The sequence below is a fragment of the Sphingobium sp. KCTC 72723 genome (assembly GCF_014280435.1).
Lineage (GTDB): Bacteria > Pseudomonadota > Alphaproteobacteria > Sphingomonadales > Sphingomonadaceae > Sphingobium.
Window position 1 is genome coordinate 3858769 of the sequence record NZ_CP060388.1, and the last position, 55054, is coordinate 3913822.

Below are 55054 nucleotides of genomic sequence, written 5' to 3' on the forward strand. Positions count from 1 at the left end.
CCGGGCTGGAGCAGGTGGGCGGCTTTACTGGCAAGGCGGTGACGCTGGCCGAGGGCGCAGTCTATTCGGGCGACCCGGAGAAATATCGCAAGGATCTGGCCGCTTATGCTGCCGCGACCCCGGCGCAGGTCGGCGACGCTGCGCGCAAATGGCTGGGGCGGCCCGTGTTCAGGCTGACCGTTGCGCCGGGCGAGCGGTCGGCGGCGGACAATGCGCTGGCGGGCAATGCGACGATGAAGCCTGCTTATTTCCGTGATCCCGAAGCCGCCGCGCCTGCCGCCGGAACCCCGCCCAAGCCGACGAAGATTGCCGAGCCGCCGATCGAGCCGGTCGCGGATCTGGATTTCCCCACGGTGGAACATGCCACGCTGAAGAACGGGATAAAGGTGGCGTTCGCGCGGCGGGCGACCGTGCCGACGGTGCGGGTGTCGGTGGCGTTCGATGCGGGTAACGCCGCCGATGACCGCGCCAAGCTTGGCACGGCGGCGCTGACCACGGCGTTGCTGGACGAGGGGACCAAGACGCGCAGTTCGCTGGAAATTGCGCAGGAGCAGGAGCGGCTGGGCGCGGCGGTGAGCGCGGGCAACAGCATGGACCGGACCACGGTGGGGCTGTTCGCGCTCAAGCCCAATCTGGATGCGTCGCTGGGCCTGCTGGCCGATGTGGTGCGCAACCCCGCCTTTGCGCCAAGCGAGGTCGAGCGGTTGCGCGGGCAGATGCTGACCCGGATCGCCGCGGAAAAGACCGAGCCGATGGCGATCGCACAGCGCATGTTGCCGCCCTTGCTATACGGAAAGGCGCATCCCTATGGCATCCCGTTTACCGGGTCGGGCACGGAAAGCGGGGTGAAGGCGGTGACGCGGGCCGATCTGGTAGCGTTCCATGACGGCTGGCTGCGGCCCGACAATGCGAAGATATTCGTGACCGGCGACACCAGCATGGCGCAGTTGCTGCCGCTGCTGGAAAAGCGGTTCGGCGACTGGACCGCGCCTGCCGCGCCCAAGGGGGTGAAGCAATATCGCATGGACCGGATGGCGCGCCCGGCGCGGATCATCCTGATCGACAAGCCGCAAAGCCCGCAGTCGATGATTTTGGCGGGCGTGCTGACGAGCAAAAAGGGGACCGACAATCCGGTGACGCTCCAGTCCGCCAATGAGGTTCTGGGCGGCAGCACCACGTCGCGGCTGACCATGGACCTGCGTGAAGCCAAGGGGTGGGCCTATGGCGCCGGGACGTCGCTGCCCGGTGTCAAGGACACGATCCCGCTGCTGGTCTATGCCCCGGTGCAGACCGACAAGACCGGCGAATCCATCATCGCGGCGCGGCAGGACATCAAGGATTTCCTGACGACCAAGGGGACGAGCGAGGCCGAACGCAACCAGACGATCAACGGGCAGATATTGTCGCTGCCGGGCAGTTTCGAGACCTCCTCCGACCTGCTGGGCGCGATGATGCGCAACGACCTGATCGGCCGGGCGGATGATTTCTATGAGACGCTGCCCAAGATTTACCGGGCGATGACGGCGGCCGATTTCGACAAGGCGGCGCGTGAGGCTATCAATGCCGACGGGCTGATCTGGGTCGTAGTCGGCGATGCCAAGCTGGTGCGCCCACAGCTTGACGCGGTGGGTTCGCCGGTGGAAACAGGCACATTGGCTGATTGACGGCCACGTAAAGGAGTGAATGTAATGGCAAATGTCGATGGCGCTTATGATTGCGTCGCCAAGACGCCGATGGGCGACCAGAAGGGCGTGTTCACCGTCGTTAGCAGCGGGGAGCGGTTCAACGGCACCTTCGCCGGGATGATGGGATCGCTGGACGTGGTCGATGGCAAGGTCGCGGGCGATATGCTGACCTGGAAGATGGAAATGACCATGCCGATGCCAATGACGCTGGAGTGCGAAGCGACGGTGAGCGGCGACGCGATCACCGGCACGATGCAGCTTGGCGCGTTCGGCGCGTCGGCGTTCAACGGCACGCGGCGGGCCTGATATGATGCAGGGTCCGGGTGCGCCCCGGACCCTTTCAGAGTTTGTTTTGAAATGCGCCTTTGGCGCATCCGCACCGGCCTTCAAACGAGGCACGTGACTCGTTTGAACCCCACCCGACCGCCCATTCAGGATACACATAGTGGGCGGTCGGGTGGGGGTGAGGGCCGGTGCGGTAACCGAAATGCGCTCTTTCGCGCATTTCGAGACAGGCGCTAAGTAGACAACGACAGAGACATAGACTCGCCCTCTTGCATTTTTTCGTTAGTTAGCTATCTAACGAAAATGCCTCTTTCCGATCCCAAGCGCGCGCTGGCGCATTATATGGCCCCGGTGGCGCGCGGATGGCGTGGCCTTGCCGATGCGACGCTGGCGCAGTTCGGCGTGTCGAACAGTGCGGCATGGTGCCTGATCCATATCGACCGGATCGGTCCCGAAGTGCGACAGGCGGCGCTGGCGCAATCGCTGGACATCAGCCAGCCGTCGCTGGTGCGCACACTGGACCAGTTGCAGGCGGGCGGGCTGATCGCGCGCAAGGCGGACCCGGAGGACAAGCGGTCCAACCATATCCTGCTGACCCCGGCGGGGCAGGAGCTGGTTGGGCGGATCGAGGCGGAACTGGACGCGCTGCGCAACGCCATGCTGGACGGGATTCCCGAACCGGCGATCGAGATCATGGTCGAAGTGCTGGACCTGCTGAGCCGCCGGATCGCCGAGCGCCGCAACGCGCCATGAGCGAGCGGTTCGGATTACCCGCCGCGCTGTTTTCCTTGAAATGTTACGGCGCGGCGATGCTGGCGCTCTATGTGGCGTTCAGTATCGGGCTGGAGCGGCCCTATTGGGCGTTCCTGACCAGCTATATCGTCGCGCAACCGCTGGCGGGCGCGGTGATCAGCAAGGCGGTGTTCCGGGTGATCGGCACGCTGGTAGGGGCGATGTTCGCCGTCGCCATCGTGCCGCCGCTGGTCAATGCGCCCGAATTGCTGTCGCTGGCGATGGCGGGATGGCTGGCGCTGTGCGTGTTCGTGTCGCTGCTCGACCGGACGCCGCGATCCTATATGTTCGTGCTGGCGGGCTATACTGCCTGTCTGATCGTGTTTCCCGATGTCGATATGCCGCAGGAAATCTTCAATGTGGCCGCTTTGCGGGTGCAGGAAATCATCATCGGCATTGCGTGCGGCAGCCTGGTCCATGGCGTGGTGCTGCCGGGGTCGATCAGCAGCGTACTGCTGGCGCGGGTGGAAGCGATGCTGCGCGATGCCGAACGCTGGTCGCGCGACGCGATTGCGACGGATCCGGTCGTGGGGCTGGATGCGGAACGGCGGCGGCTGGCGCAGGATATTACCGAATTGCACCAGATGTCGGTGCATCTGCCGTTCGACATCAGTCGGCTGGCCCCGCGCGTGCGGACGGTGCGGGCGTTGCAGGATCAGTTGTCGATGCTGTTGCCGCTGGGCGCAGCGGTGGAGGACCGGCTGGCGCAGTTGAAGGCGGCGCATGGTGGGAGCGTGCCGGAAGCGGTCGAAACGCTGATCGCCGATGTGCGCGACTGGCTGGATTCGCCGGTGGTGGACCATGCCACGCGCGCAGCGCGGGCGCAGGGGTTGATCGACCGCTGCGCAGCGCTGGAACCCGAAGCGGCCCCGGCGATGGGATGGGCCGACATGTTGCGCCTGAGCCTCCACGCGCGGCTGGCGACATTGGTGGCGGTGCATCGCGATTGCCGCGACCTGGCCGACCAGATGGCGACGCATAGCCGGGCTGCGGTGACGCCGCGCGTGGGCGCATTGCTGGAGGGGCGGCGCAACCGCGAACTGCATCGCGACTATGGCGGCGCGGCGCGTGGTGCGTTCGGCGCGTTCCTGACCGTGGTTTTGGGCTGCGCGCTGTGGATTGGCAGCGGGTGGAAGGATGGCGGGACCGCCGTGATGCTGGCCGGAGTGTTCCTGGCGCTGTTTTCGGCAGTGGACAATCCGATTGCGCCGCTCAAAGGCTTCATGATCGGGACGATCGCGGCGTCGGCGCTGGGCGCGCTCTATGGCTATGCGATCATGCCCCGGCTGGATGGGTTTGCGATGCTGGCGGCGGCCTATGCGCCCGCGCTGCTGCTGCTCGGCACGATGATGGCGTCGCCGCGCTGGGCCGGGATCGCGCTGCCGACGCTGCTGGGGCTGGGCAGCCCGGTGCTGCTGTCGGATCATTATATCAGCGCCTTTGCCAGCTATGCCAATGGCGCGGTGGCGCAGATCGTCGGCATATGGTTTGCGATCATCATGGCCGGGCTGTTGCAGTCGGCAGGGGTCGAGCGGGCGATCCGCCGGACGATCCGCGCGGGGTGGGCCGACATTGCCAATCGCGCGACGTCCATGTCGCCACCGGACCTGCGCGGATGGATCAACCGGATGCTGGACCGGATCGCCTTGCTTGCGCCGCGCCTCGCAGCGACGCGCGGCGACGGGGGGAAGCCGCTTTACGATGCGCTGCGCGATTTGCGGACCGGGGTGGCGATCGGCGAATTGCGGCAGTTGCGCATCGACCTGGCCCCTGACCGGGGCGTGCCGCTGACGCAGGTGCTGCACGGGGTGAGCCGCCATTATCGCGCGCTGGACCCGGATGCGCCCGCGCCCGCCGAACCGGCGTTGCTTAACGATATCGACGCGGCGATCGACGATCTGGCGGTGCATCCGGCGCGGGACGTGCGGCGCGCGGCGGTGCTGGCGCTGGTGAGTTTGCGGCGCAACCTGTTTGCCGATGCCGCGCCGTATCAAAGGGTGACGTCATGACCGGAGAAATCGCGCTGGGCGGGGTTTATGTGCCGACGCTGTTGCTGCTGGCGCTGTTGGCGCTGGCGCTGACCTGGGGGCTGACGCGGCTGATCGCGATGCTCGGCCTCTATCGCTTCCTTGCCTATCGCGCGGCCGTGGACCTTGGCCTGTTCGTGCTGATTTTGGGCGCCTTGTCCTTCCTTTTTCCCCAAACCGGATATTCGCTATGAACCGCCTGCCCGCTGCGTTGTTGCGCAGCCTTGCCACCATATTGATCGTCGTTGCCGCTGTGGTCGTGGCGATATGGATGTGGACCCATTATGAGCGCAGCCCCTGGACCCGCGACGGGCGGGTGCGGGCCGATGTGGTGCGAGTGACGCCGGACATAAGCGGCCTCGTCACCTCCGTCGCGGTGCGCGACAATCAGCGGGTGAAGGCGGGCGACCTGCTGTTCGTGATCGACACGCCGCGATACCATCTGGCGCTGGAACAGGCGCGGTCGCAAATTGCCAGCGCGCAGGCGGTGCTGGGACAGGCGCGGCGGGAGGCGCGGCGCGACCTGGCGCTGGGCGATCTGGTGGCGGCGGAAACCCATGAGCAAAATGTCGCCAAGGTGGAGACGGCGCAGGCGGCGCTGACCGAAGCGATGAGCGCGCGCGAGGGTGCGGCGCTGAATTTGCAACGCACGCGGGTGGTGGCGTCGGTCAATGGCGTGGTGACGAACCTGGACCTGCATCCGGGCGATTATGTCGGCGCGGGGACGCAGGCCATGGCGCTGATCGACGGGGATTCGATCCGCGTGGAAGGCTATTTCGAGGAAACCAAGCTGGGGTCGATCTGCGTCGGTGCGCCAGTGACGGTGCGGTTGATGGGCGAGGCGCAGGATTTGCACGGGCGTGTCGAGAGCATTGCGTTCGGCATCAATGACGACAGTCGCAGCAATGCGGGCAATCTGCTCCCCTCGGTCGAGCCGACCTTTTCCTGGGTGCGATTGGCGCAACGGATTCCGGTGCGGGTCAGGCTGGAGAAAGTGCCGGTGGGGATGCGGTTGATCAGCGGACGGACGGTGACGGTGACGGTGCAGCCGCAGGATAAGGCGAAGGCGGGGGCGTGTCGCCATGGGTAAGCGCTGGGCTGCGCCCCTACTGGCGCTGGCATTGTCGGCGTGCGCGACGGCGGGGCCGGATTATCGACCGCCAGACGGGGGCGTGGCGACGTCTGCGGTGGCGAAGGGGGCGTTTCATTCGGCGCAGGGAAGCGGCTTTTCGCAAAGTCCGCTGCCTGACCATTGGTGGCGGCTTTATGATGATCCGACGCTGGACGGGCTGGTCGAGCAGGCGCTGGCCGCCAATGCGGACCTGCGGGTGGCGGACGCCAATCTGGCGCGGGCGCAGACGGTGTTGGACGAGGCGCAGGCGGGGCGGGCGATCAGCACCGACATTAGTGGGGGCGAGACGCTGTCGCGGCCATCGGGGGTCGCGCAGCATCTGCCGGGATCGGTCAGCTATGATCTGGGGTTGAGCGCGGCCTATCCGCTGGACCTGAAAGGGCGGATAAAGCGCGCGATCGAGGCGGGCGCGGCGGATGTGGAGGCGAGCGTTGCGGCGCGCGACTATGTGCGGGTCAGCGTCGCGGCGGCGACGGCGCGGGCCTATGCGCAGGTGTGCGCGGCCAATTATGCGCTGGCGGTGAACCGGCAGGTGGTGGGGTTGCAGGGCGATACGCTGAATGCCACGCGGCGGCTGGCCAGGGGCGGGCGCGGGACGGCGTTCGACGTGAGCCGGGCGCAGGCGGCGGTGGATGCCAGCGCGGCGGCGCTGCCGGCCTTCGTCGCGCAGCGGCAGAATGGGCTATATTTGCTGGCGACATTGCTGGGCCGCGCGCCGGGCGATTATCCGCCTGGGGTGGAAAGTTGCGCGGCGCTACCGGCGCTGGGCGCGGCGATGCCGGTGGGGGATGGCGCGGCGCTGATCGCGCGGCGGCCCGACATCAGGCAGGCGGAGCGGCAGATTGCTGGGGATAGCGCGCGGCTGGGCGTGGCGATGGCGGACCTCTATCCGCAGGTCAGCATCGGCGGGTCGGTGGGACTGTCGGGGCCGCTCAAGGATTTCGGTAACGGGTCGGCCTTTGGGTTTAGTCTGGGGCCGTTGCTCAGTTGGTCCTTTCCCAACCGGCCAGTGGTGCGGGCGCGGATCGCGCAGGGGGATGCGCAGTTGCGCGGACGGATCGCCGGGTTCGATGGGGCGGTGCTGGAAGCGTTGCGGCAGGTCGAAAGCGCGCTGGAAAGCTATCGCCGCGATGCTGAACGGGCGGCGGCGCTGGACCGGGCGCGCGACAGTGCGGCGGTGTCGGCCGGGCAGGCGGGCAAGCTGTTCCGCTTTGGCCGGGGGGATTTCCTGTCGCTGCTGGATGCGCAGCGGAGCCTGGCCAGTGCCGAGGTCAGCGCGGCGAGCGCGCGGGCGCAACTGGTGCAGGACCAGATTGCGGTGTTCCTGGCGCTGGGCGGGGGATGGACGTCAGCCGATGGCGTCGACCAGCCTGCGGGGAACGCGCAATAGCGATCCGTGGCGGGCGCCGGGCGGCAGGGTGAGGCGGGCGCTGACATCCTGCCATGTCACCATGTCGCGGGTGGACGCCGCGCCCCATCGGCCATCCTTATACATGTCATAATAGCAGATCAGCGCGTCGCCGATCCGCGCGGTCATTGGTCCTTCGACCCAGCCGGGCGAAAAGGGGGAGGAGAGCGGGCCGAAGGGACCGGACGGGCCGGGCGCAGGGGCGCTGCGCAGCCATTTGCGCGGCGGGGCGAGCGTCTCATCCTTGACGATCAGGTGCAGGCTGCCGTCCGGGGCATGGGCAAAGCTGCCGTCGATGACGCTGAAGCCGGGGTCGTAGAGAGGCTGCGGGGCCGAGAAGGCGCGGAAGTCGCGCGTGGTGGCGGACCAGAGGCGATGGTTATAGTCTGACTCTGACGTGCCTGCGGTTTCCATGTAGCGGCCTGTCACGGTGCTGGACCAGAAAATCATCCAGTGGCGGGCGCGGGGGTCGTAGATCGCTTCGGGCGCCCAGCAATTGCGGGTGCCGGGGATGGTCGCCATGACCGGGATCGCCTGTTGCGGCGACCAGTGGATCAGGTCGGCGCTGGTGGCGTGGCCGATCGTCACGCCTTCCCATGCGGTGGTCCAGAGCAGATGATAGGTCGCGCCGTCGCGGAACAGGAAGGGGTCGCGCAGCAGTTTTTTCTCGCCCACTTGCGGGACCAGCAGGCTGCGGCCCTGCGCGAGGGTGCGGAAAGTGAAGCCGTCGTCGCTGGTGGCGAGTTTGAGGCCGTCCGCCTCACCCTTGCCAGTGATGAAATAGGCAAAGACCAGCGGGTCGGTGGTGGCGGGCCGGGTAGCGCAGGCGGTCAGGGTCAGCGCGCCTGCCCCCGCCACGAAATCGCGTCGGTTCATGGATTATAATCCCGCGCCATCTGGCCGTAGAGGTCGAGCAGGGGGTTAGCGATATAGTCGCCGCCTTCGCCCATCGGGCCGGTGGGGGCAGGCTTTGGCGCGGGGGGTGCGCCGGTGGCGAGGCCGCCGGGGGCTTCGGCGCTGTTGATGCCTTGAGACAGAAGATCGGGCTTGCCGCCGCCGCCTGCATTTTTGCCCTCGCGGTCGAACAATGCTTCCTGATGGCGGATCGGTTCCCAGATGAACGTCCCCCAGCCGCGCCTGTCGGGCAGGGCGTGGACCAGATCGTTGAGGTAGCGTTTGCGGCTGGAATATTCGGCGACCAGCAGCCCTTTGCCCGGATAGCGTTTGAGGAACTGGTCGAAGGTCGTCGCCCAGTCGCCCTGCGCGCGCTGCTGGTAGCAGGAGAAGCCGATCACGTCGAAATCGACGTTGCGGGCGACCAGCGCGTCAGTCCATTCGCGCACGATCGGCCAGTGGCGGCCCAGATGATTGTGGAGTTGAATCGCGATTGCGGGTTCGGCACGGCGCGCGCCCGCTATGCCTGCGCGCAGCAGGGCGGCGAAAGCGTCGAAGCCGCCCACGGCGCCGACTTTTGCATGGTTCGCGTCGGTGACGGGGTTGCCGGTGGGGGTGGACAGCTTCACCCGGCCATGGGGCCACAATATGCCGAAGGTGGTTTCGTTGCCGATCACGGCCATATCGACCGGCGCGCCGCCCGCGCGCATCGCGGCGAGCGTGTCATGGGTGTGGGCTTCGACGGCTTTGGCGAGTTGGGGCAGGTCATAGCCCGCCCAGGCTGCGGGGACGCCCTGATGCTCCGGGTCGGCCCATGTGTCGCTATAGTGGAAACTCAGCACCAGATAGAGGCCCGCGTCGCGGATGCGGCGGCCCAGTTTGATCGTCTGGGCAAGGCCCGCCCATGCCTTGTCGGGTTCGCGCCTGGAATAGCCCTTGGCCGGATCGACGAAGATGCGCAGGCGGATGGCGTTGAACCCGGCGTCGCGCAGCAGGATGATTGGGTCTTTGCGTTCATCCTTGACGAAGAAGCGCGCGCCCGCCGCTTCATCTTCGGGAATCCAGCTGATGTCCGCGCCGATGAGATAGGGACCGGGGCGTGCGCCGGTCTTTTTCGGCGCTGCGAGGGCAGGCGTGGTCAGGAGCGGCAGGGCAGCGAGGCCAAGCGTGGCGCGGCGGGTCAGGGCAGTCATGCGCGGATCTCCAGCTGATATTCGGGGATGAGGCGGATGGTCAGCAGGTCGGCGACCTGATCTGCTTTGGGCAGTTTCGCGCGGGCGCTGGCGTCCAGATAGATGGGCGCGTCGGCGCGCAGCGGCAGGATGGTCAGCGTCCATGGCCGCCCCAGCCGGTCGGCAAAGCGTTTGAGGCCGATGCGCCAGACGCGGCCGTCCCAATAGGCGTCGTCCAGCATGTCGATGCCGTCGAACAGGCGGCCAATGTCGCCGCGCCAGTCGAGTTCGAGATAGGCGTCGCCGGTGGCGAGCGCATCCTTTGGCGGGGTGAAGGTGAAGGCGGCGGCGGCACGATGCGCTTCGGGCAGGGGCTGCATCGCGGCATTGGCGGGGCCGCCGATGGCGATGGGGGGTGCTTCACCGGCTTTGCGGCTTTGGGTAAAGGGCAGGACGGTGGAGGCCGGGCCTTTGGCGGTGGCGCTGCCGCTGGTGCCGGGGACGATGCTGTAGCGGAAGGCGGGATTGCCGCGCTGGCGCAGGATGAGGGCGGCGGGCGCGAAGATCGTGTCGGCGGCAGTCAGGATCAGGCGGCGCTGGCCATCATGGTCGCCGACCCAGAGGGTGCGGGCGGACGCCTGATCCAGCAGCAGGAGGCGGACGCGGCGGCCATCGGGACCAGTGACGGTCAGCAGCCGGTCAGGGGATGGCGGGACATAGGCGATGACGCGGCCATTGTCGGCGCGCGATGACGCGGAGAGGCGCGTGCCGGACGGGAAGGCGAGTTCGACCGGGCCGGGGGCCGTGGCGATCAGCACATGGACCGGGCCGTCGGCATCGGTCAGGCGAGTGACGGGCTGGGCGGTGGCCCAATCGAGCCGCACGCCGTCCAGATCCATGCCGATCGGCCAGAAGAAGCTGTCGCCCGGCGCGATGGTGACCGGGCGGACGGGCAGAGTGACGGGGCCGTTGGGCAGTTGGACCGTGAATTGCGTGCCGGGGTGGGCGGCTGTGTCATATTGGCGGACATGGTTGTTGACGAACAGGAAGCCGCTGTCGCCTTGCGCCCGGACCGACCAGCGCAGGCTGTGCAGGTCGTCCTTGTCCTTTGGCAGGCGGGCGGGGGCGTGGACGGTCATGGCGGCGAGGCGATCGCCATAGGCGGCCAGAAAATAATGGAGCGGGCGGAGCGCGGCGCTGACCGGGTTCACTTCGCCATATTGGCCGATCGGCGCCTGAAAATCATAGCCGATGATGGGGCAGTCATTATAGCCGCCTGAACGCTGGGTTTCTTCCAATGTGCGGCCATGGGCCAGCGGGTTCGCGCCGCCGTGGAACATATAATAGCCCAGCAGATTGACGCCGGACCCGACCTGCGTGGTGACGGCGGCGGCGACATCCTTGGGGTCCAGCAAGGGGCGGCGGCGATACATGACCGGGACGCCGCCGCCATATTCCGCGCCCAGAAAGGGCGTGTCGTCCATGTCGCTGTCGGCGTCGCCGCGCCGGTTGTTGCGAGTCTGCGCGCCCAGATCGCCGCTGACCCTGCTGTCGAAGCGGAAGAGGTAATTTTCCTTGGGCGGCAGGGGCGTGGTCTTTGCCGACCATGGCTCGTCGGGATAGCCGCCATGGACGGGGACGACTGCGCCCTTGGGGTAAAGCGTCTGGTCCCAGCCGGTGACGGTGTAGAGCGGGACGTCATAGCCGATGGCCAGCGCCAGTTGCTTGAGCGCGGCGATATGGGCGCGGCCCTGCCCCGGCCCGTCGAGATTATATTCATTTTCGATCTGCATCCCGACGATCGGGCCGCCATCCTTCCACATCTGGCCTTTCACCTGATCGTAGAGGCTGCGCCAGAAGCGGTCGACCTGTGCCATATAGGCCGGGTCGTTGCTGCGCGGGCTGGTGGCGGAGACGATCCAGTCGGGGATGCCGCCAAAGCGCGCTTCGGCATGGCCCCATGGGCCGGGGCGCAGGAAGAAAAGCAGGCCGTTGGCGTCGCACAGCCGGACGAAGCGGGCAATGTCGCGGTCGCCGGTCCAGTCGATACGGCCCGGTTCCAGTTCGACATGGTTCCACAATATATAGGATGCGACGATGGTGATGCCCGCCGCCTTCATCTTGCGCAATTCCTCTTCCCAATAGGCGGCGGGGAAGCGGGTGAAGTGAAATTCGCCCATGACCGGCAGCCAGGGCTGGCCATCGCGGGTGAGGGTGCGGTTGGTGATGCCGATGCTGCCGTGCGGGCCAGTGGCGGTCCCCATGCGGAGGTGGCCGCTTTTGAGCGGTAGGCCGGGGTTGCGCGCGTCGAGGCTGAGGGGTGCGGACGTGGCGGCGCTGGCGGGGAGGGCGAGGCCCAGCGTGGCAAGGCCGGTGGCAGTGAGCGCGGCGCGCCTGTCGATGTCGGGCATCCATCCTCCTGTTGTGTGGACGGGGGGCTTTGCGCCCTCTCCGTTCGGTCGGTCGGTGTTTTACCGCGCGAGCCATCCGCCATCGACGGCGAGGGTGTGGCCGTGGATGTAGCTGGCGGCGCTGGAGGCGAGGAACACCGCCGCGCCGCCGATGTCGGACGGGTCGCCCCAGCGGCCAGCGGGGATGCGTTCCTGAATCTGGCGGTTGCGGGTCTCGTCGGCTTGCAGTGCGGCGGTGTTGTTGGTGGCGATATAGCCGGGCGCGATCGCGTTGACGTTGATGCCCCTGGCCGACCATTCGTTGGCCAGCAGCTTGGTCAGGCCCGCGACGCCGCTTTTCGACGCGGTGTAGCTGGGGACGCGGATGCCGCCTTGGAAGGACAGGAGCGAGGCGATGTTGACGATCTTGCCGCTGCCTTGCGCGATCATGTGGCGACCCGCCGCCTGGCAGAGGAAGAACAGCACTTTGAGATTGGTGTCGATCACCGCGTCCCAGTCTTCTTCCGTGAAGTCCACGCTGTCGGCGCGGCGGATGATCCCGGCATTGTTGACGAGGATGTCGAGGCCGCCCAGCGTCTCCAGCGTTTCATCGACGACGCGCTGGACGGGTTCGATGGTGGAGAGGTCAGCGGATATGATCTGCGCCCGGCGGCCCAATGCGCGGACTTTCTCCACCGTTTCGGTCGCGGGCGTCCGGCCCACGGCGGCGATGTCCGCGCCTGCCTGTGCCAGCGAGAGCGCGATGGCTTGCCCGATGCCAGTGTTCGCGCCGGTGACGATGGCGACTTTGCCGGAAAGGTCGAAGGGGTTGGTCATGTCTTGGCTCCGCTGTCGTGCGGGGGGCTGGCGTCGCAAGCCCACCCCCGGCCCCTCCCGCAGACGGGAAGGGAGAAGGCTCGGTCAGGCCAGCTGGCAGATGTCCAGCACGTTCATGTCGGTATAGTCCTGATTCTCGCCCGCCATTGCCCAGATGAAGGCATAGGCTTTGGTGCCGGACCCCATATGGATCGACCAGGGGGGCGAGATTACGGCTTCCTCATTGGCCATGACGATGTGACGCATCGCGTCGCCTTCGCCCATATAGTGGAAGACGCGGTCGGCGGGACCGTCCAGCTCGAAGTAGAAATAGATCTCGCTGCGCCGCTCGTGAATATGCGGCGGCATGGTGTTCCAGACGCTGCCGGGTTTCAGGACGGTGAGGCCCATGACCAGTTGCGCGCTGTCGCAGATGCCGGGGATGACCAGCTGGAAAATGGTGCGTTCGTTGGATTCTTCGAGGGAGCCGCGTTCCAGCGTGGTCGCGTCGGCCAGCGAGATGAGGCGGGTGGTGAACGCCTTGTGCGCGGGGCAGGAGGCGAGATAGAAGCGCGCGCCTGCGCCGGAAAAGACCACGTCCTTGGCGCCCATGGTGACGTAGAGGCAATCCTTGTTGCCCAGCGTGAAGGCTTCGCCATCGACGGTGACGGTGCCAGTGACGCCGGACACATTGACGATCGCCAGTTCGCGCCGTTCGAGGAAGGGGTGGCCCGCAGCGGAGGCCGGTTCGCTCTGGGCAGGCAGCGCAACGGGCGCGTCCACGACCGCGACGCCGCCGATGACGAAGCGTTCGGCATGGGTGTAGTTCAGCACGCACTCGCCATCGCGGAACAGCCCGCCGATCAGATAGCGATCGCGCAACTCATCATTGCTCACACATTCCATCATGTCGGGGTGTGTCGCGTAATAGGTCTTGTCGAACATCGGACGTCTCCAGTGGGGCGTTTGCGCCCCTTATAGCGGCCGATGGCGTGAAAGGAATAGTTTATTCCCTGAATGTGGAATGATGGTCCGACATGCGGTTATATATCTGCAAGCAATATGACGTGAAGGAAGCGGGGACCGTGCGCGCCCCGGACATAGGTGCCTTCGATATCGGTAGTGCCGGACACGCCGGTGATCCAGTAATGGGCGCGCGGTTGCGGGCCGGGCAGGGGTGCGTCCTCCAGATGGGCGGCGATGTCGCGGGACGGCAGCAGGACGATGTGGTGGAGGGTCAGGAAATTGGGCAGCATCGGCGCAATGGGGCTGGTTTCGAAGATCAGCGATCCGGTTTCGGCGATGCCTTTGCGTGCGATGGCCAGCGTGGCGGCTTCGTCGGGCGCGGCGTTGGCGTGCAGGGTGAAGGCGGACCAGTCGCAGGCCGTCAGGCGCGGGTCGGGCGGGCAGCATAGCGCCAGCGGTTCGTTCTGGTCGGTCAGGTAGCGGGCAATGGCAGCGGGCAGATCGGCGATGCTGGCGATGCGGTCATGGCTGGCGTTGACGCTGGGCAAGGCGAGGCGGGCGAGAAATTCGGATTCGAGGTTGGCGGGGTTCACCGCAGGGCGTTCGGGCGTGCCGAGCAGGGCGGTGGCTTGGTTAAGAGAAGGCGCGGGGCTTTTGAGGCGGGCGAGGATCGCCCCCCTGCTATCCAATGCATGGGCGCTCATTTGCGCTGCTCCTGCTGATATTGGGCCATGAAGCTGCGCGCGGCGGGTTTTGGCAGATCGCGATGTTTCGTCCATCCGCCTGCGAAAGGCAGGCTGGCGATCCAGCCGGTGCGGCCGATCAGCCGGATCGCCCGGATGGCGATAGCCGTGCCGAGCCGATAAAGCGCCGGGCGCGTGGCAGCGAAGGCCCAGAGGCCCAACCCCCAGCGCATCGAGGTCGGCTCCAGCCCTTCGCGCCAGCTTTTCTCGCGCCAGCCCTTGAGCAGGGTGGGGAGGGGGATTTTGACCGGGCAGACCTCCTGACATTTGCCGTTGAGGGTGCAGGCATGGGCAAGGTCGCGGGTCGCGGCGAGGCCGTCGAGCGCGGGGGTGAGGACCGCGCCCATTGGCCCCGGATAGGTGCCGCCATAGGCATGGCCGCCGATCTGGCGGAACACGACGCAATGGTTCATGCACGCGCCGCAACGGATGCAGCGCAGCATTTCGGCCAGCCCTTCATCGCGCATTTTGGTGCGGCCATTGTCGACCAGAACGATGTGCATTTCCTCCGGCCCGTCGCGGTCGCCGGGGCGTTTGGGGCCGGTGTAGAAAGTGGTATATTGGGTGAGCGCCGCGCCGGTGGCGGAGCGGGCCAGCATCCGCAGCATGTGAATGGCGTGGGGCATGGACGGCACGATCTTTTCGATCCCCGCCGTCACGATATGCACGCGCGGGGGGACGAGCGAGAGTTCGGCATTGCCCTCATTAGTGACGGTGCAGACTGCGCCTGTGTCCGCGATCAGGAAGTTCGCGCCCGATATGCCGACATCCGCGCCCAGCATCTTGGCCCGCAGTTCGCGCCGGGCGCTCTGGGCCATGGCGGCGATGGTTTCTTCTTTGTGGGGGTTGGCATGTTTTGCGCGGAACAGGGCGGACACCTGCTCGCGGGTCTTGTGCATGGCGGGCCAGATGATGTGCGAGGGGCGCTCGTCGGCCAGTTGGATGATATGTTCGGCCAAGTCGGTTTCGACCCGGACGATCCCGGCTTCCTCCAGCGCGTGGGGCAGGCCGATTTCCTCCCCCAGCATGGATTTGGAGCGGGCGACGCTCTTTGCGCCTGCCGCCTTGCAGAGGGCGATGACGATGGCGCAGGCTTCGTCGGCGGTCTGCGCCCAATGGACCTGCGCGCCCGCCGCGATGGCGCTGGCTTCGAATTGTTCAAGATAGGGGCCGAGATGGGCGATCACATGATCCTTGATCGCGGCGGCGCGGGTGCGGGCGGCTTCGAAATCAGGGAAGGCGTCGATGGCGATGGCGCGCTTGGCCTCCGAAGTCCCGGCGGTGCGTTCGACCGCGATTTTCAGGATCGGATCGGCGAGCGCGGCGTCGGCGCGTTCTGTAAAGCCGCTCATGCTTCCTCGCCGATCGCCGGGCCGTCACCCATGCCCGCGATCAGTTCGATCGCGTGGAAGGCGCGGATTTTGGAGCCGTCGCGGTGGAGTTTGCCCGCCATGTTCATCAGGCAACCGAGGTCGCCCGCCAGCAGCAGGTCCGCGCCGGTGGATTGAATCGCGGCGGCTTTTTCTCCCACGATGGCGTTGGAAATGGCGGGATATTTGACGCAGAAGGTGCCACCAAAGCCACAACAGGTTTCCGCGCCCGCCAGCGGTGCCATCGACAGGCCGTCAATGGCCTTGAGCAGGCGGCGGGGCTGCGCCTTGATGCCCAGTTCGCGCAGGCCGGAGCAACTGTCATGATAGGTGGCGGTGGCGGGCAGGCTTACGCCTTCGGGTTTCCAGCCGCAGACTTCATCCAGATAGGCCATGACCTCGAACGTCTTTTCGGCGACCGCCTGCGCGCGGGGCAGCCAGTCCGGGTCATGCTCGAACAGTTCGGGATAGTGGCAGCGGATCGTCCCGGCGCAGGAGCCGGAGGGGACGACTATCGCTTCATAAGGTTCGAGTGCAGTGATGGTCTGCTTTGCGAGGGCAATTGCATGGTCGCGGTCGCCGCTGTTGAGGGCGGGCTGGCCGCAGCAGGTCTGCCCCTGTGGCACGACGACGGTGCAGCCTGCCGCTTCGAGGGCGCGGATGGTGGCGAAGCCGATGCGCGGGCGCATGACATCGACCAGGCAGGTGACGAACAGGGCGACGTTCTGGGTCATAGGCCGTGGCGCTTTGCGAAATTCAGGAAAAGGTCGGGCCATGGCACGGGCGCAGCGGGCGGGGCGACGAGGCCGAAGCCGTGGCCGCCATTTTCGAACAGGTGGCATTCGGCCGCTATGCCCTTGGCGCGCAGGGCGGCGAGCATGGCGAGACTGTTTTCGGGCGGCACCGCCTTGTCATCCAGCGCGTGGGCGAGAAACACCGGGGGCGTTTCCGCGCTGACATTCTGATCGAGCGAGAGGCCACGCATCCGTTCCGGCGTCGGGTTGGGGCCGAGCAACTGGGTGCGCGAGCCGGTGTGGACGAAGGCACCCTCCATCTGGATGACGGGGTAGATATAGGCGGCGATCGCGGCTTTGATCGGTTCCCGGTCGGTGGCGTCGATGGGCGTATAGGCTGGCGCAGGGGGGCGGCTGGTGAGCCAGGCGGCGAGGTGGCCACCGGCGGAAAAGCCCATCACGCCGATGCGGTTTGCGTCATATTTCTCACGCGGGGCGAGCGCGCGGACGATGCGCAGGGCGCGCTGGGCATCCTGTAGCGGCGCTTCCGCCCCGGCGGTCCAGCCATCGGCGGGCAGCCGGTAGAGCAGGGAGTAGCAGGTGTAGCCCGCCTGCGCGAAACGGCGGGCGATATTATAGCCTTCATGGCCGATGGCGACGCGGGTGTAGCCGCCGCCGGGGATGAGCAGGATCGCCGCGCCATTGGGTTTCGCGCCGACATCTTTGGGCCGCAGCAGCGTGAGCGTGGGTGTGACGACATGGGCGAATACGCCATCGTCCGGGGTGCTTTCGGGGCGGCGGAGGGATTCGACTTCCTGCACCGTAACATGTTCGCCGCCCGGCGCTTTGCCGGGCCAGATCGGGAAACGCTCGAACCCCTGCGGCAGGGGGAAGCTTTGCGCCAGCGCAGGGGCCGCGAGCGTTGCGGACGCGAGGGTTCCGGCGATAAGCGTGCGGCGGTCGATGGGGAGCGTCATTGGCAATCCGTCCTTCCAAGCGGGCTGGTGCGGGTCAGGGCCGGGCGAGGGTCGGCTATTTTGGCGGCGATGGGAAGGGCGAGGGATTTCAGGCCAGCGGCGACCAGATCGGCCATTTGCCGCGCGCCCAGCTCGCTGAAATGGGTGTCGTCGCTGATGCCTTTGGGGAAGGCGGCGATAGCGTCCTGCGCGCTGTAATGGAGATAGAGCGATTTTGACGCTTGCGGCCCGGCGCGGTCGAGCCAGGCGCGCGAGCGCGATTCCAGGTCGATCAGCGGCGTGGCGGTGATGGTCGCAAGGTCGCGCATGACGGCAGACCATGCGGGATAATCGGCGATGGCGTGGCCGTTTGGCCCGAAGTTGCGCCGCGCAACCGGGGTGACGAGGACGGGGATGCCGCCGGCGATCCGCACGTCGCGGATGAAACGCAGCAGATTGTCGCGATAGTCGGTCTGCGCGGGCGCCCAGCGTTCGGGTTTAGCGCGCGCCTGATCGTTATGGCCGAACTGGATCAGCACCGTGTCGCCCGGCATAATGTCGGCGCGCAGCCGGTCCCAGCGCCCTTCGGCCAGAAAGCTGCGGGTGGAGCGGCCCCCCATGGCGTGGTTGAGGATGCGCACGTCGGGGGCCACGGCGCAGCGCAGCATCGTCCCCCAGCCGGTTTGCGGATAGCGGGCCGGGGCATAATCGGCAGCGGTGGAATCGCTGGCGATCAGGATGGTGTCGCCGGGGCGCGTGGCGTGTGCCGGGGTGGTGAGGAGGAGGGCGGCGAATGGCAAGATGGCGCGCTTCATTTGCCTACCTCTTGGTCGTCATTTCCGCGCAGGCGGAAATCCATCTCCCGGCCTTGCGGCTGGTGAGATGGCGGGAGATGGATCCCCGCCTTCGCGGGGATGACGGGGGTAGGTCGGGGCATCACTGCAAATTCACATACATGCCGCCGTCCACCAGCAGCGCCGCGCCAGTGACATAGGCGGCCATGTCCGACGCCAGAAAGACGATCGGCCCGGCCAGATCTTCGGGTGCGCCGAGGCGGCCCAGCGGCACGCGCTTTTCCATATATTCGCGCTTTTCGACGTCGGCCAGATCATCCTTGTTGATTTCCGTGAGGATGGTGCCGGGCAGGACGCTGTTGCAGCGGATGTTGTGCTTGCCCAGCGCGATGGCGGTGGACTGCATCAGCGAATGAACGCCTGCTTTGGTGGGGGTGTAATGCGTCTGATATTCGCCGCCGACCAGCGCGGAGATGGAGGAGACGGCGACGATGGAGCCGCCATGGCCCTGTTTCACCATCTGCTGCGCGGCGGCCTGCACCATGAAGTAAGCGCCGTGCAGGTTCACCTTGAAGGTGCGTTCCACCACATCGACCGGCATGTCGAGAAAGGCGTGGAAGGGGCAGATGCCCGCATTGCTGACCATCACGTCGACCTTGCCAAAGGCGTCCACGGCGTGGGCCACGAAGTCCTGCGCGGTTTGCGGGTCGGCGACGTCGCCCTTTATCGCGATGGCGCGCTGGCCCAGCGCCTCGATCTCCGCGACGCAGCTGGCGGCGGGACCGTCGCTATTGGCGTAGTTGATCGCGACATTGGCGCCATGCTGCGCGGCACCGATGGCGGCGGCGCGGCCGATGCCAGTCGATGCGCCAGTGACGAGGACGGTTTTGCCTTCAAGCAGTTTCATGGGGTGGGGGTTCCTGTGTTCAAAGGGTTTAACAGTTCACACCGTTCGTCATTGCGAGCGCAGCGAAGCAATCCATTGTCGCTCCGGTGGATTGCTTCGCTGCGCTCGCAATGACGATCCAAGGCTCGATCATCTCACTTACCGTCGCCCTGCACGGCGGGGTTTGACGCCGGGGGTCCAGCCCAGGTCGGCGCTGATGGCGTGGGCGGCGGCGCGGACGTCGGTGCTGAGCGCCTGCATCCGCGCGTCGTCCATATATTGGGCGGCGCTCGACAGGCTGATGGCGGCGACGATTGTGCCCGACGCATCGCGCACCGGGGCGGCGACGCAGCGTATCTGGTCCTCATTCTCCTCCAGATCGAAGGCGCGGCCATTGCCGACATAGGCGCGCATCCGCTCGAACCAGAGGGCCGGATCGGCATCATGGGTGCCATCGGCGCGTTCAGCATCGAAAAGGCGAGTCCAGACCGCTTCGCCGTCGTCCAGCAGCAGCGCCTTGCCAAGGCCAGTGGAGGTCAGGGGATGGCGATCACCGATGCGGCTGGAAATGTCGACGCGGCGGCGGCCGGGGATCTTGTCGAGATAGAGCGCCTGATCGCCGTCGAGCCGGCCCAGATGGACCGTATCCTCGCTGGCGGCGGCGAGCGCCTCCAGATGCGGGCGGGCGATCTGCACCACGTCCGCCTGGGCTTGTGCCAGAAAGCCCAGTTGCAGCAGCTTTGGCCCCAGTTGATAGCCTTCGCGCGGCAGGAATGTCAGGAAGCCGCGCTCCACCATGGCGTTGGCGAGGCGGTGAGTGGTCGATCGGGTGATTCCCATACGTTCCGACAGGTCGGCAAGCTTGATCGGCCCGTCGATCACCTGATCGAGCAGGTCCAGCCCGCGATGCAGGGTCTGCGAGCCAGCAGCTTTCGTTTTTTCCTCAACCTCAACGATTTTCGTTTCGCCCGATTCTGGATTTGACGTATTTTGTCTCATCTACTAATACTCTATCCCACAAAATGAGAAAAACAAGGGTGAAGGCGAGGATGAGCATGATTCTTTCGATCATGTCCCCTCCCCGGATGCCCGGCCCGATACCCAGGCTGTATCGGCGGTTTGATCATATGTTGAAAGTTTTTGTCGCCTGTTCCCACATATTGGACGGCGGCGATGTTCAGGGAGTGGTGTGTGCCGATCGTGACCCCGATTAAAAAATTGCCGAAAATCAAGCATGTCCGGGCCTTCACCGTGCGCGGTGGCGGGGCGGACTATCATGACCAGGGCGAAGGCCACTGGATCGACGACCACATCGCCACGCCCATGTCGCGCTATCCCGAATATCGCCAGTCGCGCCAGAGCTTCGGCATCAATGTGCTGGGAACTTTGGTGGTGGAGATCGAGGCGGAGGACGGCACGATCGGCTTTGCGGTGACGACCGGCGGCGAACCGGCGGCGTTCATCGTGGAAAAGCATCTGGCGCGCTTTCTGGAAGGCCGTAGCCCCACCGATTATGAGAAAATCTGGGACCAGATGTATTTTTCGACCCAATATTATGGGCGCAAGGGACTGGTCGTGAATGCGATTTCCGGGGTCGACCTGGCGCTGTGGGACTTGCTGGGCAAGTTGCGGCAGGAGCCGGTCCATCATCTGCTGGGCGGGGCGGTGCGCGACGAATTGCAATTCTACGCCACTGGCGCGCGGCCCGATGTGGCCAAGGAGTTCGGCTTCATCGGTGGCAAGATGCCGCTGCACCATGGCCCGGCCGAGGGGATCGAGGGGCTGAAAAAGAATATCGCCGAACTGGCGGACATGCGCGAAAAATGCGGTCCCGATTTCTGGCTGATGTGGGATTGCTGGATGGCGCTGGACGTGGATTATGCCACGCGGCTGGCCATCGCGGCGCACGAACATGGGTTGAAGTGGATCGAGGAAGCGATCAGCCCCGACGATTATTGGGGTTACCAGCAGTTGAAGCGCAACGTCCCCAAGGGGATGCTGGTGACGACCGGCGAGCATGAGGCGACCCGATGGGGTTTCCGCATGTTGCTGGAAATGGATTGCTGCGACATCATCCAGCCCGATGTCGGCTGGTGCGGCGGCGTGACCGAATTGCTCAAGATCAGCGCGCTGGCGGACGCCCATGGCAAGATGGTCGTGCCGCATGGTTCATCAGTCTATTCCTATCATTTCGTCATCACGCGCCACAATTCGCCCTTCGCCGAATTCCTGATGATGCATCCGGGGCCGACCGAGGTGGTGCCGATGTTCCATCCGCAACTGATCGGCGAGCCGGTGCCGGAAAATGGCCGGTTGAAGGCCAGTGCGCTGGATGCGCCCGGCTTCGGCGTCGAACTGAACCGCGATATCGCGATGCACCGCCCTTATAGTCATTGATTGCCAGAGAGAGACTGATCCCATGAAATTTTGCCGTTTTGGTCCGCGTGGCCAGGAAAAGCCCGGTATCGTCGATGCCGATGGCAACATCCGCGACCTGTCGGGCGTGGTCGCCGACCTGACCGTCGAGACGCTGGCCGCTGCCAAGGCGGCCGATGTCGCTTCGCTGCCGATCGTGGAGGGGACGCCGCGCTATGGCGTGCCATTGAAGGGCGTGGGTAAGATCGTCGCCATTGGTTTGAATTATGAGGACCATGCGATCGAATCCAACCTGCCGATCCCGTCCGAACCGATGATGTTCATGAAGGCGCTGTCGTCGTTCAACGGGCCGAATGATGAAGTGATGCTGCCCAAGGGGGCGACTCATGGCGACTGGGAAGTCGAACTGGGCGTCATCATCGGTGAAACCTGCCGCTTCGTGTCGGAAGAGGACGCGCTGTCGAAGGTTGCGGGCTATACTTTGGTCAACGACGTGTCCGAACGCTTCAACCAGAAGCAGCGCGGCACGCAGTGGAGCAAGGGCAAGGGGCATGACACATTCTGCCCGACTGGTCCCTGGCTGGTGACGCCCGACGAAGTGGGCGAACCCCAGGATCTGGACATGTATCTGGACCTGAACGGCGACCGGATGCAGACCGGCAATACGAAGACCATGATCTTCAACGTCGCGCAGCTGATTTCCTATGTCAGCGAATATATCACGCTGTATCCGGGTGACCTGATGATCACCGGCACCCCGCCGGGCGTGGGCGAAGGCAAGAAGCCGACCGCCATTTACCTCAAGGCCGGTGACGTCATGGAACTGGGCATCGCCAAGCTGGGCGTGCAGACGCAGAATGTCGTGGAATGGCGGCATCTGGGCGACGAGGTGCTGGGATGAGCATTTTTGCAGGACGCTATGACGGGCGCTGCGCCATTGTTACGGGTGGCGCGTCGGGGCTGGGCAAAATGGTGGCCGCGCGGATCGTCGCGGAAGGCGGCAAGGTGGTGCTGTGGGACGTGAACCCGCAAGCGCTGGCGGCCGCCGGGGATGAGGTTGGCGCGAGCGCCGTAGCCGCGCTGGACGTGTCCGATCAGGCGGCGGTGGAAGAAGCGGCCAAGGCCAGCGCCGACGCGCTGGGCAAGATCGACATTCTCGTCTGTTCGGCCGGGATCACCGGCGCGACCGCGAGCGTATGGGACTATCCGCTCGATAGCTGGCAGCGGGTCATCGACATCAACCTGAACGGCCTGTTCTACTGCAACCGGGCAGTGGTGCCGTACATGCTGGAAAATGGCTATGGGCGGATCGTCAATCTCGCTTCGGTCGCTGGCAAGGAGGGCAACCCCAATGCGTCGGCCTATTCCGCGAGCAAGGCGGGCGTGATCGGCCTGACCAAGAGCCTGGGCAAGGAGCTGGCGGGCAAGGGCGTGATTGCCAATGCGCTGACTCCCGCGACCTTCGAAAGCCCGATTCTGGCGCAACTGCCCCAGAGCCAGGTCGATTATATGCGATCCAAAATCCCCATGGGCCGTCTGGGCGAAGTCAGCGAATCCGCCGCGATGGTGTGCTTCATGGCGAGCGAGGAGTGCAGCTTCACCACCGCGTCGACATTCGACACGTCGGGTGGGCGCACGACCTTTTAAGCAAAGTTGCGCGGCGCAACTGGCCATCCAAGAGCCGGAGCGCCGCTTTCCCATGGGAGAGGACGGGCATGATTCCCTTTGTCGATGCGCATATCCATTTGTGGGATCTGGCGCATATTCGCTACGACTGGCTCAGCCCGCCCTTTGCCGAGGATGGGCCGAACGGTAGCGTCGAGGCCATTGCGCGCAACTATGGCGTGGCCGATTATCGCGCGGACCTGACCCGGTGGAATGTCGTCGGCGCAGTGCATGTCGATGCGGGTGCGGCGGCGGAAAGCGCGTTGCGGGAAACCCAATGGCTCGACGGGCTGGCCGCGATCGAGGGGCTGCCCACGGCCATGGTCGCCTTTGCCGCGCTGAACGACCCGGATGTCGATGCGCTGCTGGCCGCGCAGGCCGCGCACCCCCGCGTCAAGGGCATCCGCCATATCGTCAACTGGCATGGCGATCCCAGACGCAGCTATACGCCCGCCGACCTGACCGTCGATCCGCAATGGCAGGCGGGCTATGGCTTGCTGGCGAAACATAAATTGTCCTTCGACCTGCAATGCTATCCGGGGCAGATGCCGGGGCTGGTGCCGTTGATCGAACGGCATCCCGACATTCCGGTCATCATCAACCATATCGGTATGCCGGTGCTGACCGACCCGCAGGGGATCGACGATTGGCGGCGGGGCATGGCTGCGCTCGCCGCGCTGCCGCATGTCGCAGTCAAGCTGTCGGGCATGGGCTTTATCCGGCGCGACTGGAGCCGCGAGAATATCGCCTCCTTCATTCGCGAGACGATCGACCTGTTCGGCGTCGAACGCTGCATGTTCGCCAGCGACACGCCGACCGACAAGCTGTTTGGGCCAATCGACCGCTATATGGAAGCCTATCACGCCATCGTCGCGGACCTGCCGGAAACGGACCGCCGCGCGCTCTTTGCGGGCAACGCCAATCGCCTCTATCGTCTGGGAATTGATCTATGATCGGCAATCCACTGCTCGGCGTGTTGTTTCACTGGCTGGGGGGGCTGGCGTCGGCCAGTTTCTACGTCCCCTATCGCGGGGTGAAACGGTGGAACTGGGAGATTTTCTGGCTGACCGGGGGGATATTTTCCTGGGTCATCGCGCCTTGGTTCTTTGCGTCGGTGCAGACCCATGACCTGATGGGCGTGATGCGTCAGGTGCCGGGCAGCGTCGTGGGCTGGTGCGTGTTTTTCGGTTTCCTGTGGGGTTTTGGCGGGCTGACCTATGGGTTGACGATGCGCTATCTGGGGCTGTCGCTGGGCATGGCGGTGGTGCTCGGCCTGTGTACCGTGTTCGGCACGCTGATCCCGCCGATCGTCGATGGCAGTTTCATGACGGAGATTGCCGGGACGCTGCACGGGCAGATCGTGCTGCTGGGGCTGGCGGTCACGGTGCTGGGCATCGTCGTCGTTGCGATGGCGGGCGCGCGCAAGGATGCGGCGCTGTCGGCGGAGCAGAAGGCGGCAGCGGTCGCGGAATTTGATTTCAAAAAGGGCATCGCCGTCGCCATCTTTTCCGGCATCATGTCGTCCTGCTTCGCCTTCGGGCTGGCGGCGGGCGAGCCGGTCAAGGCGCTGTCCGCCGCCGCTGGCACCGGGCCTCTGTGGACCGGGCTGCCCACCCTGTGCCTCGTCATGTTCGGCGGCCTTGTCACCAATACGCTGTGGTGCGGCTGGTTGATCGTCAAGAACAGGTCGGCGGGGCAATGGGTCGGTGCGGTCGATAGCGACGGCAAGCGCCCGGCGCTGCTGCCCAATTTCCTGCTGTGCGCGGTGGCGGGGACGGCCTGGTATTTCCAGTTCTTCTTCTACACGATGGGCGAAAGCCAGATGGGCCGTTTCGGCTTTTCCAGCTGGACGCTGCATATGGCCTCCATCATCATCTTCGGCACCTGCTGGGGCTTTGCGTTCAGGGAGTGGAAGGATGCCGCGCCTGCCGTGCGGCGGATGGTGTGGAGCGGGGTGGCGCTGCTCATCTTCGCTACGCTGATCATCGGCTATGGCAACAAGCTCGCATGATCCTGCGCATATTGACCGCGCTGGCGCTGGCGTTTGCCGTGCCGGTCGTGGCAGAGGCACCGCTGCTGACCTCGCATCTGCGCATTCATGATCCCTGGGTCGTCGCCGATAGCGACAACCAGACATATTGGCTGTTCAGCCGTAACGATCCGGTAGTGACGGGCGACAAAAGGCTGGGCATCATGGCCTATGCCAGCCGTGACCTGGCCCATTGGGGCAAGCCGCGCGTCGTCTTTACCTTGCCCGACGGCATTTGGGCCAAGGATGGCGCATGGGCACCCGAAGTGCATCGGTGGAAGGGGCGCTGGCACTTGCTGGCGACGTTCCACAATGAAGGCGCGGCGATTGCGAGGAATGGCAAGCGCCCGACCTATCGACGCACCACATTGCTGGCGGTGTCGGACCGGCTTGATGGCCCCTACAGGCTGGTGCGTGGCGGCGCACCGATCGCGCCAGCCAATGACATGACGCTGGATGGGACGTTACATGTCGATGCGGCGGGCAAGCCGTGGCTGGTCTATGCCCATGAGTGGATGCAGACCGGCACCGGCACAATCGAGGCCATACCGCTGAAGGATGATCTGTCGTCCGCCGGGCCGCCGCGCCTGCTGTTCCGCGCCGATGAGGCGAACTGGGTGGTGGGGCAGAAACAGCCCGAAGGCGATACCGTCCATGTCACTGATGGCCCCGAACTGTTCCGCACGAAAAGCGGCACGCTGCTGATGCTATGGTCCAGCTATGGCAAGGATGGCTATGTCCAGGCGCAGGCGCGATCAAAGTCCGGCACGTTAGCGGGACCATGGGAGCAACTGGGTCCGCTGGTCGAGCGGGACAGCGGGCATGGCATGATGTTTCGCGCATTTGACGGGCGGTTGATGATGGTCGTGCATCGGCCGTTCAAGCGAGCGCTGGCGAAATTTTACGAGATGCGAGACGCGGGCGACCGGGTGGAGGTGATGCGCGAAGCGGTGGAACTGGACGGGGAAGCCTATCCTACTCATGGCTGCCCGATGGGAGTGCAGGATGCTGGGTGCTGACAGGATGTGGCCGCTGCATGGCGCGGCGGCGGGCGCATTCACGCTGGCTGACGATGCGGCAGCGCCCGACCAGGCAGTCGTTACCGCCGTGGCGCAGCCGGTGCTGCTGGGCTTTGCGCCGCAACGGCCCAATGGCCGGGCGATGCTGGTGCTGGGCGGGGGCGGCTATGTCGCGCTGATGGCGGGGCGCGAAGGGGTGCAGGTGGCGCGGTGGCTCAATGCGCTGGGCTATTATGCGTTCGTGCTGATCCACCGCTTTCCCGATGCGGACAATGGCCCGTCCGCGCCGCTGAACGATGCGCTGGCGGCGATGGCGCTGGCGCGGGCGAGCGGGTTGGCCGACAAAGGGCTGGGTGTGGTCGGCCTGTCGTCGGGTGGGCATCTGGCCGCCTGTCTGGCGGCGGAATATCCCCCCGCATGGGGGCAGGCCGCGCCGCAGCGACCCGATGTGCTGGTGGTCGGCTATGCGCCCATTTCCACCAATGCGTGGGGGCGCACGATCATCGCCGACAAGCCGCCGCTGCCGCCGGTGGAAAAACAGGCGCTTTATGACGCATTGCAGCCCGATGCGCAGTTGCTGCCTGCGCCGCCGCCCGCCTTCATCGTCTATGCGGGCAATGACCCGGTGGTGCCAGTGGACAATGCGGATCGGCTGGCCCTGGCGTTGAGGGCGGCCGGCGGATCGGTCGAACTGCATGTGTTCGCCGATGCGCCGCATGGCTTTGCGCTGGATACGCCGGGCCTGCCGGTGTCGGTCTGGCCGACCTTATGCGAAGGCTGGTTGCGGCAGGTCGGTTTTCTCTAAATCCTCAATGCCGGGCAGGCACCGCGTCGGACTGGCGGCGGATGAGTTGATAGTCCAGCTTTACCCGGCCGAGGGTCGTTGCGTCGGCACCTTCGTCCTGATTGCGGAAACGCATGGCGAGCAGGCCGATCGCCTCGCGGCTCATGTCGCGGATCGGCTGGCGGATGGTGGTGAGCGCGGGCCAGATCGCGCTGGCGAGCGGGGTGTCGTCAAAGCCGCAGATGGTGATTTGCGCGGGTACGTTGATGGACCGTTGATGCGCGACGGCAATGGCGGCGGCGGCCATATCGTCATTGCAGGCGAAGATGGCGGTGGGCCGGTCCGCCATGCTCATCAACCGTTCGGCCGCGTCCATGCCGGACCGATAGGTAAAATCGCCCGGCGCGATCCAGCTTTCGTCCACGGCGATGCCATGGTCGGCCAGGCAATCGCGAAACCCCTGCAAGCGGCGGGCGCTGGCGCGGTGACGGGGGTTGCCCTGAATGAAGCCGATGCGGCGATGGCCCAGGTCGATCAGGTGGCGAGTCAGGTCGTGGGCGGCATGGCGATCGTCTATACCCACGGCCAGCGTGCCGGGCATGTCCTGATCGGGCGCGAGGCGGACGACTTCGATGTCGCGCGCGCGCAGCAGATCGACCAGTTCCGTCCAGTCGCACAAGGGCGGCGGCATGATGACGCCCGCGACATGGGCATGGGCGACCTGATCGGCGATTTCCTGCGCAAAGGCGCCCGGTGCGCATTGTTCGACCACCAGATGGAGGTGACGCTGGGGCGCTTCGCCCATCGCGCCCAGCAGCAATTCGCCCAGATAGGCCGATGTCGTGGAATTGCTGTGGAGCAAAGCCACGCGCCGGTCGGCATTGCCCGCCAGCGCGCGGGCGGAAGCGTTGGGGATATAGCCGAGTGCAGCGACGGCCTGTTCCACTGCCTGCTTCGCCTTGGCGCTGACCGGCCCCTTGCCATTGACGGCGCGCGACGCGGTCATCACCGAAACGCCCGCGCGGGCGGCGACTTCGCGGATGGTGGGCGGCTTTTTCCGGTCGTTGCTCTGCATCGCCGATGGTCCTAGCCGCTTTTGCGCGCCAGAACCATCAGGGTTTCAGGCGCAAGGGTTTCAGGCGCGAGGGTTTCAGGCGCACTGGCACCGGGGCATTGCGATCGACGGTGATGACGCCGTCCTTTTCCTGCAACTGCGCGATCTGGAGGACGCTGCGCCGTTTCCAGTCGGGGTTGGTGCGGGCGGCATCCTCCCCATCCTGATGCACGAAATAGAGGATATAGGCGCGTGGCCCCGCAACGATGATGTCGGGATGCTGGCCCTTGGCGCGGTCGGTGGGGTGGGTGCCGGGCGTGTCGAGGATGTGGCCGGACTGGGTCGTCCACGCGGTGCCATCATCGGAGCGCATGACCAGCAACCCCTTCCATGCGTCGGAAATGAGCCACCAGCGGCCCTTCCAGCGGAACGCCTTTGGCCCTTCGCCCGGCGTGTCGGTCAGGCGTTTGCCCACCGTCCAGTGGATCAGGTCGGCGCTGTCGGCAGTGACGATCGCCTTGTTCTGCCGCTCGTCATTGAAGAAGAGGCGATAGCCGCCTTTAGGCAGTGCGATTACGCTGGCGTCGATCACCCGGTCGGAGCCGAGGTCGAGCCGGTCGCCACAGGTCCAGTTTTCAAGGTCCGGGCTGGTCAGGTGGACGATGAAGCGCGGCGCGTTCCAGTCGCGGAACACCCCCGGTACGACGGTCAGCCACATATGCCACTGGCCCGCCAGATACTGGACTTCGGGCGCCCAGAGCGTGTCGCCGGTGCAGCTTTTGGGAATATTGGCGGTGCCGCCATAGGTCCAGTGCGCGCCATCCTTCGACCGGGCGGTGCCAATCGCAGTGCCATGGACCCAGCGGACGTCCTTCGCATCCTCTTGCGGCAGGTCGGCGCGGCGGTTGGTGTAGAACATCACCCATTCACGGGCCTTGCTGTCATAGACGGTAGAGGCGTCGGCCGCGCCGTCATGCACCGGATCGCGGAACAGCGGTTTGGGTGCGACCGGCGCGCTGGCGGCGGCGAGCAGGAGCAGCGTAGCGATCATCGGAACAGCCGCAGGTCGAAAGTGGCGGCCATGGCGGCGAAGCCCGCATCATTGGGGTGAAGCGCGTCGCCCACATCATAGAGCCTGGCCATGCGCGCGGCGTCGACGGGATCGGCGATGGCCTTGGCAAGGTCGACCAAGCCGTCGGCCTCTTTGGTCGTGCGGATCCAGTTATTGACCGCGACACGTACCGCTTCGCCCGGTTCGCTCCAATAGCCTGCGCCCTTATAAGGCAGGATGGTGGCGAGGATGACCTTCACCCCATTGCCATGGGCGCGGGCGATCATCTGGCGATAGGCGCCGATCAGCTCTTGCGCGGTGGGCAGCGGGCGTTGCTGGGCGTGGGCCGAACCGATGTCATTGACCCCTTCGAGGATGACGACATGGCTGACGCCCGGCACGGCCAGCACGTCGCTGTCGAAACGGGCGAGCGCATTATAGCCGTCGCCTTCGGACAGCAGGCGATTGGCGCTGATCCCGGCATTGGCGATGGCGACATTTTTGCGGCCTGCTTTCTGAAAGCGTTCGGCCAGCAGGTCGGGCCAGCGGCGGTTGCTGTCGGGGGTGGCGCGCACGCCGTCAGTGATGGAATCGCCCAGCATGACGATGGTCGGCGCGGGCTTGGCGGATTCCACTTCGATGGCGGATAGGATCAGGCGCGGGGCAATGGTGGTGGCCCCGGTCAGAACCGGCGCACTGGTCTGGTCGCCCGGCGCGATCCAGTTGGTCGCGGCAGAATAGGCGTGGACGGTAGGAGTTGCTGCCCCCTGTGGCAAATGGATGCTGACGGTCAGGCGCGTGAGCGCTGGACCGGCAGGTCGATGGGGTCGCTCAGCAAGGGCGCGCGGGCGGGCAGAGTCGCGCCCTGTACGCGGTTGAACGCGACGATCCGGTCGGTGCCGGGCAGGATCGCGCCGTCCGCCCCCGCCAGCGCGACATGGACCGCGCCGATGGTCAGCGGCTCGTTCGCCATTTCGTTGGAGAGGCGCAGGCGGATGCGCTGGCCGCCGCTGGAAATACGCACGACCTGGCGGATGGTGCGGTCGGTCAGGTCCGGGCGTTTGTCGGCGGGCGCTTTCCACGCCAGCGGCGCGGCCATCCAGCTGCGCGACCAATGCTGCGCGGTGGCGGGGGTGGTGGCAAGCGCAAGGGCGGTCAGGAGCAGGACGGGACGCATAGCACTTCCTTCGATTATCGTGCGACCGGGTTGTTGCCCCACAGCTGGTCATAGCGCCAGCCCGACAGATCCTCGACGATGCGGCCTGCCTGTGCGCTGGTGGGGGTGCGCGCGCCGCTGCGCAGATGTTCGATTTCCGCCATCAGCACGCCGTGGGTGGCGGGGCTGAGGCGGAAACGGGTGGAAACCAGGATGCCAAAGCCCAGCATCCCGACCGTGCCGATGCCCAGCAGCAGCGCGATGGTGTGGATCGCGCCGTCGCTTTGCACCGGCGCGCCCGATACGAAGCCGCCCGCCTGCATCAGGAAGCCGACACCCGCGACGGCGGCGGCCTGCGTCGCCTTGCGCACGAAGGTCATGACACCGGCAAAGCTGCCCTCGCGCCGCTGGCCAGTGACGATTTCGTCCACATCGGCCATATAATTATAGGTCGCCCAAGGGATATAGTTAAGCGCGCCCCGGCCCAGACCCGCCAATATGATGGGCAGCCAGATCATGCCGCTGCTGGCGGGAATATCCAGCGCCCACAGGCTGATGAGCGTCAATGCGCCGCCTGCGAAGCTGGCCGCCGCGACCTGATAGGCGCGGGACGGGGATGCGCGCAGGGCCAGGTTGATGGCGATGATGACCGCCACGAACTGGACGATATACATGGTGCCGAGCAGGCCCGACGCGACTGCCATCGACCCGCCCAGCGCGAAGATGACGAAGAAGGTGAAGGCGGCGTTGAAAATATCCTGGCTGATATAGCCGCCCAGATACATGCCCAGATGCAGGCGAAATGCGCGGATACGCATGGTGGAAAAGAGGTTGCGATACAGCGCCTTGAACGCCTGCCCCGCGCCGCCGGACGATGCTTCCTGCGCTGCAACCGCTGTGCCGGGCATGTGCCGTTCCCAACTGAACAGATAGAGCAGACCCGCCGTCACCATGAACAGGATGGCGAAGATGATGCCCATGTAGAAAAATGTGTCGGCGCTGTCGCGGCCCAGCGTGGTTATCAGCCAGAGCGGCAGGAAACCGGCGAGGATGGCCGACGCCTGTCCGAACAGGATGCGCGCGCCTGCAAATTTCGCCTTGGTCCTGTAGTCGGACGACATTTCGGCGGCCAGCGTTTCGAACGGGATGATCTCCATCGCGTAGACCAGTTCGAACAGCACATAGCTGACCAGATAGTACCAGAATGTCTGCCCCGGCAGCCACATCAGCGCGAAACTGGGCAGCAGGGGAATGGCGGCGAGGATGAAGAAGCGGCGGCGGCCGAAGCGTTGGCCAAGCCGGGTGCGGCCGAAATGGTCGGAAATATAGCCGATCATCGGCGAGGCGAAAGCATCGAGGATGCGCGCGACCGCGAAGATGGTCGCTGCCTGACCCGCCGACAGTCCGCAAAACTGGGTGTAGAAGATAAGCACCCAGCCGGAAATGACCGCCATCGACCCCGCGCCCAGCACGTCGTTGGAGCCGTAGGCGAGGTAGTTTTGCAGGCGGACGGGCCGGATAGGCGCTGTTTCGGGCATGTTCGGCTCCTCCGCCATTTTATCGTTCTCGTCCCCGGACGGCGACGGTCCTTCCACGAATCCGCCGCCGTCCAAGCTATTGCCTGCGTCAGATATAGCTGCGCAGAAATTCGCCCAGCGCGCAGATGGCCAGGCTCTGGCCATAGGGCATGGATGTCAGGGCAATGTCCTTGTAGAATTGCTGGGTGTCGCCCATCGCCGTGCCGAAGCTGACCTGCTGCAATTCGCCCGCGTCGTCGATATTGGCCAGCACGCCGCGCACGGCCTTGATGCCGACGGCTTCATAGTGCCGTGGCAGATAGCCCTTTCGCACGGCCTTGAGGATACCATAGGCAAAACCTGCGGTCGCCGACGCTTCCAGATAGCTGGACGGGTCCATGATCAGCGTATGCCACAGGCCGGTGTCGGCATCCTGCGTTTCGCTCAGCGTTTTCACCTGCGCGGCGAGCGTATCGATCAGGAAGGTGCGGAACGCATCGCCATGAGGCAGGTCGAGAATCTCGATGATCTCTGGGATCGCGATCGTCACCCAGCAATTGCCGCGCGCCCACAGCGCTTCGGCGAAATTGTGGCGGCCGTTGAAATCCCAGCCGTGGAACCACAGGCCGGTCTTGGTATCGAACAGATATTTGATGTGGATGAGGAATTGCCGTTTGGCTTCCTCGACATAGGCGGGGCGGTTCAGCAGCAGGCCGATCTTGGCCAGCGGCAGCACCGACATCATCAGCGTGTCGTCCCACATTTCGCCCGGATTTTCGTCATTATAGACGATATGCTGGAAGCCGCCTTCCTCCGTCTTGGGCAGGCCGTCGGGGGCCATCAGCCATTCGGCCCAGCTGTCGAGATAGGGGATGTAGCGCGGATCCGGCTCATGCTCATACAGATAGGCGAGCGTGATGAACGGGGCCATTGTGTTGATATTCTTGGTCGGCGTGCCTTCGGCAAAGCGATCCTCGAACCATTGCTTGATGATCGCCAGCGCCTTGGCATCGCCGGTCTGCTCATAATAGCGCCACATGCCGAACAGGCCCACGCCATGGGTCCATTCCCACCCGGCCCAGCCCTTGGTGTCGATGATGCGGCCATCGTCCAGATGGAGCAGGAATTCGCCTGTCTCATCCTTGATATTGACGAGATTGTCCATCAGCCGGTCGATGGCATCGACCACCTGGGGCCGGGGGATGTCATGATGGGTAGCGGCCACTTACTGTGTCTCCTTAAGGTCTGATGGTGCGTTTGGCGCGGTAACCATCTGCACTGGCAGACCGCCTTTCACGGAATGAAGGGTGACGAGGCGCACGCTTTCGAGCGCATCGCCGGGCTGGCCGTCGGACGTGACGGCCAGCGCGATATGGTTGCGGCCCCGATGGTTGAGGATGCCTTCGGGGATGGGGAAGGTGCGTTGCGGGCCGACATGGGCGACGAATTGCCCCATGTTCCAGCCGTTGACGAAGATCAGCACGCGGTAGCGCACCGGCGAGCGCGGCGTGGCGGGGTCGCCGAAGCTGAGGCCGATGGTAGCGTCCTGCCCCTTTGGCACATTGAGCGCGAATTGGGTGCGATACCAGCTTGTCCCGGCGTCGATTTGCGCGGCGGGGATGGTCGTTTTCGTCCAGCCTGCACCGTTGAAGCCGGGCAGGTGCCAGCCCATCCGCTCGCCATATTGGCCACCATTATTGGCGGGGCCGCGCACCGGATCGGGCAGGGTTTCGCCGCCCCGCTTGCCCTGAATCTTCCACGCGACGGGGATGGTGAAGCTGCGCCCGCCGGGCGCTTCGAGTGAGGCCGATATCAGCCCGCGTGCTTCCTTGTGGAAATCGTCGCTGTCCAGATCCCAGTTATGGCCATTGTTGCGGACCATGACGGACAGGACATGGTCGCCCGATTGCGCGCTGGCAGGCAGGGCGAATTTGGCGGTGCCGGTGGTGATCGGGCGGGGCAGGCCGGACGGTGTTTCCGCTTCGCCGACGAACTGCCCGTCGACCCACGCCTGCACCAGCCCCGCGCCGCCCGCGCCATAATAGAGCGAGAGCGTTTTTGCGTCGGGCGTGCCGGTGAAGCGGCCGCGATACCATACATCGCCATCATGAAAGCCATAAGCGTCCATGCCCATGTTCGGCTGGCCATCGGGGCGGGCGGTGATGCTGGCGCTGGGGCGGTTGTCGATCGCCTGCCAGGCGCGGTCGTTGAAAGCCGGGTCTGTTTCGGGCGATCCCTTGGCCATGCGCCAGTCGGTAAGGGCTGGCAGGGCAATCGCGGCGGGACCGGATAGCGATTGGGTGGCGACAAAGCTGCCTGCCGGGGTGGCGCGGGTGGCGACTTTCGCGCCGTTCCATGTGATGGCGCGGATCGCGGATGGCGCGAAGATTTCGAGCGGTTCGGGCGCGGCAGTGTCGCCGGTCAGCGCCAGCGTGCTGCCCTTCGCCACCGCGCTGCGGACGAGGGTGGGACCACGCACCAGCGCATCGCCCTGCCGCCAATAACGTGCGCCCTCGGCCTCATCAGCCAGAATCAGGGTGAGCGGGGGACGCCCGCCGCCCGTGATCCGCAGCACGGCGCGACGCTGATGCGCGTAGCGGAGTGTGAGGTCGCCTTTTGCGGCGTCGAACGCGCTGCTCGCCTGTCCTTCCAGCACGGTGACGGTCGGCGCGACGCTGTAACGCAGCACGGTTTCGCCCGCTTCCCCGGCGCGGCCATAGAGCAGGATCAGGTCGCCCTTGTCCTGCCGCTGCGCCGATTGCAGTTCGGACGTCGAATAAACCAGCCGCTGCCCTCCCAACGTAACGCCCGCGACCAGCCATTTCGCGTCGAAGTCATTGAGCTGCATCGGCACGGTGTAGCGGCCATCGGGCAGGTCGGCGGTGAAGCGGAAAGCATCGTTCGTCTGCCCGTTGGACGGCTTGTGCGTGACCATCAGGAAGCGGGCGTCGCTTTCGGGGCTTTTATTGTGATAAATCTGGATGTTGGGCGATGAAATCTCGACCGGCCCGGCGGGGATCATGCCCGCCAGATCGGGGACGGACGCGATCAGCCCGCCCAACTGCTTCATTTCCAGCGCCTTTTCGCGCAGCACGCGCGGTTCGGAAATGGCTGCGCCATAATCGTAGCTGCTGAACACCACCGGGGCGGGCAACCAGCCCCAGCTGGTGCCGCCATAGGTCATGTAGAAGCTCTGGATGCCGATGCCATTGGCCAGGTTCGTGCCATAGAATACCCGCTGGAACCGCTTGCCGCGCTGGATCGCGTTGCAGTCATAGCCGCCGTTCGACCCCCAATAATCGAACCAGCCGCCGCCAAATTCGGCCAGGAAGCCCGGCGTGTTGGGGCTGGCGGATGCGCCGCCCTTTGCCCCGCCGGGACCATAATAGCCCCAGTCGGGCGCGGCGACGTCGCGGGTCGGCTGGCCCTGCACGGTGCAGGTGCCGCCGGGATAGCCGTCAAACGCATACATGTCGTTCGGGCCGGGAACGACATTGGTGATCTTGGAGGATTCGGGCGTCCAGTAACCGTTGCGACCCTGATCATTGTGGAACAGCGGCACGGTGATGCCGTCGGCGCGGGCTTTGGTGGCCAGATGATCCATATAGCGGCGTTGCGACGGGGTGGTCAGCGCCAGTTCGTTTTCGATCTGGTGCAGGATGATACCATATTTGCGCTTCGGGTCGCTGTTGATCTGATGCCGGGCGATGATGGGGTTGATGCGGTCGAGCCATTCGTCCACCGCCGCGATATAGGCCGGGTCGTCGGTGCGGGCGCGGGCGCGCTGGTTGACCAGCCAGCCGGGGAAACCGCCGCGCGACAGTTCGGCGTTCACATAGGGACCGGCGCGGGTGATGACGTAAAGCCCCTCCTCCTCCGCCATGGTGAGCAGCCGGTCGATGTCGCGGATGCCGCTGAAATCATAGACGCCCTGTTTGGGGCTGTGATAGCCCCAGTCGAAATAGAGCGCGACGGTGTTGAAGCCACTCGCCTTCATCTTCTGCAATATGTCGCGCCACAGGTCGGGCGAGGGCAGGCGGAAGGGGTGGAACTCGCCGCCCCACACGACCAGCCGCTGGACATCGACCATCAAAGAGCGCGCGTCATAGGAGACGCGGCCGAACGTTTTGACCGGCGCGGTCAGGTTTGCGGTCGGCTTGGCGACCTGCGCCGTCACGGGCATGGCCAGCGCGGAACCGATCAACAGGGCAGGCAGGAGGGCGCGCATCGTTCGGCTCAATCCATGTGGAACAGCAGGGGGAGCGGCCATTCCCTGGGCCGATTGTCCGGCTCGACTTCCATCAACGGCGCCATATGCGCCCACCAGCGCTGCATCACCGGATGATCGGGCAGGGTGTCGCGCTGATTCGCGTCGGCCAGCGTCAGCACCGCGAACAGGCTGAGCGTATCCTCGTCCAGAAAGATCGAATAGTTGGAGATGCCCGATTGGGTCAGAAGCGCCGACAATTCGGGCCAGATGGCATCATGACGCGCGCGATATTCGTCGACGACGCCGGGCTTCAACTGCATCTTGAAGGCGTGAATGGCCACCCCGGCTCCCCCCTTATGAACCATATTATGGAACGCTTGACCTATATTTGGTAACATTGTCCCATATGTTCGTCAACGCCACAGCGGCGTGTTTCGCACGGAAATCGATTGCACATCTTCGATCATGAAGGGCGGGCGCTGGTCGGGGGTGCGGGTTTCCGCCGTGAAGCGGTCGATCGTCAGCCGATCCGCATGGCGCGCCCATAAAGCCCAGGCGGGCAGCACGCCGAACATGCTGGGTTCGGGGTAAGCGTCGGCCAGTTCGGCGGGCTGGCGCGCCGCGTCCGCCGCCGTGCCGCCGCCATCATAGGCCAGATGGATCGCGCGCAGCGTGACGTCGGTGATCGGATGGCCGGGCAGGCCCGCGATGGTCGCGGGGAAGCGATGGTCTATGCCGCGTGCGTCCATGTCGCTGATCATGACGTCACGGATCGCGCCGATGCCTGTGCCGTCCGGCCCGCGCCGCCGGTCGCCCAGCCGCAGGAAGATAGGCGCCGTGGTCACGTCGCGCATGGTCAGGCCGCGCGCGACGATATGTTCCATGACGCCACCATCGACCGTTTCCAGCGCCAGCCCCCGGCAGCGGGTGAAGCGGCAATCCTCGATACGGATGTTGCGATACCCGCCATTGCTTTCGGTGCCGAGTTTGATCCGGCCCGTCACCCGATCCTGATCGGGCGCAGTCTGCTGGCGGGTGGTGCGGGTGCCGTCGATCAGCGATCCCATGTCATAGCCCGACACGTCGCAGTCGCGGATCATTATGTCCTCCGCCGCGATGGCCGATCCCAGCGCGTGGCTGGATTTGACGACGATGCCATCGTCATTGGGGGAGTTCACCCGGCACCGTTCCACCACCACGTCGCGCACGCAGTCCAGGTCGATGCCGTCGCGGTCGGTGTCGATCGTCAGCCCGTCGATGCGCAAGGCCCGCGTGCCGGTGGCGAGAATCGCGAAATGCCCGCCTTTCAATATGGTGAAGCCCGACAGGCGAATGTTGCGGCCATTTTTGAGCGCAATCGCCTTGTTGCCCAGCCCGTCCATGGCGCGCGCGTCCGGTTCCAACTGGTCGATCTGCGCCTGCGTCATGGCCCGCATCGACAAGGGGCGCTCACCTGCCTGCTTCTTCCAGCGCGCGCCTGGTCCGTCGCGGGTCAGGCCGATACCATGGATCATGCCGGGACCGATGATCGCCACATCGGTCACATCGTCGCCCCAGATCAGGCTGTTGCGCCAATGGCTATGGCCGAAATCCTGATAGAGCTGGTCGATGCCACTTTCGGGCAGGTCGTAGCGCCCGGCATGGCGCGCGGGGTCCGCCGCTTCGATGACCGCACCTTGCGACAAGAGTAAGGTCACGCGGCTTTGCAGGCGGATCGAGAAGCACATATAACGCCCGCGCGGCAGGATGACGGTGCCGCCGCCTGCCAGCGATGCGGCGAGGATGGCAGCGTTGATCGCGCCGCTGTCGATCGTGACGCCATCGCCGCGCGCACCATGATCGCGCACATCGAAACGCCGCGCCGCATGGGCGGAGAAGGGGAGCGCGAGGGCTGCAAGCCCCAGCGTCAGGTCGCGGCGCGTCATGTCCATATCAGTTTCTGCCCCATATCAGTTTCCTAGGGGTCGCTGATCGCTGTGGATCAGGCTGGGGACGATGGCGGCCTGCGCGGCGGTTGGCGGGCGGTGGGGCATGAAGGGTGGCGCGGTCACATGCGGGGCCAGCGCGGATATGGTGTCGCGGATGCGCTGCGCCACCGCATTTGCCAGCAGCCATGCGCCGTAATTATTGTGATGCGTCTTGTCCCGGCCGCCATCGTTGAAGGCGCTTGGCGCGATAGCCGGTCCCAGCGCTTCATAGATTGTCCGGCTGTCGGCATTAAGGTCGATCAGCGGCACGGCTTCGTCGGCCGCCAGCTTGCGCACCGCCGCTGCATAATCGCCCACCGTATCGACAATCCGCCCGTGCGCATAGAAATTGCGCCGTTCGGGCGATGTCACCAGCACCGGATGCGCGCCGCGCCGCCGCGCCTCGGCGATATAGGCGCGCAGATAAGCGGGATAGGTCGTGTCGGGCGCGACATAGGTCTGCGGCCATTGCTGCTTCTGGTCGTTATGGCCGAACTGGATGAACAGCCAGTCGCCCGGCTTCATCGCGCCCAGCAGCTTGTCGAAGCGCAGCCCGGTGAGGAAGGATTTGAGCGTTTCGCCCGATTTGGCATGGTTGGCGACGGTGATGCCATCGTCCAGCAGCGCGGGCAGCATCTGCCCCCAACTGGCCGCCGGTTCGGCATATTGGTCGGTCACGGTGGAATCGCCCGCCAGAAAGAGGGTCGGGGCGTCGTCGGCGGGTTCCACCTGAATGGAACGAACGGCGGGCCGGCCCAGAAACTCCAGCGTCAGCTTGTCGTCCCAGCTATATTCGCGGGCATCGCGCGCGTCGATCCGCACCCGGTCGCCACCCGGCGCAGTGGCAGGCGGGGGCGTCAGCGCCGGGGTGCGGACATCGACCAGAAAGCGGCGCTCGACGCTTTGCCCTTTGTGCGTGGCGACATTGCGCAGCATCAGGCGGCGGGCTTCGGCCTTGACCGTAGTGTTGCCTGCCCGCTTTGCATCGCCCAGCTGCACGGTCACGCGATAACGGCCTTCGGGCAGGGCAATGGAATAGAGGAAGCCTGCGTCGCTGCTGCCCGGTTCCATCCCATGGCCGCCCTGTTCATAGGGCTGGGTACGGTCGGGCGATCCGGGCGACAGGTCGATCGTCTGCGCACCCGATGGGGCAGCGGCGGACAGCATCAGGGCGATGATGGCGCTGGACGGCATGATCGGGCAATCCGCAGCAAGAGACAAAGAGAAGGGGAGCGCCCCGGAAGCCGTGACGCTCCCCCCAAATATCCAACGCCCGTGCAGAGGCGTGTCGGATATAATCCCGTTAAATAGCCATATGATCCATATATCGGGATCATATGGCGCGTCAATCGCTTTTCCTCTTCCGCCCCGCATGATTTTGAACCATATATAAGGACGCAGTTGCACCATATAGAACGGGCCTGTGGGGAGAATGGGATGATGGGGATGCGCACGGCCGTGGCGATGCTGATCGCGCTGTGCATGGCCGCCCCTGTCGTATCGGCGCAAATGGCGACTGCCCCGCAAAGCTGGATCGACGCCACAACCGGCCACCGCATCGTGCGGATCAGCACGCAGCCGGGCAGCCTGTCGCTCTATTTCCACCAGAACAGCTATACGCCGCAGGGCGACGCGATGGTGATGACGACGCCCGACGGCATCGCGCGGGTGCGGCTGTCCGATTGGCGCGTGACGCCGCTGGTGCGCCGCGCGGACGCAAAGCTGCTGTTTGCGGGGCGAAGGACGCGCACAGCCTATTATAGCGTGCCGTGGGGCAAGGGCAGCGCGATCCATGCCGTCGATATCGACACCGGGCGCACCCGGCGCATCGCGCGGATCGACAGCGGGGCGATCGGTGCGATCAACAGCGACGAAACGCTGCTGCTGGGACAATGGGCGCAATCCGCGCCGCCGCTGCAACCGGGCGGGGAGGGCGCGCGTCCGGGTGAAACTGCCTTTGCCGCGACCGGGGCAGACGGGCAGCCTTTATCCTATGCCGATGCCAAGGAAGTGCGGCTGAACCAGCGGCTGGAAGCGCGGATTCCGATGGAAATCTTCACCATCGACATCCGCACCGGCGCGCGGCGGGTAGTAGTGGCGTCCACCGACTGGCTGAACCATGTCCAGTTTTCGCCGACTGACCCGACGCGCATCCTCTATTGCCATGAGGGGCCATGGCACCGGGTCGATCGCATCTGGACGATCCGCACCGATGGCAGCGACAAGCGGCTGGTTCACCAGCGGACGATGGCGATGGAAATTGCGGGGCATGAGTTTTTCTCGGCCGACGGCAAATGGGTCTGGTATGATCTGCAAACGCCACGCGGCGAAATATTCTGGCTGGCCGGGCTGGAACTGGCGACCGGCAAGCGCCGACAAATGGCAGTGCCGCGCGACCAATGGTCGGTCCACTATAGTCCCTCGCCCGATGGCGCGCATTTTTCCGGCGATGGCGGGGACGCGGAGATGGTCGCCCGCGCGCGGGACGGCAAATATCTCTACCGCTTCACCCCCCGGCCCATTCCCGATGTGGCGGGCATCCGCGCCGACAATGCCGATGCGCTGATTCAGCCATCGCGGCTGGAGGTGGAGAAGATCGTCGACCTGCGCGGCCATGATTACCGGCTGGAACCCAATGCCACCTTTACGCCCGACGGCCGCTGGCTGCTGTTCCGGTCGAACATGGAGGGCGCGACGCATGTCTATGCGGCGGAGGTGAAACGAACAGACGATTAGTCCCACAATATGGATCGTAAAATCACATGATGATTTTTCTGGCATTTGTCGGACAAGCGTTATAAGATGATACTTGAGTTCACATAGTGGGACATTTTGGGTGACAGCCAAGGGATTGGCGGCCCAGTGATAGGGGAGGATTATATGTTGCATACCGCCACCCGTACCGCGTTCGCGCGCCGCAGTTCGGCCATCGCGATCGCCACGACCATGCTGGTCGCCGCACCTGCGATCGCCCAAAGCGCCGCAGATCAGCCCGCAGCCGATCAGTCCGAAGCCGCCGACATCGTCGTCACCGGCTTCCGCGCCTCGCTCAACAGTGCGCTTGGCATGAAGCGCAACGAAGCGGCTGCGGTCGATTCGATCGTCGCCGAAGACATCGGCAAATTCCCCGACTCCAACCTGGCCGAATCGATGCAGCGCGTCCCCGGCGTGGCACTGGCGCGCGGCGATGGCGGCGAAGGCCGCAACATCTCCGTCCGTGGCCTTGGCGCAGGTTTCACCCGCGTCCGCATCAACGGTATGGAAGGCACGGCGCAGACCGGCGGTTCCGACATTTACGGCGCGGGCAATAATGGCCGCAGCTTCGACTTCAACGTGTTCCCGACCGAGATTTTCTCGGCCCTGTCGGTGCGCAAGACGCCCTCGGCCGATATCGAGGAAGGATCGCTGGGCGCGACGGTCGATCTGACCGCGCCCAAGCCGTTCGATCAGAAGGATGATTTCGTCCTCTCCATGACCGCGCGCGGTATTTACAACGAACTGTCCAAGAAGGTCGATCCGCGCGCATCGCTGCTGATTTCCAAGCAGTTTGGCGACAGCGGCTTCGGCATATTGGGTTCGGTCGCCTATCAGAAGCGCAACATCCGCGAAGTGGGCTATTCGGCGGTCGATCTGCTGTCGGCCAACACCAATGGCGGCTTCTGTTCGCCGCTCGGCTTTGCGCCGCAAAACCCGGCGACCAACGTGGCCAAGGGTGCCGACGCGGCCAATTGTTCCACGGGCAATCCGCGCACCGGATCGGTCGCTGCCTACAATACGATCCAGGGCCTGCGCCGCGCCGACCTGCCCAACACGCCGGGCAGCGGCGCATTCCTGCCGCGTATCCCGCGCTACCTCAACAGCGAACAGGATCAGGAACGGATCGGCGGGTCGCTGACGCTGCAATTCCAGCCCGACGACCAGACCGACATTTCGGTAGACTTCCTCTATTCCCGTTTCGAAGTGACGCGCCGCGACAATTATATCGCCGCCATCTCCTTCGCCCGTTCGGCCGCCAATAATGGCCAGCCGATGACGTCGGTGCGCGACATCACGTTCGACGCCAACGGATCGCTGGTTCAGGGCGTGTTCGACGGCGTCGATGTCCGTTCCGAAGGGCTGGTCGACAATTTCGTCTCGACCTTCAAACAGACCAACGTGAACTTCAAGCGGGTGCTGAACGACAGTCTGGAAGTCAGCGGCCTCGTCGGCTTCAACCGTTCGATCTGGGACGGCAAGAAGCGACTCCAGACGTTCATGGACGCCATCGACACCGACAATTTCTCGATCGACTTCCGCGATGGCGGCACGACGCCGGTGCTGGGCTTTGGCGTGGACGTCAGTAACCCTGCCAGCTTCACCTACGCCCCCGGCCTTGCCGATGGCACGGTGCTGGGCGGCTTTAGCTATCAGGGCAAGCCTTCCAAGAACACGACCGACAATCTGACCGCCGAAGCGAACCTGAAATGGACGCTTAGCCCGGCCTTCTCGATCCGCACCGGCGGGCAATATCGGCGCAGCGACTTCCTCTCCACTTTCCTGCGTCCCTTTAATGCCGACACGGTTGTGCGCGCGCTGCCCGCCGGCACGACGCTGGCCAGCATCACGCGCAACATCAGCGGCGTGGACAAACTGTGGGGCAATGGCGCGCCTGCCAGCTGGGCCGCGATCGACCCGGACAAATGGGCCAGCACCTTCGGCTTCGATTCGGTGCGCTATTGCGGCGTCGAATGTGGCGGCGGCCGCAGCCGGGTGCGCGAAGAAGTCACCAGCGGTTATGTGATGGCCAATTTCGACCTGGAGGACGCGATCGGCTTTGGCGTGCGCGGCGATGCGGGCGTGCGCTACGTCAAGACCGAAATGACGTCGTCGGGCTATGTCGCGGTGGCGCTGGCCAGTTCGCCTACCGGCCTGACCGGCCAGTTCGGTTCGGCCACAAACAATTATGACGACTGGCTGCCGTCCGCCAACATCGTGGTGGAACCGGTGCAGAACCTGCTGATCCGCTTTTCAGGTGCCAAAGTTCTGGCCCGTCCTGAACTCGGCCTGTTGACCCCCACCAGCGGCGTCAACCCGGTCACGCGCGTCGGCAACGTCAACAACCCGTTCCTGGACCCGATCCGCGCGACCACCTTCGACGTTGGCGTGGAATGGTATTTCCGCCCCGGATCGCTGCTCTCGGCTGCCTTCTTCTACAAGGATATCAAGAGCTTCGTTCAGAATGTGAACAGCCAGGTTCCATTTAGCGAGCTGGGCCTGCCCAACGCGCTGCTGGAAAACAGCAATACTCTGCCGTCCGAACTGTTCACTGTGTCGCAACCGTTCAACACGCCGGGCGGCCCGCTCAAGGGCTTCGAACTGAATGCGCAGATCCCTTTCACATTCTTCGACGGGTTCATCAGCAATTTCGGCCTGCTCGCCAACTTTACGCAGGTGACGTCGAAGATCGAATATATCCTCGCCAGCGTCGGCGGCGTGCCGACCGTGACGACCACGGCGGACCTTGTCGGCCTGTCGAAGCGGACGGCATCGGGCACGCTCTATTATGAGGATGAAAAGTTCAGCATCCGCACCACCGGCAATTTCCGCGACAAGTTCATTCGCGGCATCCCCGCTTCGCCGGGCAGCGATCTGGTCGGCAATGCCAAGACATTTTACATGGATGCCTCGGCTTCGCTCAACGTGACGGATCGCCTCAAGATCATCGTCGAGGCGCAGAACCTGACCGATGAACAGAACCGCCTCTATACCGACAGCAACCGTCAGGACACGCTGTTCGAAACCCGGATCGGCCGCACCTTCACCTTTGGCGTGACCTACCGGATGTAATTTCCCTCTCCCCCAAACTAAAGGGCGCGGCCACTGCGGTGACTGCGCCCTTATTGTTTCTGTGGTCGCGGGGACGGTTCAGCGTGGCCCGCTATAGCCCACCGCCGCGCTGATCAGTTCGGCCGACCGCATCACCTGTTCGGCCAGCGACGGGCGCAGGTCGTCGGTCAGATAATGGGCGGCACTGGCGATGGAGATGGCGATGGCGATCTGCCCCTTGGCGTCGCGGATCGGCGTGGCGATCGACCGCACGCCATCGCCCAGATCGCTGTCGTGCAACACTTCGCCGCGCGCCTTGTGACCCTGCATTTCCGTGACGAAGGCATCGACCTGCCGGGCCGTGGCCTTGCCGCCATGCGCCTGCGCATAAAGTTGCGCCCATGTCGCTTCGGCTTCGTCCAGCAGCAGCGCCTTGCCCAGGCCGGTTTCGGCGATCGGGCGGCGGTCGCCCGGCGCGGTTGCCACGCGCAGCCGCTGCGTCCCGGTCACCCGGTCGAGATGGCGGGAAAAATCGCCTTCGCGCTTGCCCACGAACACGCAAAATCCGGTGCGTTCGGACAGCAATTCCATGAAGGGGCGCGCAACGCGAACATAGTCGATCTGCTCGGTCGCCAGCACGCCCAGTTGCAGCAGCTTGGGACCAAGGGCAAAACCGTCGCGCGTCACGGTCAGATAGTTGCGCGACTTCAATGCCTGCACCAGCCGGTGCGCGGTCGTCTTGCTCATGCCCAGTTTGCGGGCCAGGTCAGCGGCGCGGATCGGCCCGTCGATCACTTCGTCCATGATGTCGAGCGCGCGCATCAGCGTCTGCGTCCCCTTGACGGTCTGTTCCGCTTTTTCGTCGCTGTCCTGCATCATCTTCTACCCGACAGGCATCCCATCATGTGGATGCGTTCCATATAGAGGAAGCATATCGGCCAATCGGGATGGATTGTCAGCTATTTTGTTGCTCGATCAAGAAAGCCCGCCGGTCGTCCTGACCGGCGGGCTTTGCTGTCATCATGCGCGGGGCATCATCAATATTGAATGGTCACCGTCACCGCGCGGCGATTCTGCGCCCAGGACGCTTCGTCGGACCCCAGGGCGGCCGGGCGTTCCTTGCCATAGCTGACGGTCGTGATCCGGCTGGAATCGATGCCGAGCGAGGCGAGATAGTTTTTCGCCGCATTCGCACGCCGTTCGCCCAGCGCGATATTATAGTCGCGGGTGCCGCGTTCGTCGGCATGGCCCTCCACCGTGACACGCACCTGCGGATTTTGTTGCAGCCATGCGGCCTGGCTCTGGAGCGTCGCCTGATCTTCCGCATCGACATCATATTGGTCCAGGCCAAAGAGGATGCGGTCGGACGATACCGATGCCATGAAATCTTCCTGGCTGCCCTTAACCGGCCCGGCGGGGGTAGAGGGACCGGCAGGAATGCTGGTTTCCGCGCCCGGCGCAGGTGGCAGTTCGGCCGGCGGCTTTTTGGAACAGGCCGCAAGCGCGATGATCGCGGTGGCGGCCAGCAAGGTCCGGGAAAGTTTCATGGCTGTCTCCTTCGATAGATGGGCTTGCCTCCGCCAAGGATGGCAAAAGGTCCGTGAAGTTCGTTACGCTGTCAAGACGACATAGTTCCGTATCAGGGCAACAACGGACCCCATGCCGGGTCGGAACCGCTCAATGGCGTGGGGATGCGCCGTTCGTTCACCCCGGTCAGGTCGACCTGCCACACCTGGCTGTTGCCGTCGCGGCCCGGCGTCGTGCGGAAAAATTGCAGCACGCGGCCATTGGGCGACCATGTGGGCTGTTCATCCTGCCAGCCATTGGTCAGCGTGCGTTCGTTGCCGCCGTCCGGGTTCATGACGGCAATCTTGAAATCGCCCGACATTTTGGTGAAGGCGATCAGGTCGCCGCGCGGCGACCATTCGGGCGTGGCATAACGCCCGCCGCCATGGCTGATCCGCCGCTGGTTGCTGCCATCGGCGTTCATGACATAAAGCTGCTGCCCGCCGGACCGATCGCTTTCGAAGATGATCCGGCTGCCGTCGGGCGAATAGCTGCCCCCCACGTCGATGCCCGGCGTCGTCGTCAGGCGCACGGGCGTGCCGCCATTGGCCGACACGCGATAAATGTCGGTATTGCCCGCGACCGCCATCGAAAATAGGATGTTGCGGCCATCGGGCGACCAGCGCGGCGCAAAGGTCGGATTGTTGCTTTCCGTCACCAGCGTCTGCTTCCCCGCGCCGATGTCATAGACATAGAGGCGCACCCGGCTGCCCAGATAGCTGACATAGAGGATCGACTTGTAATCGGGCGAAAAGCGCGGCGTCAGCGCCATCGATTGACCGTTGGTGATGAAGCGGTGGTTGGCCCCGTCCGAATCCATGATGGCGAGGCGCTTGACCCGCGCGCCCTTTGGCCCGCTTTCGGCGATATATGCGATGCGGCTGTCGAAAAAGGGGCTTTCGCCCGACAGGCGCGCATAGATGGCGTCGGCGCATTTATGCGCGGCCCGCCGCCAGTCGCGCGGGGCGACGACATAGCCCTGCCGGGTCAATTCCTGCTTGAGCGCTACGTCGTACAGGTAGCAGCCGACGGTAATGTCGGCTTCCCCGCCGGTGGTGCGCACGAACCCCTGCACCAGCGCCTGATAGGCGCCCCATTTGTCGAATTGGGGAAATGTGACTTCGGAAAAGGGGATTGCCGGCAACCCGCCCGGCCCGGACGGATCGAACAGGCCGGATCCTTTAAGGTCCGACGCGATCACTTCGGCGATCTTCCGGCCCAGTTCGGTGGCGGATCCTGCGGGGGTCGCCACATCCTGCTGCGCGGGCAGCGGCGGCACGGCGATTTTCAGGTTATCCGTCGCGCTATCGTCCGTCACGTCTACTGCAAGCTGTGCATGTGCGCTGGACGCCAGAGCCAGCAGAGCGCCGGCAATGAGCGCAGAAAACGAAAAACAGCTTCTCATTGCGATAGCCTTCTATCAAATCCGAGTGGTTCAAGAACGCGCCACTCATCATAAAATTGCGGAGGTAATTTGAAGGGAGAAGCCAGGCGAACGGCTTTGATCGCTTGTTCCGCGTGGAGTTTGGCCTGGGTCTTATTGCTCGCCGTGATGCCCGTCTGGCGCACGACCTCCGGGGTGCCGATCAATGAACCGTCTTTGGACAATTCGACGCGAAGCTCCGTGCGCAACAGTTCCGCATCGGCGCCGGTCGGTGCCTTCCAATGCGGCTTCAACTGACGGCGTATTTCGGAGTTCAATGCGGATTTCTGCGCCGGACCCATGGCGGCAGCGGGCGCAGGCGCAGGTGGACGACGCGGCGCGTCGGCATTGGTGTCGATGCCCTTGAGGAAATCATTGCCCAGCAGCGATCCCTTGGGCTTGTCCGCCTTGCCCTGGCCCGATGCGCGCGTGGGGGCGTCAGTCCTGGTCTTGGCAGGCGCTTTGGCGGCGGATTTTGCGGGGGCGGGGGCGGGGGCGGGCGCAGCGGCGGCGGGCTTTGGCTTGGCCGGGGTCGGCTTCGCTTTAGCCACGGGTTTTTCCGGCGCGGGCTTGGGTTTGGGCGCGACCTTGGCGACTTCCTTTTTGGGCGGGGCAGGCTTGGGCTTTGCCGGGGCGGGCTTGGCGACCTCCTTGGGCGGGGTCGGCTTTGGCACCGGCTTGGGTTGGGGCTTGGGCTGCGGCTTTGGCGGCGCAGGCACAGATTCGGGCGCAGGCTCCGGCAATATTTCCGGTTCAGGCGATGGCTTGGCATCCTGCGTCGGTCCCTGTTCCGGCGCGACGCTGGGCGGGGGGGGGGCGGCCGAGATTTTGGGCGCGGTCGATTGCAGCGCGACTTCGTCCACCATGGACACTTCCATTGGCGGGGTTTTCAGCTTCAACGGATTGGGCGTGGCCAGAAACCCGGCCGACAACAGCCCGAACAGCAGGACATGTCCCGCCGTTGCGACGCCAAGGCCGATCTTTTCCGCGCGCTCCATGCTCAAACCCTATGGTCCCTATTCTGAACTGTCGCTGTCCGCCGTATCGGGCGAGGACACCAGCGATACCTTGTTCAAACCCGCACGGTTCAATTCGGCCATCACGCGCATCACCCGGCCATAATCCAGTCCCTTGTCTGCGCGCAGGAAGATTTGCGGCGCTTGCGCCTTGCCCGCATTGGCCGCGACGATTTCAGCCAGACGGCCGGGCAGGTCGGCGTCGCCCACCGCATCTTCATCGACATAGGTCGCGCCATCGCGGTCGATCGACACGATCGTGGGCTTGGCGTCCTGGTCCAGCCCCTTGGCACGGGTTTCGGGCAGGTTCACAGGGACGCCGGTGACCAGCAGCGGCGCGGTGACCATGAAGATGATCAACAGCACCAGCATCACGTCGACCAGCGGCGTCACATTGATGTCGGCCATCGGCGCACGGCCACGGCCGCGCCGGGCGGAAGGGGGACCGGACATCGCCATTTACCGCTGCGCCTCCAGTTCGCGGCTCAGCGTCGAATAAAAACCGTCGGCAAAGCGCGACAGCCGTGATTCGAGGCGATTGATGCCATGGCTGAAGCGATTATAGGCAATGACCGCCGGAATGGCCGCGAACAGGCCGATGGCAGTCGCGAACAGCGCCTCGGCAATGCCCGGCGCAACGACGGCCAGCGAACTATTCTGTTCCGCCGCGATGGAGGTGAAAGCGCGCATGATGCCCCATACCGTGCCGAACAGGCCGACGAACGGCGCGACCGACCCGACCGTCGCCAAAATATTCAGCCGGTCGGACAGGCGATCCACCTCTGCCGCGATGGTGCTGGACAATATGGTGGACAGGCGATCGCGCGTGCCGTCGCGGTCGATCACTTTCTGCGCGGTCGAACGCCGCCATTCGGTGACGCCTGCCGCCATCACGCGGGCGGCGGCGAAATCGGCCTTGCCGCGCGCTTCGTAGAAACGGTCGATATCGTCCGCTTTCCAGAAATCCGCCTCGAACGTCTGGCTTTGTTTGCTGGATTTGCGCAGCGTCACCGAAAAACCGATGATGATCGCCCAGGTCCATATGCTGGCCAGCAACAGGCCCGCCATCACGCCCTTCACGACGATATCGGCCTGAAGGAACAAAGCGAGCGGGGAAATGGTGGCAGCTTGCGCGACCGCGCCGACATCTGGCAGGTTGAGGGTCATGGGTGGAAATCTTCCCCTTGGCAAAGGCGGCTGAAAATATCGGTCCAGGCTTTGGGCTGCCGCTGCGGGCGGCCCTGTGGCGACAGCCAGGCGACGGACACGGTGCCGTCGGTTATCTGTTCGGCGTCGCGCATGACTGATTGATGAATGGCGCATGTCGCTGCGCCCACTTGCGTCACCCGGCTGACGACCATCAGGTCGTCGTCCAGCCGGGCGGGGCGACGATAGCGGATCGCGACATCGGTAACGGCATAGGCACCCGCCCCGCCCTCATGGCTGGCACGCTGGTCGATGCCTGCGATGCGCAGCATGTCGGACCGGGCGCGCTCCATATAGCGCAGATAATTGGCGTGATAGACGACGCCCGACAGGTCGGTATCCTCAAAATAGATGCGCAGCGGGAAATGATGCACGGCGGCGATGAACCGTCCGGTCGCGGGCGCGAGGATTGGCAGAGAAACGGGCGGCGCAAAGGACATGGGCGGCTTTTAACCATGGTGTCGCGCCGTGGCAAAGGCGTAAAATGCGCGAGGCTTGCCAATCGGCCGCCTCTGGTTCCCGCTGCCATGCCGCGCTATGGGAATGCCAACGCAGCATGAAACAGGGGAAGGACAGGCATATGGGCGACATTCGCACGGTTGGAGTCATTGGCGCGGGGCAGATGGGCGCAGGCATTGCGCAGGTCGCAGCGCAAGCGGGCTATGCCGTCATCCTGTCCGACATTGACCTGCCCCGCGCGGAAAAGGGGCTGGCGGGCATCGCCAAACTGCTCGCCCGCAGCGTGGAGAAGGAAAAGATCACACAGGCCGACGCCGACGCGACCCTTGCCCGCATCACGCCGGTCGGCGACATCGCACCACTGGCCGAAGCGCAACTGGTGATCGAGGCCGCAACCGAGCGGGAGGAGGTCAAGCGCGCGATCTTCGCCAATGTCGGCAAGATCCTTGCCCCCGGCGCGATACTGGCGACCAACACATCATCCATCCCCATCACCCGGCTGGCGCAGGCCGCGCCGGACGCCGGGCGCTTTGTGGGGGTGCATTTCTTCAATCCCGTGCCGGTCATGGTGCTGGTAGAGGTTATTCGCGGCCTTGCCACCACGCCCGAAACGGTCGCGGCGGTGGAAGGTTTTGCCACGCGCATCGGCAAGACCACCGTCCACGCTTTCGACGCGCCGGGCTTTGTGGTCAACCGCATCCTGCTGCCGATGCTGAACGAAGCGGTGTTCGTGCTGGGGGAGGGCGTGGGCAGCGTCGTGGATATTGATCAGGGCTGTAAGCTTGGCCTCAACCACCCGATGGGTCCGCTGACATTGCTGGATTTCGTCGGCCTCGACACCGCGCTGGAAATCCTCAACGTTTTTCTCAGCACCACCGGCGACCCCAAATATCGCCCCGCCCCGCTGCTGGTCAAATATGTCGAGGCGGGCTGGTACGGCCGCAAGACCGGGCGCGGCTTCTACGACTATTCGGGCGCGGAACCCGTGCCGACGCGCTGATTCATGCTGGGCTGGGGGCGGCTTATCCCACCCCCAGCCCATGCTTTTTCATGCAATGGCGCAACTGGTCGTAGGTCAGGCCCAGCCCCTTGGCGGTCGCGCGCTGGTTGTAGCGGTAGCGGTCGAGCGCGGCGCGGATGATGCCTGCTTCATGCGCGTCCACTGCCGCGCGCAGGTCGCTGATTTCCTCCAGAGCGGCGGTGACCGGGGCGGACGATGCGACCGCCGCCACTGGCCCGTCGCATGGCGCGGCGGGCGTCGGCATCAGTGGTTTGGGCTTCCATGGCGATGCGAACGGATCGAAGGTGATCTTGCTGATCGGCCGCCCCGGCGCGTCCCAGCGATAGACGGCCCGCTCCACCACGTTGCGCAATTCGCGCACATTGCCCGGCCAGCCATAGCCCTCCAATTCCGCCATGGTCGCCGCGTCGAAGCCGGGCCATTGCGGCCAGTTGATTTCCGCCGCCATCCGCCGCCCAAAATGATCGACCAGCACTGGCACGTCGCCTTCTCGCGCGCGCAGCGGCGGCAAAGTGATGACCTCGAAACTCAGCCGGTCGAGCAGGTCGGGGCGAAAGCGCCCGGCGTCAGCGGCGGCGGGCAAATCATCATTGGTCGCCGCGACGATGCGCACATCCACCCGCACCGGCTTGGACGCGCCGATCCGCGTCACTTCGCCATATTCGACCACGCGCAGCAACCGTTCCTGCGCCGCCATCGACAGCGTGCCGAGTTCGTCCAGAAACAGCGTGCCGCCATCGGCTTCCTCGAACCGGCCCGGCCGCGCGCGGTTCGCGCCAGTGAAAGCACCCTGTTCATGGCCGAACAATTCCGCCTCGATCAGGGTTTCGGGCAATGCCGCGCAATTCATCACGATCAGCGGTTCGCCCCAGCGCGGCGACAGATGGTGCAACCGTTCGGCGATCAGTTCCTTGCCGGTCCCCCGTTCGCCGATGACCAGCACCGGGCGATTGAGTTCGGCAGCGCGCCCGGCCTGCTCCACCGCGTCGAGAAACGCGAAGGATTGGCCGACAAATTGGGTATTTTTCTCCATACCCCAACTTATGGTGAAATTTCCCACCTTATCGCAAGCGAAATTCGGGCGCGGCGGTGCCGGATGAACCGAAAATGAAGGAAATCCGTGCCTTTCCGCAAATTGGCACGACCCCTGCAATGCTACAGGCAATCCGCAACCAATCGCGGAACCATATGAAGGCCAAGGCTCAGGGAGTGTATAAGATGGACAAGCATAGCAACAGCGTTCGCGAAATCGGCCAGCTAATGTCGGTCGCGCTTGCCGCCCTGCTGTTTGGATCGACCCTGATCCTTGCGGCGGTCGGCCCGGCCCGCGCCAGCGAAGCCCCGATGCTCGCCAGTGACACGACCCCCATGACCTTGCGCTATCTTGCCTGAGGTCATCGCCCCCCAAATGCCAAGACCAGGAGTGACGTTCTAATGGGTATCTTCTCCCGCACCCGCGACATCATCGCCGCCAATGTGACCGACCTGCTCGACAAGGCGGAAGATCCGTCGAAGATGATCCGCATGATCATCCTCGAAATGGAGGAAACGCTGGTGGAAGTGCGCGCGTCCGCCGCCCGCACCATCGCCGACCAGAAGGAAATGCGCCGCCACATCGCCAAGCTGGCCGGTTTGCAGGACAGCTGGACCGAAAAGGCGCAGCTGGCCCTGAGCAAGGACCGCGAGGATCTGGCCAAGGCCGCTCTGGTCGAGCGGCAGAAAGCCGCCGACATGGCCGATCATCTCAATCATGAGATCGTGACCCTCGACGATGCGCTCAAGGCCGCCGAAGAGGATATCGCCAAGTTGCAGGCCAAGCTGCGCGAAGCCCGCGTGCGCCAGAACAGCCTGGTCACCCGGATGCAGAGCGCGGAAAACCGTCTGCGCGTGCGTGAAGCCTATGCCGGTGAAAAGGTGAACGACGCTTTCGCGCGTTTCGACCTGATGGAACGCCGCGTCGATATGGCCGAAGGCCGCGCCGATGCCATGAATCTGGGCGGCGCGCCCAAGACGCTGGAAGAAGAGATTGCCGAGTTGAAATCCGCCGACAAGGTGGATGCCGATCTGGCGGCTCTCAAAGCCAGCATGAACAAGGAGGGCTGATCCGTGATGGAAGACGTACTTTTACCCCTCATGATCTGCGGCATGTTGTTCATCGGTATGCCGTGGCTGATCTTCCACTATGTCACCAAGTGGAAACAGTCCCCCAAGATTACCGACGAGGATGAGAAGCTGCTGGATGAACTTCATCTTCTTGCTCGTCGGATGGAAGAAAGGCTTCAGACGGTCGAAAGGATCGTCGCAGCCGACAACCCCGATTTCCGTCCCGCCCGGTCGCAGGAACCGGACGACTACAGCTTCGACCGGAGGAATTGAGATGACTGCCCGCCGCACCAAATTCTACCTCGACAAGGCCAATGGCAAATGGATGGGCGTCTGCTCCGGCATTGCCGACTATAGCGGGATCGACGTGGTATGGGTCCGCGTCGGCGCGGTACTCATCACCCTGATGGGCGCGTTCCCCTGGACCCTGATCGCCTATTTCGCTGCCGTCTATTTTGCGGAGAACAAGCCGGTCGGCCTGTACGCCGATCGCGACGACGAGAAATTCTGGCAGGGGGTGCGCAGCAACCCGACCCGCTCGACCCGCGACGTGCGCTCCAAATTCCGCGACATCGACCGGCGCCTCGCCGACATCGAAATCTATTACACCAGCCGCAACACGCGCCTGGCGGACGAAATCGACCGTCTGCGCTGAATAGTTCCGGGGCAAAACAGGGGAGTTAAGGATCATGAGTTTCGCCGGACCCGGCTTCATCGTCGCCATCGTCGCCCTTTCCATGGGCGCATGGGTCATCACCACCTGGCTGCGGGCGCGCTACGGCTATCCGCTGACCGACGACAACGGGAACACCGTTCATCGAACCGACGCCGACGCTGATCGAAAAATCGACCTTCTTTCGAACGAAAACGAAAAGCTGACCGGCCGCATCAGCCGCCTGGAGGAACGCATCGCCGTGCTGGAGAGGATCGCCACCGATCCTGCCGCCCGCACCGCGCGCGAAATCGAGGCGCTGCGCTGACCGCAGCATGATCCAAGGCCCGAACAGGGGGAGTGAATAGCATGTTTCCATTCGCAGATTTCGCGCCGGTCGTGTTTGCCGTCGGGTCGCTGGCGATCGCGGGCTGGGTGTTCACCACCTGGCTGCGGGTCAAGAACGGCTACCCGCTGGACGGGGCATGGGGGCAGGCGGTCTATCCGCAGAAGAATGAGGAAATGGCCGAGCGGATCAAGCTGCTCAGCCAGGAAAATGCCCAGCTGCGCGCCGAAATCGGATCGATGAAGGACCGGCTCGCCGTGGTCGAACGCATCGTTACCGATGAAAGCCACCAGCTGACCCGCGAAATCGAACGGCTGCGCAGCCCCGCCAACTAAAGCCAGGCATAATGCGCCAAACAGGGAGTGAAGCGCCATGAATCCTTTTGAAATGGTTGCCGCCATCGTCGCGATCACCGCCATCGCCAGCGTGCTGCGCGCCAAATATGGTGTCGTGCGCCGCGACAAGGGTGAGGAGTTCATCGCACGCGGCCCCGACCCGGAAGCCGAACGGCTCCGCGCCGAGGTGAAGGGACTGAAAGAGCGGGTCGCCGTGCTGGAACGGCTGGCGACCGACAGCAGCACTGCGCTGGACCGCGAATTCGACAAGCTGCGCGAGCGCGACTGAGCGCCAGGCAGCGGATATTATAAGGGAGGCTGATATGCTGGACGCTACTCTCTATCTGACACTGGCCGCCACGACTTTGGCGGGGCTGGCCATCATTGCAGTTGCGGGTTTGCGCGGCTGGAACGGCTGGCTCGACCTTAAACGCGCCGAATTGACTCATGGGGTAGAGGTCAGCGCGCCGCCCTCCGCTGCCGCGCGGATCGAGGTCGCCGATCTCAAGGAACGCATCCGCAAGCTGGAAGCGATTGCGGCGGGCGTGGATCTGTAACGGTCGGGGGTTTCCCCTCACGCAAATCCCCCTATATGGCTGTCATGACCGATCAGCCCAGCCTTGCCGACATTGGCGAAGAATATGAATTTCTCGACGCGGACGACCGTTACCGGCTGCTGATCGACCTTGGCCGTGCGCTCGAACCCATGCCCGACGCGCTCAAGACCGACGCGACACTGGTGCGGGGCTGTTCCGCCGCCGTCTGGGTCTATCCCACTGTGCTGGAAGATGGCAGGCTGCATTTTCTGGCCGACAGCAATGCCGCGATTACCAAGGGGATCATCGCGCTCGTCCTGCTGACCGTGCAGGACCAGACCCCCGCCGCCATCGCCGCAACCGACATCGAAGGGGCGCTCGCTCCGTTCGACCTCAAAAACCAGCTCAGTTCCAACCGGACGCAGGGTATTCCCAACATGATTGCCCTCATCCGCGCCACGGCTGGCCGCTACACCGGCTGAACAGAGGCAACTTTTCGCGCCGCCCACCCGTTCTTCTTGCGTAACAACCACAAGGAGATGGGCGATGCGCGCCACCTTTATAATCGCGGCCCCGTTCGCGCTGGCTCTGACACTGGCGGCTTGCGCGAAGGAAGCCGAAGGCCCGACCCAGCGCGAAACCATCGGCCAGACATGGAAATATGAAGGCGGGGAGGGCGCAGCGGCCAAGGTCGCCTATATCGGCAGT

Annotated in this window: 57 protein-coding genes (2 of these 57 running past the window's edge); 27 read left to right on the plus strand and 30 right to left on the minus strand. The window is 64.7% G+C overall.

What is annotated here, in order from left to right; translation table 11 throughout:
• The 7 genes from SPBM01_RS18620 to SPBM01_RS18650 form a co-directional block, all read left to right on the plus strand.
• A protein-coding gene (locus SPBM01_RS18620) for a M16 family metallopeptidase (RefSeq protein WP_188062984.1) crosses the window boundary here: on the plus strand, window positions 1–1664 show its 3' portion. 1204 nt of this gene lie to the left of the window's left edge; only the last 1664 of its 2868 coding nucleotides appear in the window; its start codon lies beyond the left edge, outside the window; its stop codon occupies window positions 1662–1664.
• 24 nt (window positions 1665–1688) lie between these two features.
• On the plus strand, window positions 1689–1991 hold the full coding sequence (locus SPBM01_RS18625) for a hypothetical protein (RefSeq protein ID WP_188062985.1): 303 nt from the start codon (window positions 1689–1691) through the stop codon (window positions 1989–1991).
• Between the two features lie 282 nt (window positions 1992–2273).
• Window positions 2274–2723, plus strand: coding sequence for a MarR family winged helix-turn-helix transcriptional regulator (locus SPBM01_RS18630; protein ID WP_188062986.1), 450 nt, complete (start codon window positions 2274–2276; stop codon window positions 2721–2723).
• A complete protein-coding gene (locus SPBM01_RS18635) occupies window positions 2720–4771 on the plus strand; it encodes an FUSC family protein (protein ID WP_188062987.1) in 2052 nt (683 codons plus the stop codon). The genes SPBM01_RS18630 and SPBM01_RS18635 overlap by 4 nt, the downstream gene beginning before the upstream one ends.
• Window positions 4768–4983, plus strand: coding sequence for a DUF1656 domain-containing protein (locus tag SPBM01_RS18640; RefSeq protein WP_188062988.1), 216 nt, complete (start codon window positions 4768–4770; stop codon window positions 4981–4983). Before SPBM01_RS18635 ends, SPBM01_RS18640 begins: the two co-directional genes overlap by 4 nt.
• Window positions 4980–5879, plus strand: a complete 900-nt coding sequence (locus SPBM01_RS18645; RefSeq protein WP_188062989.1) for an efflux RND transporter periplasmic adaptor subunit — start codon at window positions 4980–4982, stop codon at window positions 5877–5879. The genes SPBM01_RS18640 and SPBM01_RS18645 overlap by 4 nt, the downstream gene beginning before the upstream one ends.
• Window positions 5872–7311, plus strand: coding sequence for an efflux transporter outer membrane subunit (locus SPBM01_RS18650; protein WP_188062990.1), 1440 nt, complete (start codon window positions 5872–5874; stop codon window positions 7309–7311). Before SPBM01_RS18645 ends, SPBM01_RS18650 begins: the two co-directional genes overlap by 8 nt.
• Here the strand turns inward: SPBM01_RS18650 and SPBM01_RS18655 are convergent.
• The 12 genes from SPBM01_RS18655 to SPBM01_RS18710 all read right to left on the minus strand — a co-directional run bounded on the left by SPBM01_RS18655 (window position 7270) and on the right by SPBM01_RS18710 (window position 20049).
• Window positions 7270–8205 (minus strand): glycoside hydrolase family 43 protein, encoded by a 936-nt coding sequence (locus tag SPBM01_RS18655; protein WP_188062991.1) that lies wholly within the window; start codon window positions 8203–8205, stop codon window positions 7270–7272. The two genes, SPBM01_RS18650 and SPBM01_RS18655, sit on opposite strands and share 42 nt — an antisense overlap.
• Window positions 8202–9416: a glycosyl hydrolase 53 family protein gene (locus SPBM01_RS18660; RefSeq protein ID WP_188062992.1), complete on the minus strand. Its 1215-nt coding sequence runs from the start codon at window positions 9414–9416 to the stop codon at window positions 8202–8204. The genes SPBM01_RS18655 and SPBM01_RS18660 overlap by 4 nt, the downstream gene beginning before the upstream one ends.
• A complete protein-coding gene (locus SPBM01_RS18665; protein ID WP_188062993.1) occupies window positions 9413–11806 on the minus strand; it encodes a beta-galactosidase in 2394 nt (797 codons plus the stop codon). The genes SPBM01_RS18660 and SPBM01_RS18665 overlap by 4 nt, the downstream gene beginning before the upstream one ends.
• Before the next feature lie 60 nt (window positions 11807–11866).
• On the minus strand, window positions 11867–12622 hold the full coding sequence (gene kduD / locus SPBM01_RS18670; RefSeq protein WP_188062994.1) for a 2-dehydro-3-deoxy-D-gluconate 5-dehydrogenase KduD: 756 nt from the start codon (window positions 12620–12622) through the stop codon (window positions 11867–11869).
• Between the two features lie 84 nt (window positions 12623–12706).
• The gene (gene kduI, locus SPBM01_RS18675) at window positions 12707–13546 is read right to left on the minus strand and encodes a 5-dehydro-4-deoxy-D-glucuronate isomerase (RefSeq protein WP_188062530.1); all 840 of its coding nucleotides are present in this window, start codon (window positions 13544–13546) and stop codon (window positions 12707–12709) included.
• Window positions 13547–13644: 98 nt separating this feature from the next.
• Window positions 13645–14271 carry a lactate utilization protein C gene (locus SPBM01_RS18680; protein WP_262504258.1) on the minus strand — a complete coding sequence of 209 codons (627 nt, stop codon included), beginning with the start codon at window positions 14269–14271 and terminating at the stop codon, window positions 13645–13647.
• A complete protein-coding gene (locus SPBM01_RS18685) occupies window positions 14268–15662 on the minus strand; it encodes a lactate utilization protein B (protein ID WP_188062995.1) in 1395 nt (464 codons plus the stop codon). The genes SPBM01_RS18680 and SPBM01_RS18685 overlap by 4 nt, the downstream gene beginning before the upstream one ends.
• Window positions 15659–16414: a (Fe-S)-binding protein gene (locus tag SPBM01_RS18690; protein ID WP_188062996.1), complete on the minus strand. Its 756-nt coding sequence runs from the start codon at window positions 16412–16414 to the stop codon at window positions 15659–15661. The genes SPBM01_RS18685 and SPBM01_RS18690 overlap by 4 nt, the downstream gene beginning before the upstream one ends.
• Entirely contained in the window at window positions 16411–17391 is a 981-nt protein-coding gene (locus SPBM01_RS18695; RefSeq protein WP_188062997.1) for an alpha/beta hydrolase, read from the minus strand. Before SPBM01_RS18695 ends, SPBM01_RS18690 begins: the two co-directional genes overlap by 4 nt.
• Window positions 17388–18185, minus strand: a complete 798-nt coding sequence (locus SPBM01_RS18700) for a rhamnogalacturonan acetylesterase (protein WP_188062998.1) — start codon at window positions 18183–18185, stop codon at window positions 17388–17390. The genes SPBM01_RS18695 and SPBM01_RS18700 overlap by 4 nt, the downstream gene beginning before the upstream one ends.
• Before the next feature lie 121 nt (window positions 18186–18306).
• Complete coding sequence (locus SPBM01_RS18705) at window positions 18307–19071, minus strand: SDR family NAD(P)-dependent oxidoreductase (RefSeq protein ID WP_188062999.1); 765 nt, start codon at window positions 19069–19071, stop codon at window positions 18307–18309.
• A gap of 138 nt (window positions 19072–19209) precedes the next feature.
• Window positions 19210–20049 (minus strand): IclR family transcriptional regulator, encoded by an 840-nt coding sequence (locus SPBM01_RS18710; protein WP_188063000.1) that lies wholly within the window; start codon window positions 20047–20049, stop codon window positions 19210–19212.
• 174 nt (window positions 20050–20223) lie between these two features.
• Here SPBM01_RS18710 and rhmD point away from each other — a divergent pair, with 174 nt between their 5' ends.
• From rhmD to SPBM01_RS18745, 7 genes are all read left to right on the plus strand, one after another.
• A complete protein-coding gene (gene rhmD, locus SPBM01_RS18715) occupies window positions 20224–21447 on the plus strand; it encodes an L-rhamnonate dehydratase (RefSeq protein ID WP_188063001.1) in 1224 nt (407 codons plus the stop codon).
• Window positions 21448–21469: 22 nt separating this feature from the next.
• The gene (locus SPBM01_RS18720) at window positions 21470–22327 is read left to right on the plus strand and encodes a fumarylacetoacetate hydrolase family protein (RefSeq protein ID WP_188063002.1); all 858 of its coding nucleotides are present in this window, start codon (window positions 21470–21472) and stop codon (window positions 22325–22327) included.
• Window positions 22324–23073, plus strand: a complete 750-nt coding sequence (locus SPBM01_RS18725; RefSeq protein WP_188063003.1) for an SDR family NAD(P)-dependent oxidoreductase — start codon at window positions 22324–22326, stop codon at window positions 23071–23073. The genes SPBM01_RS18720 and SPBM01_RS18725 overlap by 4 nt, the downstream gene beginning before the upstream one ends.
• A 68-nt stretch (window positions 23074–23141) precedes the next feature.
• Window positions 23142–24044, plus strand: coding sequence for an amidohydrolase family protein (locus SPBM01_RS18730; protein ID WP_188063004.1), 903 nt, complete (start codon window positions 23142–23144; stop codon window positions 24042–24044).
• Window positions 24041–25102 carry an L-rhamnose/proton symporter RhaT gene (gene rhaT / locus SPBM01_RS18735; protein ID WP_188063005.1) on the plus strand — a complete coding sequence of 354 codons (1062 nt, stop codon included), beginning with the start codon at window positions 24041–24043 and terminating at the stop codon, window positions 25100–25102. Before SPBM01_RS18730 ends, rhaT begins: the two co-directional genes overlap by 4 nt.
• Window positions 25099–26139, plus strand: a complete 1041-nt coding sequence (locus tag SPBM01_RS18740; protein ID WP_262504259.1) for a glycoside hydrolase family 43 protein — start codon at window positions 25099–25101, stop codon at window positions 26137–26139. The genes rhaT and SPBM01_RS18740 overlap by 4 nt, the downstream gene beginning before the upstream one ends.
• Window positions 26126–26944: an alpha/beta hydrolase gene (locus SPBM01_RS18745; RefSeq protein ID WP_188063006.1), complete on the plus strand. Its 819-nt coding sequence runs from the start codon at window positions 26126–26128 to the stop codon at window positions 26942–26944. Before SPBM01_RS18740 ends, SPBM01_RS18745 begins: the two co-directional genes overlap by 14 nt.
• A gap of 4 nt (window positions 26945–26948) precedes the next feature.
• Here SPBM01_RS18745 and SPBM01_RS18750 read toward each other — a convergent pair whose 3' ends face one another.
• The 10 genes from SPBM01_RS18750 to SPBM01_RS18790 all read right to left on the minus strand — a co-directional run bounded on the left by SPBM01_RS18750 (window position 26949) and on the right by SPBM01_RS18790 (window position 39072).
• Complete coding sequence (locus tag SPBM01_RS18750; RefSeq protein WP_188063007.1) at window positions 26949–27998, minus strand: LacI family DNA-binding transcriptional regulator; 1050 nt, start codon at window positions 27996–27998, stop codon at window positions 26949–26951.
• A gap of 37 nt (window positions 27999–28035) precedes the next feature.
• Window positions 28036–29028, minus strand: a complete 993-nt coding sequence (locus tag SPBM01_RS18755; RefSeq protein WP_188063008.1) for a family 43 glycosylhydrolase — start codon at window positions 29026–29028, stop codon at window positions 28036–28038.
• A complete protein-coding gene (locus SPBM01_RS18760; protein ID WP_262504260.1) occupies window positions 29025–29804 on the minus strand; it encodes an SGNH/GDSL hydrolase family protein in 780 nt (259 codons plus the stop codon). The genes SPBM01_RS18755 and SPBM01_RS18760 overlap by 4 nt, the downstream gene beginning before the upstream one ends.
• Window positions 29805–29818: 14 nt before the next feature.
• Entirely contained in the window at window positions 29819–30205 is a 387-nt protein-coding gene (locus SPBM01_RS22035; RefSeq protein WP_262504261.1) for a hypothetical protein, read from the minus strand.
• Window positions 30206–30219: 14 nt separating this feature from the next.
• Complete coding sequence (locus SPBM01_RS18765) at window positions 30220–31722, minus strand: MFS transporter (protein WP_188063009.1); 1503 nt, start codon at window positions 31720–31722, stop codon at window positions 30220–30222.
• A gap of 88 nt (window positions 31723–31810) precedes the next feature.
• On the minus strand, window positions 31811–32926 hold the full coding sequence (locus SPBM01_RS18770) for a glycoside hydrolase family 105 protein (protein ID WP_188063010.1): 1116 nt from the start codon (window positions 32924–32926) through the stop codon (window positions 31811–31813).
• On the minus strand, window positions 32927–35929 hold the full coding sequence (locus tag SPBM01_RS18775; protein ID WP_188063011.1) for a glycoside hydrolase family 35 protein: 3003 nt from the start codon (window positions 35927–35929) through the stop codon (window positions 32927–32929).
• 8 nt (window positions 35930–35937) lie between these two features.
• Window positions 35938–36252, minus strand: a complete 315-nt coding sequence (locus tag SPBM01_RS18780) for an L-rhamnose mutarotase (protein ID WP_188063012.1) — start codon at window positions 36250–36252, stop codon at window positions 35938–35940.
• Window positions 36253–36324: 72 nt separating this feature from the next.
• Complete coding sequence (locus tag SPBM01_RS18785; protein ID WP_262504262.1) at window positions 36325–37842, minus strand: glycoside hydrolase family 28 protein; 1518 nt, start codon at window positions 37840–37842, stop codon at window positions 36325–36327.
• 18 nt (window positions 37843–37860) lie between these two features.
• Window positions 37861–39072 carry a rhamnogalacturonan acetylesterase gene (locus tag SPBM01_RS18790; protein WP_188063013.1) on the minus strand — a complete coding sequence of 404 codons (1212 nt, stop codon included), beginning with the start codon at window positions 39070–39072 and terminating at the stop codon, window positions 37861–37863.
• 252 nt (window positions 39073–39324) lie between these two features.
• Between SPBM01_RS18790 and SPBM01_RS18795 the strand changes: the two genes are divergently transcribed.
• Window positions 39325–40614: an oligogalacturonate lyase family protein gene (locus tag SPBM01_RS18795; RefSeq protein ID WP_188065828.1), complete on the plus strand. Its 1290-nt coding sequence runs from the start codon at window positions 39325–39327 to the stop codon at window positions 40612–40614.
• A 144-nt stretch (window positions 40615–40758) separates the two neighbouring features.
• Window positions 40759–43704, plus strand: coding sequence for a TonB-dependent receptor (locus SPBM01_RS18800; protein ID WP_188063014.1), 2946 nt, complete (start codon window positions 40759–40761; stop codon window positions 43702–43704).
• A 78-nt stretch (window positions 43705–43782) separates the two neighbouring features.
• Here SPBM01_RS18800 and SPBM01_RS18805 read toward each other — a convergent pair whose 3' ends face one another.
• From SPBM01_RS18805 to SPBM01_RS18835, 7 genes are all read right to left on the minus strand, one after another.
• Window positions 43783–44562, minus strand: a complete 780-nt coding sequence (locus SPBM01_RS18805; protein ID WP_262504263.1) for an IclR family transcriptional regulator — start codon at window positions 44560–44562, stop codon at window positions 43783–43785.
• 158 nt (window positions 44563–44720) lie between these two features.
• Entirely contained in the window at window positions 44721–45230 is a 510-nt protein-coding gene (gene pal, locus SPBM01_RS18810) for a peptidoglycan-associated lipoprotein Pal (RefSeq protein ID WP_188063015.1), read from the minus strand.
• Between the two features lie 92 nt (window positions 45231–45322).
• On the minus strand, window positions 45323–46654 hold the full coding sequence (gene tolB / locus SPBM01_RS18815) for a Tol-Pal system beta propeller repeat protein TolB (protein WP_188063016.1): 1332 nt from the start codon (window positions 46652–46654) through the stop codon (window positions 45323–45325).
• On the minus strand, window positions 46651–47670 hold the full coding sequence (locus tag SPBM01_RS18820) for a cell envelope biogenesis protein TolA (RefSeq protein WP_188065830.1): 1020 nt from the start codon (window positions 47668–47670) through the stop codon (window positions 46651–46653). The genes tolB and SPBM01_RS18820 overlap by 4 nt, the downstream gene beginning before the upstream one ends.
• 18 nt (window positions 47671–47688) lie before the next feature.
• Entirely contained in the window at window positions 47689–48147 is a 459-nt protein-coding gene (tolR, locus tag SPBM01_RS18825; protein WP_188063017.1) for a protein TolR, read from the minus strand.
• Window positions 48148–48855 (minus strand): protein TolQ, encoded by a 708-nt coding sequence (gene tolQ / locus SPBM01_RS18830; protein WP_188063018.1) that lies wholly within the window; start codon window positions 48853–48855, stop codon window positions 48148–48150. It abuts the gene before it with no gap.
• The gene (locus SPBM01_RS18835; protein ID WP_188063019.1) at window positions 48852–49334 is read right to left on the minus strand and encodes a YbgC/FadM family acyl-CoA thioesterase; all 483 of its coding nucleotides are present in this window, start codon (window positions 49332–49334) and stop codon (window positions 48852–48854) included. Before SPBM01_RS18835 ends, tolQ begins: the two co-directional genes overlap by 4 nt.
• Before the next feature lie 140 nt (window positions 49335–49474).
• Between SPBM01_RS18835 and SPBM01_RS18840 the strand changes: the two genes are divergently transcribed.
• The gene (locus SPBM01_RS18840) at window positions 49475–50353 is read left to right on the plus strand and encodes a 3-hydroxyacyl-CoA dehydrogenase NAD-binding domain-containing protein (protein WP_188063020.1); all 879 of its coding nucleotides are present in this window, start codon (window positions 49475–49477) and stop codon (window positions 50351–50353) included.
• Between the two features lie 22 nt (window positions 50354–50375).
• Here SPBM01_RS18840 and pspF read toward each other — a convergent pair whose 3' ends face one another.
• Window positions 50376–51407 carry a phage shock protein operon transcriptional activator gene (gene pspF, locus SPBM01_RS18845; protein ID WP_188063021.1) on the minus strand — a complete coding sequence of 344 codons (1032 nt, stop codon included), beginning with the start codon at window positions 51405–51407 and terminating at the stop codon, window positions 50376–50378.
• 185 nt (window positions 51408–51592) lie between these two features.
• Between pspF and SPBM01_RS18850 the strand changes: the two genes are divergently transcribed.
• The 10 genes from SPBM01_RS18850 to SPBM01_RS18895 form a co-directional block, all read left to right on the plus strand.
• Window positions 51593–51766, plus strand: coding sequence for a hypothetical protein (locus SPBM01_RS18850; RefSeq protein ID WP_188063022.1), 174 nt, complete (start codon window positions 51593–51595; stop codon window positions 51764–51766).
• Window positions 51767–51808: 42 nt separating this feature from the next.
• A complete protein-coding gene (gene pspA / locus SPBM01_RS18855) occupies window positions 51809–52477 on the plus strand; it encodes a phage shock protein PspA (protein WP_188063023.1) in 669 nt (222 codons plus the stop codon).
• Window positions 52478–52483: 6 nt separating this feature from the next.
• Window positions 52484–52750 (plus strand): envelope stress response membrane protein PspB, encoded by a 267-nt coding sequence (pspB, locus tag SPBM01_RS18860; RefSeq protein ID WP_188063024.1) that lies wholly within the window; start codon window positions 52484–52486, stop codon window positions 52748–52750.
• Window position 52751: 1 nt separating this feature from the next.
• On the plus strand, window positions 52752–53132 hold the full coding sequence (gene pspC, locus SPBM01_RS18865) for an envelope stress response membrane protein PspC (RefSeq protein WP_188063025.1): 381 nt from the start codon (window positions 52752–52754) through the stop codon (window positions 53130–53132).
• A gap of 34 nt (window positions 53133–53166) precedes the next feature.
• Complete coding sequence (locus SPBM01_RS18870) at window positions 53167–53457, plus strand: hypothetical protein (RefSeq protein ID WP_188063026.1); 291 nt, start codon at window positions 53167–53169, stop codon at window positions 53455–53457.
• Between the two features lie 41 nt (window positions 53458–53498).
• Window positions 53499–53810, plus strand: a complete 312-nt coding sequence (locus SPBM01_RS18875; RefSeq protein ID WP_188063027.1) for a hypothetical protein — start codon at window positions 53499–53501, stop codon at window positions 53808–53810.
• 37 nt (window positions 53811–53847) lie between these two features.
• Entirely contained in the window at window positions 53848–54099 is a 252-nt protein-coding gene (locus tag SPBM01_RS18880) for a hypothetical protein (RefSeq protein ID WP_188063028.1), read from the plus strand.
• Window positions 54100–54133: 34 nt separating this feature from the next.
• The gene (locus SPBM01_RS18885) at window positions 54134–54367 is read left to right on the plus strand and encodes a hypothetical protein (protein ID WP_188063029.1); all 234 of its coding nucleotides are present in this window, start codon (window positions 54134–54136) and stop codon (window positions 54365–54367) included.
• Window positions 54368–54402: 35 nt separating this feature from the next.
• Window positions 54403–54828 (plus strand): SufE family protein, encoded by a 426-nt coding sequence (locus tag SPBM01_RS18890; protein ID WP_410483011.1) that lies wholly within the window; start codon window positions 54403–54405, stop codon window positions 54826–54828.
• A 64-nt stretch (window positions 54829–54892) separates the two neighbouring features.
• A protein-coding gene (locus SPBM01_RS18895; protein ID WP_188063031.1) for a hypothetical protein crosses the window boundary here: on the plus strand, window positions 54893–55054 show its beginning. It continues 342 nt past the right edge of the window; only the first 162 of its 504 coding nucleotides appear in the window; it begins with the start codon at window positions 54893–54895; its stop codon lies off the right edge, out of view.

What these genes read in the sequence shown, in the direction of transcription:
- SPBM01_RS18625 (WP_188062985.1), top strand. Translation starts at nt 1,689, where the DNA reads ATGGCAAATGTCGATGGCGCTTATGATTGCGTCGCCAAGACGCCGATG.
- SPBM01_RS18630 (WP_188062986.1), top strand. Translation starts at nt 2,274, where the DNA reads ATGCCTCTTTCCGATCCCAAGCGCGCGCTGGCGCATTATATGGCCCCG.
- SPBM01_RS18635 (WP_188062987.1), top strand. Translation starts at nt 2,720, where the DNA reads ATGAGCGAGCGGTTCGGATTACCCGCCGCGCTGTTTTCCTTGAAATGT.
- SPBM01_RS18640 (WP_188062988.1), top strand. Translation starts at nt 4,768, where the DNA reads ATGACCGGAGAAATCGCGCTGGGCGGGGTTTATGTGCCGACGCTGTTG.
- SPBM01_RS18645 (WP_188062989.1), top strand. Translation starts at nt 4,980, where the DNA reads ATGAACCGCCTGCCCGCTGCGTTGTTGCGCAGCCTTGCCACCATATTG.
- SPBM01_RS18650 (WP_188062990.1), top strand. Translation starts at nt 5,872, where the DNA reads ATGGGTAAGCGCTGGGCTGCGCCCCTACTGGCGCTGGCATTGTCGGCG.
- SPBM01_RS18655 (WP_188062991.1), bottom strand. Translation starts at nt 8,205, where the DNA reads ATGAACCGACGCGATTTCGTGGCGGGGGCAGGCGCGCTGACCCTGACC.
- SPBM01_RS18660 (WP_188062992.1), bottom strand. Translation starts at nt 9,416, where the DNA reads ATGACTGCCCTGACCCGCCGCGCCACGCTTGGCCTCGCTGCCCTGCCG.
- SPBM01_RS18665 (WP_188062993.1), bottom strand. Translation starts at nt 11,806, where the DNA reads ATGCCCGACATCGACAGGCGCGCCGCGCTCACTGCCACCGGCCTTGCC.
- kduD (WP_188062994.1), bottom strand. Translation starts at nt 12,622, where the DNA reads ATGACCAACCCCTTCGACCTTTCCGGCAAAGTCGCCATCGTCACCGGC.
- kduI (WP_188062530.1), bottom strand. Translation starts at nt 13,546, where the DNA reads ATGTTCGACAAGACCTATTACGCGACACACCCCGACATGATGGAATGT.
- SPBM01_RS18680 (WP_262504258.1), bottom strand. Translation starts at nt 14,271, where the DNA reads ATGAGCGCCCATGCATTGGATAGCAGGGGGGCGATCCTCGCCCGCCTC.
- SPBM01_RS18685 (WP_188062995.1), bottom strand. Translation starts at nt 15,662, where the DNA reads ATGAGCGGCTTTACAGAACGCGCCGACGCCGCGCTCGCCGATCCGATC.
- SPBM01_RS18690 (WP_188062996.1), bottom strand. Translation starts at nt 16,414, where the DNA reads ATGACCCAGAACGTCGCCCTGTTCGTCACCTGCCTGGTCGATGTCATG.
- SPBM01_RS18695 (WP_188062997.1), bottom strand. Translation starts at nt 17,391, where the DNA reads ATGACGCTCCCCATCGACCGCCGCACGCTTATCGCCGGAACCCTCGCG.
- SPBM01_RS18700 (WP_188062998.1), bottom strand. Translation starts at nt 18,185, where the DNA reads ATGAAGCGCGCCATCTTGCCATTCGCCGCCCTCCTCCTCACCACCCCG.
- SPBM01_RS18705 (WP_188062999.1), bottom strand. Translation starts at nt 19,071, where the DNA reads ATGAAACTGCTTGAAGGCAAAACCGTCCTCGTCACTGGCGCATCGACT.
- SPBM01_RS18710 (WP_188063000.1), bottom strand. Translation starts at nt 20,049, where the DNA reads ATGAGACAAAATACGTCAAATCCAGAATCGGGCGAAACGAAAATCGTT.
- rhmD (WP_188063001.1), top strand. Translation starts at nt 20,224, where the DNA reads ATGTTCAGGGAGTGGTGTGTGCCGATCGTGACCCCGATTAAAAAATTG.
- SPBM01_RS18720 (WP_188063002.1), top strand. Translation starts at nt 21,470, where the DNA reads ATGAAATTTTGCCGTTTTGGTCCGCGTGGCCAGGAAAAGCCCGGTATC.
- SPBM01_RS18725 (WP_188063003.1), top strand. Translation starts at nt 22,324, where the DNA reads ATGAGCATTTTTGCAGGACGCTATGACGGGCGCTGCGCCATTGTTACG.
- SPBM01_RS18730 (WP_188063004.1), top strand. Translation starts at nt 23,142, where the DNA reads ATGATTCCCTTTGTCGATGCGCATATCCATTTGTGGGATCTGGCGCAT.
- rhaT (WP_188063005.1), top strand. Translation starts at nt 24,041, where the DNA reads ATGATCGGCAATCCACTGCTCGGCGTGTTGTTTCACTGGCTGGGGGGG.
- SPBM01_RS18740 (WP_262504259.1), top strand. Translation starts at nt 25,099, where the DNA reads ATGATCCTGCGCATATTGACCGCGCTGGCGCTGGCGTTTGCCGTGCCG.
- SPBM01_RS18745 (WP_188063006.1), top strand. Translation starts at nt 26,126, where the DNA reads ATGCTGGGTGCTGACAGGATGTGGCCGCTGCATGGCGCGGCGGCGGGC.
- SPBM01_RS18750 (WP_188063007.1), bottom strand. Translation starts at nt 27,998, where the DNA reads ATGCAGAGCAACGACCGGAAAAAGCCGCCCACCATCCGCGAAGTCGCC.
- SPBM01_RS18755 (WP_188063008.1), bottom strand. Translation starts at nt 29,028, where the DNA reads ATGATCGCTACGCTGCTCCTGCTCGCCGCCGCCAGCGCGCCGGTCGCA.
- SPBM01_RS22035 (WP_262504261.1), bottom strand. Translation starts at nt 30,205, where the DNA reads ATGCGTCCCGTCCTGCTCCTGACCGCCCTTGCGCTTGCCACCACCCCC.
- SPBM01_RS18765 (WP_188063009.1), bottom strand. Translation starts at nt 31,722, where the DNA reads ATGCCCGAAACAGCGCCTATCCGGCCCGTCCGCCTGCAAAACTACCTC.
- SPBM01_RS18775 (WP_188063011.1), bottom strand. Translation starts at nt 35,929, where the DNA reads ATGCGCGCCCTCCTGCCTGCCCTGTTGATCGGTTCCGCGCTGGCCATG.
- SPBM01_RS18785 (WP_262504262.1), bottom strand. Translation starts at nt 37,842, where the DNA reads ATGGACATGACGCGCCGCGACCTGACGCTGGGGCTTGCAGCCCTCGCG.
- SPBM01_RS18790 (WP_188063013.1), bottom strand. Translation starts at nt 39,072, where the DNA reads ATGCCGTCCAGCGCCATCATCGCCCTGATGCTGTCCGCCGCTGCCCCA.
- SPBM01_RS18795 (WP_188065828.1), top strand. Translation starts at nt 39,325, where the DNA reads ATGCGCACGGCCGTGGCGATGCTGATCGCGCTGTGCATGGCCGCCCCT.
- SPBM01_RS18800 (WP_188063014.1), top strand. Translation starts at nt 40,759, where the DNA reads ATGTTGCATACCGCCACCCGTACCGCGTTCGCGCGCCGCAGTTCGGCC.
- SPBM01_RS18805 (WP_262504263.1), bottom strand. Translation starts at nt 44,562, where the DNA reads ATGATGCAGGACAGCGACGAAAAAGCGGAACAGACCGTCAAGGGGACG.
- pal (WP_188063015.1), bottom strand. Translation starts at nt 45,230, where the DNA reads ATGAAACTTTCCCGGACCTTGCTGGCCGCCACCGCGATCATCGCGCTT.
- tolB (WP_188063016.1), bottom strand. Translation starts at nt 46,654, where the DNA reads ATGAGAAGCTGTTTTTCGTTTTCTGCGCTCATTGCCGGCGCTCTGCTG.
- SPBM01_RS18820 (WP_188065830.1), bottom strand. Translation starts at nt 47,670, where the DNA reads ATGGAGCGCGCGGAAAAGATCGGCCTTGGCGTCGCAACGGCGGGACAT.
- tolR (WP_188063017.1), bottom strand. Translation starts at nt 48,147, where the DNA reads ATGGCGATGTCCGGTCCCCCTTCCGCCCGGCGCGGCCGTGGCCGTGCG.
- tolQ (WP_188063018.1), bottom strand. Translation starts at nt 48,855, where the DNA reads ATGACCCTCAACCTGCCAGATGTCGGCGCGGTCGCGCAAGCTGCCACC.
- SPBM01_RS18835 (WP_188063019.1), bottom strand. Translation starts at nt 49,334, where the DNA reads ATGTCCTTTGCGCCGCCCGTTTCTCTGCCAATCCTCGCGCCCGCGACC.
- SPBM01_RS18840 (WP_188063020.1), top strand. Translation starts at nt 49,475, where the DNA reads ATGGGCGACATTCGCACGGTTGGAGTCATTGGCGCGGGGCAGATGGGC.
- pspF (WP_188063021.1), bottom strand. Translation starts at nt 51,407, where the DNA reads ATGGAGAAAAATACCCAATTTGTCGGCCAATCCTTCGCGTTTCTCGAC.
- SPBM01_RS18850 (WP_188063022.1), top strand. Translation starts at nt 51,593, where the DNA reads ATGGACAAGCATAGCAACAGCGTTCGCGAAATCGGCCAGCTAATGTCG.
- pspA (WP_188063023.1), top strand. Translation starts at nt 51,809, where the DNA reads ATGGGTATCTTCTCCCGCACCCGCGACATCATCGCCGCCAATGTGACC.
- pspB (WP_188063024.1), top strand. Translation starts at nt 52,484, where the DNA reads ATGGAAGACGTACTTTTACCCCTCATGATCTGCGGCATGTTGTTCATC.
- pspC (WP_188063025.1), top strand. Translation starts at nt 52,752, where the DNA reads ATGACTGCCCGCCGCACCAAATTCTACCTCGACAAGGCCAATGGCAAA.
- SPBM01_RS18870 (WP_188063026.1), top strand. Translation starts at nt 53,167, where the DNA reads ATGAGTTTCGCCGGACCCGGCTTCATCGTCGCCATCGTCGCCCTTTCC.
- SPBM01_RS18875 (WP_188063027.1), top strand. Translation starts at nt 53,499, where the DNA reads ATGTTTCCATTCGCAGATTTCGCGCCGGTCGTGTTTGCCGTCGGGTCG.
- SPBM01_RS18880 (WP_188063028.1), top strand. Translation starts at nt 53,848, where the DNA reads ATGAATCCTTTTGAAATGGTTGCCGCCATCGTCGCGATCACCGCCATC.
- SPBM01_RS18885 (WP_188063029.1), top strand. Translation starts at nt 54,134, where the DNA reads ATGCTGGACGCTACTCTCTATCTGACACTGGCCGCCACGACTTTGGCG.
- SPBM01_RS18890 (WP_410483011.1), top strand. Translation starts at nt 54,403, where the DNA reads ATGGCTGTCATGACCGATCAGCCCAGCCTTGCCGACATTGGCGAAGAA.